At 74.2% G+C, this 56,164-nt stretch carries 53 protein-coding genes and 1 tRNA gene (1 of these 54 cut by a window edge); 13 read left to right on the top strand and 41 right to left on the bottom strand.

The window, feature by feature from the left end:
- From G6553_RS08040 to G6553_RS07990, 11 genes are all read right to left on the bottom strand, one after another.
- On the bottom strand, window positions 1-49 hold the beginning of the coding sequence (locus G6553_RS08040; RefSeq protein ID WP_166190845.1) for a (Fe-S)-binding protein. Its footprint begins 740 nt before the window's first position; the window shows 49 of its 789 coding nt (coding positions 1-49); the start codon lies at window positions 47-49; the stop codon falls past the left edge of the window.
- Window positions 50-80: 31 nt separating this feature from the next.
- On the bottom strand, window positions 81-3,071 hold the full coding sequence (locus tag G6553_RS08035) for a glycosyl hydrolase (protein ID WP_166190843.1): 2,991 nt from the start codon (window positions 3,069-3,071) through the stop codon (window positions 81-83).
- A 229-nt stretch (window positions 3,072-3,300) separates the two neighbouring features.
- Window positions 3,301-3,516 carry a helix-turn-helix domain-containing protein gene (locus G6553_RS08030; RefSeq protein WP_207619502.1) on the bottom strand — a complete coding sequence of 72 codons (216 nt, stop codon included), beginning with the start codon at window positions 3,514-3,516 and terminating at the stop codon, window positions 3,301-3,303.
- Window positions 3,517-3,531: 15 nt separating this feature from the next.
- The gene (locus G6553_RS08025) at window positions 3,532-5,025 is read right to left on the bottom strand and encodes a rhamnulokinase family protein (RefSeq protein ID WP_347565584.1); all 1,494 of its coding nucleotides are present in this window, start codon (window positions 5,023-5,025) and stop codon (window positions 3,532-3,534) included.
- Window positions 5,022-7,082, bottom strand: coding sequence for a bifunctional aldolase/short-chain dehydrogenase (locus G6553_RS08020; protein WP_166190841.1), 2,061 nt, complete (start codon window positions 7,080-7,082; stop codon window positions 5,022-5,024). Before G6553_RS08020 ends, G6553_RS08025 begins: the two co-directional genes overlap by 4 nt.
- A gap of 4 nt (window positions 7,083-7,086) precedes the next feature.
- On the bottom strand, window positions 7,087-8,265 hold the full coding sequence (rhaI, locus tag G6553_RS08015) for an L-rhamnose isomerase (protein ID WP_166190839.1): 1,179 nt from the start codon (window positions 8,263-8,265) through the stop codon (window positions 7,087-7,089).
- Window positions 8,266-8,372: 107 nt separating this feature from the next.
- Window positions 8,373-8,717 (bottom strand): L-rhamnose mutarotase, encoded by a 345-nt coding sequence (locus tag G6553_RS08010; RefSeq protein WP_166190837.1) that lies wholly within the window; start codon window positions 8,715-8,717, stop codon window positions 8,373-8,375.
- Between the two features lie 112 nt (window positions 8,718-8,829).
- Window positions 8,830-9,867: a rhamnose ABC transporter substrate-binding protein gene (rhaS, locus tag G6553_RS08005; RefSeq protein WP_166190835.1), complete on the bottom strand. Its 1,038-nt coding sequence runs from the start codon at window positions 9,865-9,867 to the stop codon at window positions 8,830-8,832.
- 42 nt (window positions 9,868-9,909) lie between these two features.
- Complete coding sequence (locus G6553_RS08000) at window positions 9,910-11,007, bottom strand: ABC transporter permease (protein WP_166190833.1); 1,098 nt, start codon at window positions 11,005-11,007, stop codon at window positions 9,910-9,912.
- Window positions 11,004-12,122 (bottom strand): ABC transporter permease, encoded by a 1,119-nt coding sequence (locus G6553_RS07995; RefSeq protein ID WP_166190831.1) that lies wholly within the window; start codon window positions 12,120-12,122, stop codon window positions 11,004-11,006. Before G6553_RS07995 ends, G6553_RS08000 begins: the two co-directional genes overlap by 4 nt.
- Window positions 12,119-13,645: a sugar ABC transporter ATP-binding protein gene (locus tag G6553_RS07990; protein ID WP_166190829.1), complete on the bottom strand. Its 1,527-nt coding sequence runs from the start codon at window positions 13,643-13,645 to the stop codon at window positions 12,119-12,121. The genes G6553_RS07995 and G6553_RS07990 overlap by 4 nt, the downstream gene beginning before the upstream one ends.
- A gap of 189 nt (window positions 13,646-13,834) precedes the next feature.
- Here G6553_RS07990 and G6553_RS07985 point away from each other — a divergent pair, with 189 nt between their 5' ends.
- Window positions 13,835-14,848: a LacI family DNA-binding transcriptional regulator gene (locus G6553_RS07985; protein WP_166190827.1), complete on the top strand. Its 1,014-nt coding sequence runs from the start codon at window positions 13,835-13,837 to the stop codon at window positions 14,846-14,848.
- Window positions 14,849-14,861: 13 nt separating this feature from the next.
- Here G6553_RS07985 and G6553_RS07980 read toward each other — a convergent pair whose 3' ends face one another.
- Window positions 14,862-15,149, bottom strand: a complete 288-nt coding sequence (locus G6553_RS07980) for a gamma-glutamyltransferase (protein WP_166190826.1) — start codon at window positions 15,147-15,149, stop codon at window positions 14,862-14,864.
- Between the two features lie 11 nt (window positions 15,150-15,160).
- Between G6553_RS07980 and G6553_RS07975 the strand changes: the two genes are divergently transcribed.
- The gene (locus G6553_RS07975; RefSeq protein WP_166190824.1) at window positions 15,161-15,700 is read left to right on the top strand and encodes a hypothetical protein; all 540 of its coding nucleotides are present in this window, start codon (window positions 15,161-15,163) and stop codon (window positions 15,698-15,700) included.
- Window positions 15,701-15,754: 54 nt separating this feature from the next.
- On the opposite strand, the gene glsA is transcribed toward G6553_RS07975, so the two are convergent.
- The 4 genes from glsA to G6553_RS07955 all read right to left on the bottom strand — a co-directional run bounded on the left by glsA (window position 15,755) and on the right by G6553_RS07955 (window position 19,558).
- The gene (gene glsA / locus G6553_RS07970) at window positions 15,755-16,684 is read right to left on the bottom strand and encodes a glutaminase A (protein WP_166190822.1); all 930 of its coding nucleotides are present in this window, start codon (window positions 16,682-16,684) and stop codon (window positions 15,755-15,757) included.
- Window positions 16,685-16,837: 153 nt separating this feature from the next.
- A complete protein-coding gene (locus tag G6553_RS07965) occupies window positions 16,838-17,389 on the bottom strand; it encodes a PepSY domain-containing protein (RefSeq protein ID WP_166190820.1) in 552 nt (183 codons plus the stop codon).
- 92 nt (window positions 17,390-17,481) lie between these two features.
- Window positions 17,482-18,888 (bottom strand): HAMP domain-containing sensor histidine kinase, encoded by a 1,407-nt coding sequence (locus G6553_RS07960; protein WP_207619501.1) that lies wholly within the window; start codon window positions 18,886-18,888, stop codon window positions 17,482-17,484.
- Window positions 18,881-19,558, bottom strand: a complete 678-nt coding sequence (locus G6553_RS07955) for a response regulator transcription factor (protein ID WP_166190818.1) — start codon at window positions 19,556-19,558, stop codon at window positions 18,881-18,883. The genes G6553_RS07960 and G6553_RS07955 overlap by 8 nt, the downstream gene beginning before the upstream one ends.
- A gap of 155 nt (window positions 19,559-19,713) precedes the next feature.
- Between G6553_RS07955 and G6553_RS07950 the strand changes: the two genes are divergently transcribed.
- Window positions 19,714-19,941 carry a hypothetical protein gene (locus G6553_RS07950; RefSeq protein ID WP_166190816.1) on the top strand — a complete coding sequence of 76 codons (228 nt, stop codon included), beginning with the start codon at window positions 19,714-19,716 and terminating at the stop codon, window positions 19,939-19,941.
- A 71-nt stretch (window positions 19,942-20,012) separates the two neighbouring features.
- Here the strand turns inward: G6553_RS07950 and G6553_RS07945 are convergent, their stop codons facing one another.
- The 7 genes from G6553_RS07945 to G6553_RS07915 form a co-directional block, all read right to left on the bottom strand.
- The gene (locus G6553_RS07945; protein WP_166190814.1) at window positions 20,013-21,947 is read right to left on the bottom strand and encodes a hypothetical protein; all 1,935 of its coding nucleotides are present in this window, start codon (window positions 21,945-21,947) and stop codon (window positions 20,013-20,015) included.
- Window positions 21,948-22,190: 243 nt separating this feature from the next.
- A tRNA-Met gene (locus tag G6553_RS07940) sits at window positions 22,191-22,264 on the bottom strand.
- 50 nt (window positions 22,265-22,314) lie between these two features.
- Window positions 22,315-25,362 carry a UPF0182 family protein gene (locus tag G6553_RS07935; RefSeq protein ID WP_166190812.1) on the bottom strand — a complete coding sequence of 1,016 codons (3,048 nt, stop codon included), beginning with the start codon at window positions 25,360-25,362 and terminating at the stop codon, window positions 22,315-22,317.
- Window positions 25,359-26,030: a PPA1309 family protein gene (locus G6553_RS07930; RefSeq protein WP_347565583.1), complete on the bottom strand. Its 672-nt coding sequence runs from the start codon at window positions 26,028-26,030 to the stop codon at window positions 25,359-25,361. The genes G6553_RS07935 and G6553_RS07930 overlap by 4 nt, the downstream gene beginning before the upstream one ends.
- 30 nt (window positions 26,031-26,060) lie before the next feature.
- Window positions 26,061-27,110 carry a PDZ domain-containing protein gene (locus tag G6553_RS07925; protein ID WP_166190810.1) on the bottom strand — a complete coding sequence of 350 codons (1,050 nt, stop codon included), beginning with the start codon at window positions 27,108-27,110 and terminating at the stop codon, window positions 26,061-26,063.
- Window positions 27,111-27,153: 43 nt separating this feature from the next.
- Entirely contained in the window at window positions 27,154-27,381 is a 228-nt protein-coding gene (locus G6553_RS07920) for a hypothetical protein (RefSeq protein WP_166190808.1), read from the bottom strand.
- Between the two features lie 191 nt (window positions 27,382-27,572).
- Complete coding sequence (locus G6553_RS07915) at window positions 27,573-28,001, bottom strand: molybdenum cofactor biosynthesis protein MoaE (protein WP_166190806.1); 429 nt, start codon at window positions 27,999-28,001, stop codon at window positions 27,573-27,575.
- Window positions 28,002-28,055: 54 nt separating this feature from the next.
- Here G6553_RS07915 and G6553_RS07910 point away from each other — a divergent pair, with 54 nt between their 5' ends.
- Window positions 28,056-29,444, top strand: a complete 1,389-nt coding sequence (locus G6553_RS07910; protein ID WP_166190804.1) for a zinc-dependent metalloprotease — start codon at window positions 28,056-28,058, stop codon at window positions 29,442-29,444.
- Window positions 29,441-30,070, top strand: a complete 630-nt coding sequence (locus tag G6553_RS07905; RefSeq protein WP_166190802.1) for an NUDIX hydrolase — start codon at window positions 29,441-29,443, stop codon at window positions 30,068-30,070. Before G6553_RS07910 ends, G6553_RS07905 begins: the two co-directional genes overlap by 4 nt.
- On the opposite strand, the gene G6553_RS07900 is transcribed toward G6553_RS07905, so the two are convergent.
- The 3 genes from G6553_RS07900 to G6553_RS07890 all read right to left on the bottom strand — a co-directional run bounded on the left by G6553_RS07900 (window position 30,001) and on the right by G6553_RS07890 (window position 32,743).
- Entirely contained in the window at window positions 30,001-30,537 is a 537-nt protein-coding gene (locus G6553_RS07900; protein ID WP_166190800.1) for a M48 family metallopeptidase, read from the bottom strand. The genes G6553_RS07905 and G6553_RS07900 overlap by 70 nt on opposite strands.
- Before the next feature lie 10 nt (window positions 30,538-30,547).
- Complete coding sequence (locus tag G6553_RS07895; protein ID WP_347565582.1) at window positions 30,548-31,609, bottom strand: PHP domain-containing protein; 1,062 nt, start codon at window positions 31,607-31,609, stop codon at window positions 30,548-30,550.
- 339 nt (window positions 31,610-31,948) lie between these two features.
- Entirely contained in the window at window positions 31,949-32,743 is a 795-nt protein-coding gene (locus G6553_RS07890; protein WP_166190798.1) for an enoyl-CoA hydratase/isomerase family protein, read from the bottom strand.
- Window positions 32,744-32,935: 192 nt separating this feature from the next.
- On the opposite strand from G6553_RS07890, the gene G6553_RS07885 reads away from it, so the two are divergent.
- Window positions 32,936-33,094 carry a DUF5679 domain-containing protein gene (locus G6553_RS07885; RefSeq protein WP_091115022.1) on the top strand — a complete coding sequence of 53 codons (159 nt, stop codon included), beginning with the start codon at window positions 32,936-32,938 and terminating at the stop codon, window positions 33,092-33,094.
- A gap of 110 nt (window positions 33,095-33,204) precedes the next feature.
- Here G6553_RS07885 and G6553_RS07880 read toward each other — a convergent pair whose 3' ends face one another.
- The 7 genes from G6553_RS07880 to G6553_RS07850 form a co-directional block, all read right to left on the bottom strand.
- Window positions 33,205-34,029 carry a TOMM precursor leader peptide-binding protein gene (locus tag G6553_RS07880; RefSeq protein ID WP_166190796.1) on the bottom strand — a complete coding sequence of 275 codons (825 nt, stop codon included), beginning with the start codon at window positions 34,027-34,029 and terminating at the stop codon, window positions 33,205-33,207.
- A 60-nt stretch (window positions 34,030-34,089) separates the two neighbouring features.
- A complete protein-coding gene (locus G6553_RS07875) occupies window positions 34,090-34,269 on the bottom strand; it encodes a hypothetical protein (RefSeq protein ID WP_166190794.1) in 180 nt (59 codons plus the stop codon).
- 108 nt (window positions 34,270-34,377) lie between these two features.
- Entirely contained in the window at window positions 34,378-34,572 is a 195-nt protein-coding gene (locus G6553_RS07870; RefSeq protein ID WP_166190792.1) for a hypothetical protein, read from the bottom strand.
- 32 nt (window positions 34,573-34,604) lie between these two features.
- Window positions 34,605-34,769 carry a hypothetical protein gene (locus G6553_RS07865; protein ID WP_166190790.1) on the bottom strand — a complete coding sequence of 55 codons (165 nt, stop codon included), beginning with the start codon at window positions 34,767-34,769 and terminating at the stop codon, window positions 34,605-34,607.
- A 69-nt stretch (window positions 34,770-34,838) separates the two neighbouring features.
- Window positions 34,839-35,156, bottom strand: coding sequence for a WhiB family transcriptional regulator (locus G6553_RS07860; protein ID WP_166190788.1), 318 nt, complete (start codon window positions 35,154-35,156; stop codon window positions 34,839-34,841).
- Between the two features lie 107 nt (window positions 35,157-35,263).
- Window positions 35,264-35,479: a hypothetical protein gene (locus tag G6553_RS07855; protein ID WP_166190786.1), complete on the bottom strand. Its 216-nt coding sequence runs from the start codon at window positions 35,477-35,479 to the stop codon at window positions 35,264-35,266.
- Between the two features lie 210 nt (window positions 35,480-35,689).
- Window positions 35,690-37,711 (bottom strand): ATP-dependent DNA helicase UvrD2, encoded by a 2,022-nt coding sequence (locus G6553_RS07850; RefSeq protein ID WP_166190784.1) that lies wholly within the window; start codon window positions 37,709-37,711, stop codon window positions 35,690-35,692.
- A gap of 74 nt (window positions 37,712-37,785) precedes the next feature.
- Between G6553_RS07850 and G6553_RS07845 the strand changes: the two genes are divergently transcribed.
- On the top strand, window positions 37,786-38,034 hold the full coding sequence (locus G6553_RS07845; RefSeq protein WP_166190782.1) for a mycoredoxin: 249 nt from the start codon (window positions 37,786-37,788) through the stop codon (window positions 38,032-38,034).
- A gap of 161 nt (window positions 38,035-38,195) precedes the next feature.
- Here the strand turns inward: G6553_RS07845 and nudC are convergent, their stop codons facing one another.
- A complete protein-coding gene (gene nudC, locus G6553_RS07840) occupies window positions 38,196-39,104 on the bottom strand; it encodes an NAD(+) diphosphatase (protein WP_166190780.1) in 909 nt (302 codons plus the stop codon).
- Window positions 39,105-39,192: 88 nt separating this feature from the next.
- Between nudC and aztD the strand changes: the two genes are divergently transcribed.
- Entirely contained in the window at window positions 39,193-40,443 is a 1,251-nt protein-coding gene (gene aztD / locus G6553_RS07835; RefSeq protein ID WP_166190778.1) for a zinc metallochaperone AztD, read from the top strand.
- A 45-nt stretch (window positions 40,444-40,488) separates the two neighbouring features.
- On the top strand, window positions 40,489-41,556 hold the full coding sequence (locus tag G6553_RS07830) for an FAD-dependent oxidoreductase (protein ID WP_166190776.1): 1,068 nt from the start codon (window positions 40,489-40,491) through the stop codon (window positions 41,554-41,556).
- Here G6553_RS07830 and G6553_RS07825 read toward each other — a convergent pair.
- Window positions 41,508-44,819: an ATP-dependent DNA helicase gene (locus G6553_RS07825; protein WP_347565581.1), complete on the bottom strand. Its 3,312-nt coding sequence runs from the start codon at window positions 44,817-44,819 to the stop codon at window positions 41,508-41,510. The two genes, G6553_RS07830 and G6553_RS07825, sit on opposite strands and share 49 nt — an antisense overlap.
- On the bottom strand, window positions 44,816-48,061 hold the full coding sequence (locus tag G6553_RS07820; RefSeq protein ID WP_166190774.1) for an ATP-dependent DNA helicase: 3,246 nt from the start codon (window positions 48,059-48,061) through the stop codon (window positions 44,816-44,818). Before G6553_RS07820 ends, G6553_RS07825 begins: the two co-directional genes overlap by 4 nt.
- Before the next feature lie 58 nt (window positions 48,062-48,119).
- Between G6553_RS07820 and G6553_RS07815 the strand changes: the two genes are divergently transcribed.
- Entirely contained in the window at window positions 48,120-48,707 is a 588-nt protein-coding gene (locus G6553_RS07815) for a DJ-1/PfpI family protein (RefSeq protein WP_347565580.1), read from the top strand.
- Here the strand turns inward: G6553_RS07815 and G6553_RS07810 are convergent.
- Complete coding sequence (locus tag G6553_RS07810; protein ID WP_347565579.1) at window positions 48,673-50,262, bottom strand: potassium/proton antiporter; 1,590 nt, start codon at window positions 50,260-50,262, stop codon at window positions 48,673-48,675. The genes G6553_RS07815 and G6553_RS07810 overlap by 35 nt on opposite strands.
- The gene (locus tag G6553_RS07805) at window positions 50,249-50,731 is read right to left on the bottom strand and encodes a hypothetical protein (RefSeq protein ID WP_166190771.1); all 483 of its coding nucleotides are present in this window, start codon (window positions 50,729-50,731) and stop codon (window positions 50,249-50,251) included. Before G6553_RS07805 ends, G6553_RS07810 begins: the two co-directional genes overlap by 14 nt.
- Before the next feature lie 69 nt (window positions 50,732-50,800).
- On the opposite strand from G6553_RS07805, the gene G6553_RS07800 reads away from it, so the two are divergent.
- Complete coding sequence (locus G6553_RS07800; protein ID WP_166190769.1) at window positions 50,801-51,757, top strand: sensor histidine kinase; 957 nt, start codon at window positions 50,801-50,803, stop codon at window positions 51,755-51,757.
- Window positions 51,754-52,416 (top strand): response regulator transcription factor, encoded by a 663-nt coding sequence (locus G6553_RS22095; RefSeq protein ID WP_166190767.1) that lies wholly within the window; start codon window positions 51,754-51,756, stop codon window positions 52,414-52,416. Before G6553_RS07800 ends, G6553_RS22095 begins: the two co-directional genes overlap by 4 nt.
- 12 nt (window positions 52,417-52,428) lie before the next feature.
- Here G6553_RS22095 and G6553_RS07790 read toward each other — a convergent pair whose 3' ends face one another.
- On the bottom strand, window positions 52,429-53,199 hold the full coding sequence (locus G6553_RS07790) for an SDR family oxidoreductase (RefSeq protein WP_347565578.1): 771 nt from the start codon (window positions 53,197-53,199) through the stop codon (window positions 52,429-52,431).
- A 66-nt stretch (window positions 53,200-53,265) separates the two neighbouring features.
- On the opposite strand from G6553_RS07790, the gene G6553_RS07785 reads away from it, so the two are divergent.
- The gene (locus G6553_RS07785; RefSeq protein WP_166190763.1) at window positions 53,266-53,559 is read left to right on the top strand and encodes a hypothetical protein; all 294 of its coding nucleotides are present in this window, start codon (window positions 53,266-53,268) and stop codon (window positions 53,557-53,559) included.
- Between the two features lie 18 nt (window positions 53,560-53,577).
- Here the strand turns inward: G6553_RS07785 and G6553_RS07780 are convergent, their stop codons facing one another.
- A complete protein-coding gene (locus G6553_RS07780) occupies window positions 53,578-55,131 on the bottom strand; it encodes a metallophosphoesterase (protein ID WP_166190761.1) in 1,554 nt (517 codons plus the stop codon).
- A 155-nt stretch (window positions 55,132-55,286) separates the two neighbouring features.
- The gene (locus tag G6553_RS07775; protein ID WP_166190759.1) at window positions 55,287-55,970 is read right to left on the bottom strand and encodes a lysophospholipid acyltransferase family protein; all 684 of its coding nucleotides are present in this window, start codon (window positions 55,968-55,970) and stop codon (window positions 55,287-55,289) included.
- Window positions 55,971-56,164 lie beyond the last annotated feature (194 nt).

The following is a 56,164-nucleotide window of genomic DNA, read 5'->3' as shown; positions in this document are numbered from 1 at the left end:
CGGGGAACATCGCGTCGTTGACGCAGGTGACCATCAACGCGACGCGCATGGCTCCACCCTCGCACTCCGGTGGGGATCCATCAGGTGGTCAGCTTCCTCTCGACGTAGGGGACGAGCCGGACCGGGCCGACGAGCCCGTAATCCTGCCGCGTGGCGACGCCGTAGACCTCGGGCGTCACGGTGCGCAGGCGGTTGATGAGCGTGCTGGTCACCTCCACCTCGATGACGTTGCGGCCGGCCCGCAGGGCGTGCCCGAGGTCGACGGTCGTGTCGAGCACGTCGCAGGCCGGGAGGGCGTGGCCGTTGACGGTCACCCGGAAGGTGTCGTTGACCTCGCCCAGCTCCAGCACGGCGCCGTCCTCGGACGTCCAGGACTCGTCGAGCTCGACGACGGTCCGGTAGCGGCCCACGCCCGAGACGTCCTCGAGCCCGGGGATCTTCGACCAGGGCGCCAGCGTGGAGAGGGTGACGCGCCGCAGCGGTCGCACCGTCTCGGTCGCGGACGCACCGGGCTGCCAGTCCTCGACCACCAGGTCCCACGACGCGGGCTCGACCGGGGCGTGCACCCGGCGGACCGTCGTGGCGACCTGCCGACCGCCGGTGAGGGTGGCGGTGTGCCGCCCCGGCGCGGTGGCCCGGAGCAGCAGCCCGCGGTCGTCGCGTCGCACGTCGCCGGTGGCGGCGACCACGGCCGGGGTCCGGTCGCCCGGGTGGGGCGCCCCCAGGGCGACGACGGTCGACTGTCCCGGGTGCAGGTCGACCTGGACCCGGACCTGGCGGCCCTGGCGCTCGTACGCCGCGATCGGCGTGATGGCGCCGGTCCAGGCGTCGAGGAGGTACGGCACGGCGTCGCCGCGGGTGGACGTCAGCCACACGTCCTGGGTCACCCGGCTCAACCGCCGGTTCTCGGCGTGCTTGGCGTTGGCCAGGTAGTACAGGTCGGTGTCGCCGACGACGCGCCGCACGTGCATGACCGTCGAGGTCGCGTGGCGGACGTCGGGGGTCACCCCGAGGTCGGCCAGGGCCGCGCCGATCTCCGTCTCGGCGGCCACGGTGCGGGTGGTGCGCAGCGCGGCGACCTGCGCCACGAGCCTCCGGACCTCGGCGACCGCCGCGTCGTCGGACAGGCCGACCGGACGGGCCTGGGTCCAGTCGCCCAGGAGCACCACGGGCAGTCCCGCGCGGCCGAGCTCGACCAGGCGGCGGGCGGCGGCCAGCTCGATGGTCAGCTCCTGGCTGCGCAGCTTGTCCGGCGCGACGACCATCGCCTTGTACGCCGGGCCGTCGGGCGCCAGGACGCCGTCGCGCACCGTGGCGAGCGGGAGGTCGAGCAGGGCCGCGGTGGCGAAGGAGTGCGACCAGCCGACCGGCGTCCCGTTGTTGGTGATCCAGTGCGGGCCGATGCCGGTGGAGGCCCAGCCCTTCTGCCGCAGGAACACGACGTCGTACTTCGGCACGCCGGTCTGCAGCACCAGCTGGGTCCGGGCGAGGTACGCCGCGACGTCAGGCATGTGCCGCCACTGGGGCGTGCGCGGGCCCCAGGCCTCGCCGTACCCGATCGCGCCGTTGTAGTAGGGCGAGAACGCGGCGAAGCCGGGCCAGGTGACGCCCGGCGCGTCGGCGTAGGCGAACCCGTGCAGTACCGCGGAGTTCACGCCGGCGGCGAAAATGCTGTTGAGCGTCTGCAGCGCCCGGTCCCAGGTCGTGTTGTAGGCGGCGCCGAAGTAGCAGGCGGCCTCGCACGACAGCACGGTGTTGCCGGCCAGGTCGCGGCCGCCGGCCATCACGCGGTAGTCGTCGAGGTTCTTGAACCCCAGCGACTCGGTCTCCGGGACGTCGAGCAGCGCGGAGTGCTCGACGGTGTCGGTCTCCAGGCCGTAGGGCTGCACGCGCAGGCCCATGCCGAGGCTGCGGGCGAAGCGCTGCAGCGGCAGCAGGTGGTGGTCGCGGTAGAGGTCGGAGAGGACCTGGTTGAAGTCGTCGCGCACCTGGTTGAGCCGCACGCCCTCGACCGCGAACTGGTACTTCTCGTGCACCTCGAGGACCACCGGGAGCCAGGGCCGCAGGTCGTAGCCGGCGCGCTCGCGGAACTCCTCCAGCATCCGAGGCGTCCAGATCGTCGCCTCGGTCTCGATCTCGAGGGAGTCCTCGAAGAGGTAGCCGCCGGCCTTGCCGAGCAGCCGGCGCATCTCCTTGTCGAGGACGCGGTCCTCCCAGAGGTCGACGACGGCCCGCGACCCCGCGGCGCTGAAGTGGTCGACGACCCAGGACCGCGGGTTGGTGTGCGGACCGGCCTCCGGCTCCTGCGCGGAGCCGCGGCGCCACATGGCGAGCAGGACCCAGGTGCCGCCCTCGGGCGCGGTCCAGGTGAGCCGGTCGTCGCGGACCCGGTCGGTGAGGTCCACCCACGAGTCAGCGTCGACGGTCGTGAGCGCGGCGGTCTGCGCCACGACGCGGTGCGCCTGGACGGCGACGAGGTGCCGCCGGGTCGCGGCCGGCTCCGGCGCCACGACGGGCTCGGGGAGGACGGCGTCGTACGTCGCCCCTCCGGCGACGTCGGCGCGGCCGTGGACCAGCTCGGTGCACGCGGCGTCGTCGTCGGGGGTGATCGTCGGCACGGCTGCCGGCCACGAGGGGCCGACCGTGATGTCGATGCGGACGTCGCGCTTCGCACCCCGCTCGAGCGCCGCCTTGACGCCCGCGATCCACGACGGGCTCCCCCAGCCGTGCCGCTCCAGGTCGATCTCGATGTTCCGGGCGCGCAGCGAGTGGGTGACGTCGGCGACCTCGAGGATGCCGAAACCGGCGTCGGCGACCTGGTCCACCTCGCGGGCCACCTCGACGGGGTCGACCGCGCCGTGCGGCCACCACCAGCGGAACCCGGCGGCGGTCTCCGTGCCCGGCGCCCCGAACGCCCTGACCAGGTCGCGAGGCAACGAGCCAGGGTGCGGCTTGCTCGGCGCGGCGGACGCGGCGGTGGTCCCGCCGACCACGGCGGCCACACCGGCGGCCGCGGCGGCGGCACCGAAGAGCGAACGACGGCGGACGGCGAGCGTGGGGGGCTGGCTCATGGGATCTCCCGGGAGATGAGTGGTGCGGCGGCAGGGGATGTGGCGCGCGGGGGTGCGCCGGTCCGGGGCCACGGCGCACACCGGCGGCCCGCGGGTGGGCTTGCGGTGGACGGTCGCGTCACGATCATATGAATCGTTTCAGGGGTCCCGGCGGCCCGACATTAGGTTCGTGACAGCCGTCACGTCAACGGCTCGAGGCGGTCGTGGCCGCATCCGGACAGCCGGCAGCTCAGATGTGCCCGTCGCGCACCGCTCGGACCACGACCTCGATCGTGGTGTCGACGCCGAGGCCGTCCGCGAGCGCGCGCAACCGCCGGCGCGCCGTGCGCGAGGAGATCCCGAGCTGTCGCGCCGCGGCGTCCACGGTCTGCCCGCGCGCGAGCAGACCCAGGAGGTCGCGCTCGTGCACCTCGGGGCGCCACCGCTCCTCGGGGGGACTGCTCACGACGCCGGCGGTCCCTCAGGTGCTCGCGACGCGCGCCTCGGCGGCGTCCCAGTCCAGGCCTGGGCGGGGCTCGAACCGGTGCAGCTCGTGGGTGCGCCGCACGAGGTCGCGCATCGCGGCCAGGTCCGGCAGGTCGGCGCCCAACGAGCGGGCCTGCACGAGCACGTTGCCGAGCGCGGCCGCCTCGGACGGGCCGGCGAGCACGGGCAGGCCGGTGGCGTCGGCGGTCAGCTGGCACAGCAGGTGGTTCTGCGACCCGCCACCGACGACGTGGACGACCGTCGGAGCCCGCCCGGCGAGCTCCGCGGCGACGCGCAGGTGCCGGCGGTAGGCCAGCGCCAAGCTGTCGAGGATGCAGCGGGCCAGGGCGACGGGCGTCCGCGGGACGGGCTCCCCGGCCTCCTCGGCGAGCCGGGCGATCCGTGCCGGCATGCTGGTCGCCGCCGAGGTGCCCGGCGGCAGCAGCCGCGGGTCGTTGATGTCGACGACCGTGCGCAGCGGCGCGGCGTCGGCGGCGCCGGCCAGCAGCGCAGGAAGGTCCGCGCCGACGATCCGCTCGTCGGCCCAGGCGCGGACCGACTCCGAGAGGACCCACAGGCCCATGACGTTCTTGAGGAACCGGACGGTGCCGTCGACGCCGCCCTCGTTGGTGAAGTCGGCCAGCCGCGCCGCCTCGGTCAGCACCGGGGCGTCCAGCTCCAGCCCGACCAGCGACCAGGTGCCCGAGGAGATGTAGGCAAAGTCGTCCTCGGTCGCCGGCACGCCCACGACGGCGGAGGCGGTGTCGTGCGAGCCGACCGCGACGACCGGCACGGTCGGGTCCACCCCGAGCTGGGCGGCCACCTCGGGCAGCACCGGGCCGACCAGCTCGCCGGGGTCGCGCAGCGGCGGCAGCACCGACCACGGGATGCCGACCCGCGCGGCGAGGTCGGTGGCCCACGACCGCGAGCGGACGTCGTACAGCCCGGTGGTCGAGGCGTTCGTGCGCTCCGCCCCGACGGCGCCGGTCAGCCAGTAGCCGAGCAGGTCCGGGAGCAGCAGCAGCGCCTCGGCCGCCTCGAGCGCAGCGGTGCCGCGCGCCGCGACGAGCTGGTAGATCGTGTTGAACGGCAGCTGCTGCAGGCCGGTCGTCGCGTACATCTCCGAGGCGTCCACCTGGCGCAGCACGCGGGCGGCGACGCCGTCGGTGCGGGCGTCGCGGTGGCTGTAGGGGTTGCCGAGCAGGTGGCCGTCCCGGTCGAGCAGGCCGTAGTCGACCGCCCAGGAGTCGATGCCGATGCCGTCCAACGGCCCGGTGCGGGCCACCTCGCGGACCCCGGCCAGCACCTCGCGGTGGATGCCGAGGACGTCCCAGAAGAGCGAGCCGTGCGCCCGCACCCCCCCGTTGGGGAAGCGGTGCACCTCCTCCAGGTGGAGCGAGCGCGGTCCGACCCGGCCGGCCATCACGCGGCCGCTGGTGGCCCCGAGGTCGACGGCCGCGACGCGTACCGGCCGGGTCGGAGCGGTCACCGCAGGAACGCCGCGGCGACGCCGGCGTCGACGGGCACGTGCAGGCCGGTGGTGTGGGACAGGTCGGAGCTGCAGAGCACGAAGACCGCGTTGGCGATGTTCTCCGGCAGCACCTCGCGCTTGAGGATGGTGCGCTGGGCGTAGAACTTGCCCAGATCCTTCTCCTCCACGCCGTAGACCGCGGCCCGGTTGGCCCCCCAGCCGCTGGCGAAGATGCCCGAGCCCTGGACGACGCCGTCGGGGTTGACGCCGTTGACCTTGATCCCGTGGGCGCCGAGCTCGGCGGCCAGCAGGCGCACCTGGTGGGCCTGGTCGGCCTTCGCGGCGGAGTAGGCGATGTTGTTGGGGCCGGCGAAGATCGAGTTCTTGCTGGAGATGTAGACGATGTCGCCGCTCATCTCCTGCTCGACCATCACCCTCGCGGTCGCCTGGGACACCAGGAACGAGCCCTTGGCCATCACGTCGTGCTGGAGGTCCCAGTCGGCCTCGGTGGTGTCGAGCAGCGCCTTGGACAGCGAGAGCCCGGCGTTGTTGACGACCAGGTCGAGGCCGCCGAAGGCGAGCACCGCCGCGTCGACCATCGCCCGGACGGCGTCGGCCTTGCTGACGTCCGCCGCGACGCCGACGGCCACGTCCGGGCCGCCGATCTCGGCGGCGGCGGCCTCGGCCTTCTCCAGCGACAGGTCGGCGACGACGACGCAGGCGCCCTCGGCGGCGAGCCGCTTGGCCGTCGCCTTGCCGATGCCGCCGGCGGCACCGGTGACCAGCGCGATCCGGGTGGCGAGCGGCTTGGGCTTCGGCATCCGCTGGAGCTTGGCCTCCTCGAGCGCCCAGTACTCGATGCGGAACTTCTCCGCCTCGTCGATGGGGGCGTACGTCGAGAGGCCCTCGGCCCCACGCATCACGTTGATGGCGTTGACGTAGAACTCGCCGGCGACGCGGGCGGTCTGCTTGTCCTTGCCGAAGGAGAACATGCCGACGCCCGGGACCAGCACGATGAGCGGGTCCTTGCCGCGGATCGCCGGGCTGTCCGACGTCGCGTGGCGGTCGTAGTAGGCCTGGTAGTCCTCGCGGTAGGACACCGCGAGCTCCTTGAGGCGAGCGATGCTGTCCTCGACCGAGGCGTCCGCGGGCAGGTCGAGCACGAGCGGCTTGACCTTGGTGCGCAGGAAGTGGTCGGGGCACGAGGTGCCCAGCGCCGCCAGGCGGGGGTGCTCGGCGTGCGCCAGGAAGTCCAGCACCACGTCGGCGTCGGTGAAGTGCCCGACCATCGGCCGGTCGGCCGACGCGATCCCGCGGATGGTCGGCGCGAGGGCGGCGGCCTTGGCGCGGCGCTCGGCGTCCGGCAGCGCGGCGTACCCCTCGAGGGCGGGGCCGAAGGGCTCGGCCTTCGAGTTCTCGGCGATGTAGTCGGCCGCGGTGTCGATGATCCACAGCGAGCGGGCCTCGGCCTCCTCGCTGGTCTCGCCCCAGGCGGTGATGCCGTGGCCGCCGAGGATGCAGCCGACCGCGCTCGGGTTCGCCGCCTTGATCGCCGCGATGTCGAGGCCGAGCTGGAAGCCCGGTCGGCGCCACGGGACCCAGACGACCTTCCCGCCGAAGATCTCCTTGGTCAGCGCCTCGCCGTCGGCGGCGGTCGCGATGGCGATCCCGGAGTCGGGGTGGAGGTGGTCGACGTGCGCGGCGTCGACCAGGCCGTGCATGGCGGTGTCGATGGACGGTGCGGCGCCGCCCTTGCCGTGCAGGCAGTAGTCGAACGCCGCGACCATCTCGTCCTCGCGCTCGACGCCCGGGTAGACGTCGACGAGCGCGCGCATCCGGTCCAGCCGCAGGACCGCGAGGCCGGACTCCTTCAGCGTGCCGAGGTCGCCGCCGGAGCCCTTGACCCACAGCAGCTCGACGGGCTCGCCGGTGACCGGGTCGGTCTCGGTGCCCTTGGCGGAGGTGTTGCCGCCGGCGTAGTTGGTGTTCTTCGGGTCGGCGCCGAGGCGGTTCGACCGCTCGATGAGGGCGGCGGCCGCCGGGTTCGTCTGGTTCGCGGTGCTGGACTCGGTCATGTCCTCAGTTCCATCCTGCCTGCGTGCCGCCGATGCGGTCCGCCTCGATCTGCTGCTGGTGGCCCGACTCGGCGTACGCGCGCATCGGGTTGGCGGGGAGGCCGCGCTCCTCTCGCCAGGCGGCGAGGTCGGCGCGGACGTCGGTGGAGAAGGCGTCCATGAAGACCTCGTGGGCGGCGAGCACGTCGCCGGCCTCCTGGGCGGCGGTCAGTGCGTCACGGTCGACGAGCAGGGCGCGCGCCGTCATCTCCTGGACGTTGAGCACCGACCGGATCTGGCCGGGGATCTTCGCCTCGATGTTGTGGCACTGGTCGAGCATGAACGCGACGTCGCTGTGCCCGTCGGGGTTCGCGGGACCGTAGCCGCCGCCCCGGATCACCTCGAAGAGGATCCGGAAGAGCTGGAACGGGTCGGCCGCGCCGACGATGAGGTCGTCGTCGGCGTAGAAGCGGCTGTTGAAGTCGAAGGAGCCGAGCTTCCCCAGTCGCAGCAGCTGCATGACGATGAACTCGATGTTGGTGCCCGGGGCGTGGTGGCCGGTGTCGAGGCACACGACGGCGCGATCGCCGAGGGCGGCCACCTGGACGTACGACGTGCCCCAGTCCGGGACGTCGGTGTGGTAGAAGGCCGGCTCGAAGAACTTGTACTCCAGCACCAGCCGCTGGTCCTCGCCGAGCCGGTCGTAGATCGCCGAGAGCGACTCGTGCAGCCGGTCCTGGCGGCCGCGCAGGTCGGCCTGGCCGGGGTAGTTGCTGCCCTCCGCGAGCCAGATCTTCAGGTCGCGCGAGCCGGTCGCACCCATCACGTCGATGCACTCGAAGTGGTGGTCGATCGCCTTCTGGCGGATCTTGGCGTCGGTGTGGGTGAGCGCGCCGAGCCGGTAGTCGTCGTCCTGGAAGGTGTTGGAGTTGATCGTGCCCAGGCGCACGCCCCGGTCCTCGGCGTAGCGGCGCAGCGCGGCGTAGTCGTCGACGAGGTCCCACGGGATGTGGAGGGCGACCGACGGGGCGAGGCCGGTGAAGCGGTGGACGGTCGCGGCGTCGGCGACCTTCTCCTCCACCGTGCGGGCCGTGCCGGGCGAGCCGAACACCTTGAACCGGGTGCCGGAGTTGCCGAACGCCCACGAGGGCAGCTCGATGGCCTGGCCCTCGAGCTGCGGGGCGATCGTGGCGAAGTCAGTCATCTCATCTCCGTTTGAAACGTTTCATACCGCACGGCGCGAGTGCCCGCGGTGGCGGGCGCGCGTCGTGGGTGCGGGGGCGGTGCTGCGGCGGGGTGCCGGGCCGGTCGTCAGGCGTCCAGCCGGGCGAGCTGGTCCTCGAGGTGGAAGACCTCCTCGAGGACCAGGAAGCCCTGGTCGGGCGGGACGCCGTCGAGCTCCTCGAAGAGCTCCCCCATCTCGGCCTGCCAGCGGGCGTTGACCGCGGTGGCGGCCATGCCTGCCTGTGCCTGCTCGAGCGACGGCGTCTCCACGTACCCGATCAGGAGTCCGTCGGGGCGCAGGAAGAGGGAGTAGTTGTGCCAGCCGGTCTCGTGCAGCGCCCGCACCATGTCGGGCCAGACCGCACGGTGGCGCTCCTTGTACTCCTCGATCCGGTCGGGCTTGACCTGGAGCTGGAAGCAGACGCGGGGCACGACGACTCCTCGTTCTCGGGGGGTGGGGCGGGCTCGGCTGCGGGTCCGGTCCGTCGGGGCGTGGGTCGCACGCCCCGACGGACTCAGCAGGTGGTGCCTTCGACGGTGCGGATCAGAAGTCGAAGTCGCCGATGTTCGACTTGTCGAACACGAACGGGTCGCCGAGCAGGACGACGTTGTCCTCGCCGACGGTGTAGTCGCCGAGACGGCCGGCCTCGAACGAGTCACCCTCGCCCTCGATGTCGCCGTCGGCGAGCGCCTTGGCGGTCCAGGCGGCGAGGTACCCGAGGTCGGCGGGGTTCCACAGCGCGAACGCGGTGACGGTGCCGTCCTCGACGTACTCACGCATCTGGTTGGGGGTGCCGAGCCCGGTCAGCGCGACCTTGCCCTTGGCGTCAGAGGTCGACAGGTAGCGCGCCGCGGCCGCGATGCCCACGGTGGTCGGCGAGACGATGCCCTTGAGGTCGGGGTGCTTCTGCAGCAGCGCCGCGGTCGCGTCGAACGACTTCTGGTCGTCGTCGTCGCCGTAGACGGTGTCGACCACCTCGATGTCGGGGTGGTTGGCCTCGATCTCCTCGTTCATGAGGTCGATCCACTCGTTCTGGTTGGTGGCGTTGGCGGCCGCCGAGAGGAACGCGATCTGGCCCTCGTCGCCGATCTGCTCCGCGATCAGGTCGACCTGCGCCTTGGCGATGCCGGCGGAGTCCGCCTGGTTCACGAAGATGTCGCGGCAGTCGGGGTTGGTGTCCGCGTCGTAGGTCACGACCTTGATGTCGGCGTCCATCGCCTCGCCGATCGCGTCGCACAGGGCGTCGGGGTCGTTGGCGGAGACGACCAGCGCGTTGCGCCCCTGCTGGGTCGCGGTGTTGATGTACTGCACCTGGCCGTCGGGCGAGCCCTCGGCCGGCCCGACCTCCTCGTAGGACCCGCCGAACTCGTCGACGGCCTCCTTGCCACCGGCGTTGCTGGTGTCGAAGTAGGGGTTGCCCAGGTTCTTCGGGATGAAGGTCACCGTGGTGCCGTCGCCACCCCCGCTGCCGCCGGCGTCCGACGAGCCGGACTCGTCGTCGCCACCGCAAGCGGTCAGGGCCAGGCTGGTGACCAGCGCCGCGGCCGCCAGGCTCGCGAGGCGTCGGTTCTGGAACTTCATGTACGTACCTTTCGGATCCATCCGGCGAGCGCCGGAATCAGCTCAGCGACCGCTTGCCGGCGCTGACGGGGGACGCCGCGAGTCGCGTGCCCCCCTGCCCGCGGCGACCGCACGGCGGCCGAGCGCGAGGAGACTGGTGGACATCACCGACAGCACGAGGAGCACGCCGATCGTGATGTTGATGATGTTGATCGTGAAGCTCTCCAGGAGCATCGCCCGCTGGATGACGCCGATGAGCAGGACGCCGGCGATGACCCCGTGCAGCGCACCCTTGCCGCCGAAGATCGAGACACCGCCGAGCAGGCAGGCCGCAATGACGGGCAGCTCCAGGCCGGTCGAGTTCTCCGCCCGGGCCACACCGGTCACCAGCGTCGTGTAGATCCCGACGAACCCCGCGACGGTCCCCGAGAGGACGAACAGCACCGCCTTGGTCCGGGCCACGTCGACGCCGGTGAAGTGGGCCGCCTCGTCGTTGAGCCCGATCTCGTAGATGCCGCGGCCGAAGGAGGAGAAGTGCAGCATCAGGGCGAACAGCACGGCCAGCACCGCGAACGGGATGAGGATCATCGGGTACGGCTGGCCCTCGACGATCCGCTCCTTCGCCAGGTCGGTCCAGGAGTCCGGGAAGTCGGTGCGGGACTCCGTGCCGAGCAGGCCGGCGCCGATCCCGCGGAACAGCGCCAGCGTGCCGATGGTCACCGCGATCGACGGCAGCCCGACGTACGCGACCAGGAAGCCGTTGAAGGCGCCGCACACCGCACCGATCGCCACGGCGAGCACGGCGGCGAGGGTGACCGACATCCCAGCGTCGACGTGCAGCATGCCGAACGCCACGCTGGTCAGGCCCACGATGCTCGCCACGGACAGGTCGATCTCGCCGGTGACGATGATCGCCGTCATGGGCAGGGCGAGGAGCAGGATCGAGGCCGTGTCGCGGAACAGGTAGTACAGCGTCTGCGGGCCGTCGAAGTAGTCCACCTGCGACTGCGAGTAGACGAACACCGCGACCAGCAGGGCGATCACCGCGAACTCGCGGCTCAGCACGACGCGCTGCCAGTAGGGGCGGGAGTACGACGCGTAGGTGCGGACCTCCGGCGCCGGCGTGCTCGCCGTGCCGGTCGGCTGGGTCAGGGTGCTCATCGGACGGCCTCCTGCGTGCCGCTGGTGGACGGGGAGGCGCCGGCGACGACGGGCGTCGCGGTCGGCGGGCCGGGGCTCGTCGACCCCGCCGGGGTGTCGCGGGCGGCGACGAGAGCCTTCTCCTGGCGCCGGACCAGGACGCGGTCCAGGATGATCGCGGCGACGATCAGGGCGCCGACGACGGCCTGCTGCCAGAAGTCGGAGATGCCGAGGACCGGCAGCGCCCGGTTGATGGTGACCAGCAGGAAGGCGCCCAGGGCGGCTCCCCACACGGTCCCGCTGCCGCCGAAGATGGCGACGCCGCCGATGACCGCGGCTCCGACCGCCTCGAACTCCACGCCCGTGCCGACGCTGGAGGAGACCGTGCCGAAGCGCGCCGCCGAGACGACCCCGGCCAGGCCGGCGAGGGCGCCGCTGAGCACGAAGGCGAAGAGGATCCGCCGGCGGACCTTGAGGCCGTAGAGCGCGGCCGCGTCGGGGTCCGAGCCGATGGCGTAGAGCTCGCGGCCTCCCCCGGCGGTGCGCAGGTAGTAGCCGACGACGGCGAGCACCACGACCGCGACGATCGTCAGCACCGGGATGCCGAGCACGGACTCGGTGCCCAGGTTCCGGAAGGTCGAGGGCATGTCGTCGGCGTTGATCCGGTCGCTCCCCGCCCAGGTGAGGAAGGCGCCGCGGTAGATGTACATGGTGCCGAGCGTGATGACGAGGGCCGGGACGCGGCCCCAGGCGACCAGGACGCCGTTGACCAGGCCCAGCACGGCGCCCATCAGGATCCCGGCGAGCACCACGACGACGATCGGCAGGTTCGTGTCGATGAACAGCCGACCGGTCAGGTAGGCCGTCAGCCCGAGCGTCGAGCCGACCGAGAGGTCGACGTTCCGGGTGATGAGGACGCAGGTCTGGCCCACGGCCAGCAGCACGAGCATCGACGGGGTGAGCAGCAGGTCGCGCCACCCGGTCGAGCCGAACAGGAACGAGCTGCTGTTCAGGGTGGTGACGGCGACCAGCAGGACGAGCACGACCGCGACCGCGAGCTCGCGGGAGCGCAGGAGGTCGTTGAGGACGCGGGACACGGGCGAGGCCGCGCTCGGACGGACTGCGGTGTCGCTCATGCCGGGACCTCCTCGGCCGTGTGGCTGGTCGCGTTGGTGGCGGCACGCATGACGTTCTCCGGGGTGGCGTCGGCACGGTCGATGTCGGCGGTGATCCGTCCCTCGCAGACGACCAGCACGCGGTCGGCCATCCCGAGCACCTCGGGGAGCTCGGAGGAGATCATCAGGATCGCCAGGCCCTCGCCGGCCAGCTCGGAGAGCAGCCGGTGGACCTCGGCCTTGGTGCCGACGTCGATGCCGCGCGTGGGCTCGTCGATGATCAGCAACGTGGGGTCGGTGGCCAGCCACTTCGCGATGACGACCTTCTGCTGGTTGCCGCCGCTCATCGTGGCCGCGTGCATGTCCAGCGCGCTGGTCTTCACCTCGAGCTTGGCCGCCCACGGCCCGGCGGCGCGATTCTCCGCCGCGGAGGTGAGCAGGCCGGCACGGGCGAGGCCGCCGCGGATGACACCGGCGACGTTGCGCGCGACCGAGCCGTCGGTGACCAGACCCTGCTTGCGGCGGTCCTCCGGCACGAACGCCATCCCGGACCGGATCGCCGCCCGCGGGTTGCGCGGCTTGACCGGTCGGCCGGCCAGGCGCACCGAGCCGGCGTCGTACCCGTCCACGCCGAAGACCGCGCGGGCGATCTCGCTGCGGCCGGCCCCGACGAGGCCCGCCAGGCCGACGATCTCGCCGGCGCGGACCGTGAAGCTGACGTCGTGGAAGACACCCGCCCGCTCCAGCCCCTCGACCTCGAGCACCGGCTCGCCGATCGTGGCCGGGGTCTTGGGGAAGAGGTCCGCGACCTCGCGCCCGACCATCCGGGAGACGATGTCGTCGACGGTGATCTCGGCGATCGGGTCGGTGGAGACGTAGGCGCCGTCGCGCATCACGGTGACCGTGTCGCAGAGCGCGAAGACCTCCTCGAACCGGTGCGAGATGAAGACCAGGGCGCGCCCCTCGTCCCGCAGGCTCCGCGCGACCGCGAACAGCCGCTCCACCTCGACGCCGCTGAGCGCCGCGGTCGGCTCGTCCATGATCAGCACGCTGGCGTCGAGCGAGATGGCCTTGGCGATCTCGATGATCTGCTGGTCGGCGATCGACAGGCCCAGCGCCGGCCTGCGGGGGTCGATCTCGACGCCGAGGCGCGCGAACAGCTCGAGCGCCTCGCGGTGCATCGCGCCCCGGTCGATCCGGCCGAACCGGCTGCGCGGCTGGCGCCCCATGAAGATGTTCTCGGTGACCGAGAGGTCCGGGAACAGCGTCGGCTCCTGGTAGATGACCGCGACACCGGAGCCCTTGGACTCCGCGGTCGAGGCGAAGTCGACGTCCTCGCCGTGCAGGCGGAAGGTGCCGGAGTCGCGGCGGTGCACGCCGGCGACGATCTTGACCAGCGTCGACTTGCCGGCGCCGTTCTCGCCGACGAGGGCGTGGATGGAGCCGCGCTCGACGACGAGGGTGCCGCTGCGCAGGGCCGCGACGGCGCCGAAGGACTTGGCCACGTCGCGCAGCTCGAGGGCCACGCGGGACTGCTCGACCACGGCGCCTCCTGTCAGTGAAAGGTTTCAAAAAGCGATGCGGGGACCGTACGTGGCTGTCGTCACAGGCGTCAAGGGTTTCCGCCAAGTTTCCAACGTGTGTCTGGTCCGGCGAGACAGCACGCCCGCCGAGGCGCCCGAGTGTGTACCGTTTCACTCCGCTTTACCTTTCGAGGCCCGAGGAGGAGTGCGATGTCCGTGCGCAGTGCGTCGGTGAAGGACGTCGCGGCCGCGGCCGGCGTCTCCCTCGGCACCGTCTCGAACGTGCTCAACCGGCCCTCCCGGGTCAGCCCCGCCACCCGCGAGCGGGTCGAGCGCGTGATGCTCGAGCTCGGGTTCGTGCGCAACGAGTCCGCCCGGCAGCTGCGCGCCGGCAAGAGCCGGACGCTCGCCTACGTGATGCTCGACGCGGGCAACCCCTTCTTCACCGACGTGGCCGCCGGCATCGACGACGCGGCCGACGACGCCGCCCTCTCGCTGTTCCTGTGCAACAGCGCGAACCGGGCCGACCGCGAGGCCGCACACCTCGCGCTCCTCGAGCAGCAGCGGGTGCAGGGCATCCTGATCACACCGGTGGACGCCGACGCCGTGGCCCTGGACCAGGTGGCCCGCCGAGGCACCCCGATCGTGGTGGTGGACCGCACGCGGCGCCTCGAGGACTTCTGCACCGTCGCCGTCGACGACGTCCTGGGCGGACGACTGGCGGTCGAGCACCTCGTCGACCGCGGGCACCGGCGGGTGGCCGTCGTCGGCGGTCCCACCACGATCGGCCAGGTCAGCGACCGGTACGCCGGGGCGCGGGCCGCCTGGGCGGACGCCGGACTCCCTGCGGAGGACCTCGTGGTGGTCGCGACCGACGCGATGACCGTGGCCGAGGGCCGCTCCGCGGGCGAGCGCCTGGCCGGGATGCCGTCGAGGCGGCGTCCCACCGCGGCGTTCTGCGTCAACGACCTGCTCGCGCTGGGCCTGCTCCAGCAGTCGATCGGCAGCGGGCGGTCCGTCCCCGGTGACCTGGCGATCGTGGGCTACGACGACATCGAGTTCGCCGCTGCTGCGGCGGTCCCGCTCACCTCGGTCCGCCAGCCCCGGCACCAGCTGGGTCGGACCGCGGCGGCGCTGGTCCTCGAGGAGTCGACCGACCCCGACCACGAGCACCAGCAGGTCACCTTCACCCCCGAGCTGGTGGCGCGCGCCTCGACCCTGTGACCGGCGCCGGGGCTCAGCGCACGAACGCCGTGGTGCTCTCGTGCGGGTCGGCGCCGGCCTGGACGCGCCCGCCCGGCTGCCGCCGGACGATGCCGGCGCCGCCGAGCACGTGGTCCCAGCGGTCGACCCGCTCGACCTCGTAGCCCCGGTCCTCGAGCGCCTCGTGCAGCGCGTCGTGGAGCGGCGCCTCGACCGCCTCCTGCAGGTCCATCCCCCACACCAGGATGTTGAGCAGCACCTGCACGTTGGTCTGCGCCTGCACGTCGCCGCCGGGCGTGGGAACCCGCCGACCGTCCCGCACGTCGGACCGGCATGCCGTCCGCGCGCCCCCTCGCCGCCCTCGCGCTCCTCGCCGCCACCCCGGTCGGCCTCGCCGCCGTGGCCATCCCGGCCGAGGCGTTGTCCTGCGTGGGCCGCGAACGGGTCGTGGCCGACGCGACGGTCCTCTTCACCGGCCGGGTGGTGGACACCGACGACGGCGCGCTCGAGGTCGAGGTGTCCGAGGTACGCCGCAGCGAGCCGCCCGTGGACCCCGACAGCGGGACCGTGCGCCTGGTCGTCGAGATCCCCGAGTACGGCGTGTGGCCGCGCGAGGACGACGGGCTCGCCGACGGCTACCGCTCCGACCGGACCTGGCTGTTCGCGCCCTACGAGCAGGACGGCGAGTGGCGGGTCAACCCGTGCAACGCGTGGGTCGTCTCCGGGCACGGGTCGGCCTGGGAGCGGTCCGGGACGGCCACCGGTGCGCCGTTCGACGCCCCGGCCGTGCTGGCCGGGTCGACCGCGGCGGTCGTCGCCGCCGGCGGCGCGGCGGTGTGGCTGGTGCGCCGGCGGCGTGCGCCGCGGGGCTGAGCGGCGGACGGGTGGTGACCTCGCCGCGGCCGGCCGGCCGCCCGGGCGGTCCGGCTACGAACCGTGCGGGGCGAACTGGTGCAGCCCGAGCTCCTCGGAGAGCCGCTCACCGGCGCGGAGGGCGCGGACGCTGTTGCCCTGCTCGTCGAGCCGCGGGCTCCAGCCCGCGAGACCGAGCACGCCAGGGGCGACGGCCATCAGCCCGCCGGAGACCCCGGACTTGGCCGGCATGCCGGCGCGGTGGATCCACCGGCCGCTGCCGTCGTACATCCCGCACGTCGCCATCACGCTCAGCACCTCGGTGACGACGGCTCCGGGCAGGACCCGCTCGTCGCTCCCGGGGCGGACCCCCCAGCCGGCGAACGTCGCCGCCATCGTCGCGAGGTCGGTGGCGGTGACCCGCATCGAGCAGACCCGCGCGAGCACCTCGACGGCCTCCTCGACCGGGCAGGGGAGCATGCCGCCGCCGCGCATCAGGTGCGCCAGCGCCCGGTTGCGGTCGGCGCCCTCCAGCTCGGCGGCGACGACGTCCTCGTCGACGTGCATCCGGCGGCCGGCGGCCCGCGAGCAGACGTCGACCACGCGCGCGACCCGGTCGTCGATCCCCGAGCCGGCGACCAGCGAGACCGCCATCAGCGCGCCGGCGTTGACCATCGGGTTCGGCGGCCGGCCCGTCTCGAGCTCGAGCTCCAGGGCGTCGAACGGCTCGCCGGTCGGCTCGACGCCGATCGCGTCGTGGACCGCGTCGCGCTGGTCGGCCAGCGCGACGGCGTACACCCACGGCTTGACCACGGACTGCACCGGGAAGGTCACGTCCGCGTCGTCGGTCCGGCACACCTCGCCGTCGACGGTGACGACGGCGAGCCCGAAGCGATCCTCCGAGCCCTCGACGGCCGGGTCGCCCACCTCGCCCCCGGACTCCGGCAGCAGCCGCTCGCGCACGGCGACGAGGGAGGCGGTCAGGTCGTCACGGTCGAGGGCCACGTCGTGGAGCGTACGGTCCGCGCCTTTGCCGGCCGGGTCTCGTCGACGACCCAGCACGACGCAAGGGGGTCGTGGACGCAAGGGGGTCGTGTGCCCCCGGACGCGCTCGCGTGCGTCCCCAGGCACACGACCCGCTGCTCGGGACCGCGCCGATCAGTGGTCCGCGCGCTTGTCGAGCACCTCGAGGTCGGCGTCGAGCTCGACGTCCCACTCGGTGCCGTCGGCGTCGCGGACCTCGACCTCGTACGCCTCACCCCGGTCGTCGCTCGCCTCGACGTCGACGACCGTGCCGCCGCCCACGGCCGCCAGCGCGGCCTCGCCCGCGGCGGTCCGCTCGTCAGCGCTGAGCGCGCGGTCGTCGGCGTCGTCGTCACGGTCGTCCGCGTCGTCGTCGGTGTCGTCGTCGCGGTCCTGGCTGACGACGGCCAGGTCCCCGTCGAGGGCGACGTCGACCTCGGCGCCGTCGGGCAGGCGGACCTCGACCTCGTACGCCTCCCCCGGGTCGTCGCTGGTCTCGACGTCGACGGCCTCGCCGCTGCCGACCGCCTCGACGGCCGCGGCGGCGACACGGTCCCGCTCGGTGCCGTCGACCGTGCCGTCGGCAGCGGCGGTGGTCGCCCAGACGGTGCCGCCGATGCCGAGGACGGCGACGGTGGCGATCGCGGGGACGATGACGCGCTTGGTGCGGAGCTTGCTGGTGTTCATGGTGGAACCTCTCTCGGAGTCGTCCTGCCTGGGGGTGGTCCCACCCTGCGCCGAGGTCGCTGAACCTCCCCTGAACGCTCCTGAAGGTCCGTTCAGGAACGCGGGTCCCGGTACGTCGTCGGCAGCCGCACCACGAACCGCGCACCGCCGAGCGGGGAGGCCGACACGGCCACCGTCCCGCCGTGCGCGGCGACGGTCTCGCGCACGATCGCCAGCCCGAGGCCGCTGCCACCGGCGTCGCGCGCACGGGCGTCGTCGAGCCGGACGAACCGCTCGAAGACCCGTTCGCGGTCCGCCTCGGGCACGCCGGTCCCGTCGTCCGCGACGGCCAGCTCGACCGCGTCGCCGTGGTCGGTGACGGCCACCGCGACGGCGGAGGTCGCGTGGCGGGCGGCGTTGTCGACGAGGTTCCGCACGACCTGCGCCAGCGCGAGCGGGTCGCCCTGCACCCGCCCCGGCGCCACCGCGGCCGTGTCCACGGCGAGGCCGGCACGGCGTACCCGCCTGGCCTCGGTCAGGGCCAGGTCGTCGAGGTCGACGTCGCGCTGGGCGCGGACCAGCGCGCCCTCGTCGGCGCGGGTGAGCAGGAGCAGCTGCTCGACGAGCCGCTGCATCCGCGCGGACTCCTCGAGCACCGCCTCGGCGAGCTCCCCCTCGGGCAGCGCGCCGGGATGCTCACGGGCGACCTCGGCGGTCTGCCGGATGCTCGCCAGCGGCGACCTCAGCTCGTGCGAGGCGTCCGCGACGAACTGCTGCTGCCGCTCGCTGGCGCTCTCCAGCCGCGCGAGCATGGCGTTCATCGTGACGGCGAGCCGCCGGACCTCGTCGCGCGCCGGCGGCTCGGGCACGCGGCGGTCGAGCCGGTCGCCGGTGATGCCCTCGACCTCGCGACGGATCCGTTCCACCGGCGCCAGCGCGCGGCCGGCCACGACCCAGGTCGTGCCGCCGACCAGCAGCAGCACCAGGGGCAGGCCGAGCGCCAGCGGCGCGACCAGCGCGTCGGTCGACTCCTCGACGTCCTCCAGCGACGCGGCGACCACGACGTCGTACGCCGCCGCGCCGCCGTCCTCGTCACCGTCGGCGTCCTCCGTCACGACGACGTACGGCTCGTCGGCCCCCGGCAGCCGCACCTCGTCCTCGTCGCGCGGCAGCGTGACGCGGAGCGGCTGCGACGCGGCGACCACCCGGCCGTCGCCGTCGAGGACCTGCCAGACCAGCTCCTCGGGCTCGCCGTCGTCCCCGTCGTCGTCCTGGTCCCGCTCCGCCGAGCCGGGCGGCCCGGTGGCCTCGACCTGGCCGGCCAGGTCGGCGGCGCGCTGCTCGGCGCCGGCCTCCACCCCCTCGCGCAGCGAGCCGCGGACCATCGCGACGAGCACGAGCGCGCCGAGCAGCAGGGCGACCGCCACGACGAGGACGGCCGCGGCGGTGGTGCGCAGGCGGACCGAGGCCCGGCCGGACCAGCGCCCGGCTCGGGCGGCCCCGGGGAACGCCTCAGCCACCGTTGCTCGCCAGCCGGTAGCCCGCCCCCCGCAGGGTCTGGATCGCCTCGCGGCCGAAGGGCCGGTCGATCTTGTTGCGCAGGTGCCGGACGTAGACCTCGACGATGTTCGGGTCGCCGTCGAAGTCGACGTCCCACACCGCCTCGAGGATCTGCCGCTTGGAGACCACGTCGCCCGCGTGCCGGGCGAGGAAGGCCAGCAGCGAGAACTCCCGCGCGGTCAGCTCGACCTCGGCCTCGCCGCGCCACACCCGCCGGGCGGCCGGGTCGACCCGCAGGTCCCCCACCACCAGCTCGGTCGGGCGCTCGCGGGCGCCCCGCCGGGCCACCGCCCGCAGCCGCGCGACGAGCACCGGGAACGAGAACGGCTTGGTCAGGTAGTCGTCGGCGCCCGTGTCGAGCCCCTCGACCTGGTCCCACTCGCCGTCCTTGGCGGTGAGCATGAGGATCGGCGTCCAGTCCTCCTCCGCGCGCAGCGTCTCGCAGACCCGGTAGCCGTTGATCCCCGGCAGCATCAGGTCGAGCACGATCGCGTCGTAGGTGTTCTCCCGCGCCAGCCACAACCCGTCCGTGCCGTCGTTCGCGACGTCGACCGCGAACCCCTCGGCCTCCAGGCCGATCCGCAGCGAACGGGCGAGCCGCACCTCGTCGTCGACGACGAGCACGCGCATGGGACACCTCCGGGTGGGCGGGCCGCCATCCTCCCCCACCGCCGCTGAACCCCCGCTGAAGAGGAACGACATCCGCTCACCGACGCCGGTGACCGCACAGCAGGCGTCGGCAAGCTCCCGACCGCCCCGCCGGCCCGGGCGTCGACCTGGGCGCGATGGGGAACCAGACCGGCATGCGCTCGCTCTTCACGACCGTCTTCTCCGTCATCGGGACCTGCGTCGCGATCGGCGTCGTCGGCGGGCTGATCGTCGGCGCGGCCTACGACCTCACGCTCGCCGAGGGCCTCTCCGACGGCCTGTTCCACGGCGCCGTCGCCGGCGCCGTCCTGGGCGGTCTCGCCGCTCTCCGTCACGAGTTCCGCGCCGCCCGCGATCCTGGCTGACGGTCCCCTCGACGGTCGAGGTCGGCTACGTGCGCGTCTGGAAGCGCGCGGAAGCAGCCGCTCGCGCCCGGTCAGCTCCCCGGCACGAACAACCCGCGGGCCCGCCAGGTCCCGTCGCCGTTGAGCCGGCGCGGCGCGCCCACCACGCGCCCACCGCGGAAAGCGACCGAGCGCAGCGCGCCGTCCCGGGAGCCGTAGAGGAGCCGGTCGCCGACCAGGGTCACGCCGGCGGCCCGCTCCAGACCCGTCCCGCGGCGGTCGGAGACCTGCTCGACCGCGCCGAGCACGTGGCTCTCCACGCTGAAGGCGCGGGAGTACACCCGGCGGTCGCCCGCGACCGTGTAGTGGAGCCGGTGGCTGACCGGGTCGTGGAAGAGCCCGGTCAGCCGCCTGCTCGGGAACGGCAGGCGACGCGTGCGCACCACGCGCCGCGGCCCGAGATCGCCGGTGGCCGGGTCGAACCTGCGGCGGAAGAGGCCGCCGTCGGCCCACCCGTAGTAGAGCTCGCCGGCGACGTACGTCGCCCCGCGGACCTTCGACCAGTCCAGGCCGGTCGGCACCCGCCTGGCCGGTCCGCTGGGCGTGCCGTCCCGGCGGAGCGGCCGCTGCCGCAGCTCGCCGCGCCGGGGCGCGACGAACAGCTCGCCGGGCAGGCGCACCCGCGCCGTCCGCGGGATCGGTCGCCCGCCGTCCCAGGGGAGCAGCGCGATCCGCCCCCGCCGCTGGTCGGCCAGCAGCGTCGTGTCGCTGCCGACCCACAGACCCTCCGCGGTCGCCAGGAACGCCTCGGCACCGACCCCGCGGGCGCGGCCCGGGTTCCAGGAGAGCGGCACACCGGTCACGGGGTCCAGCGCTGCGAGCCCCGGCCGCGGCACGGCGCCCGGCCCGGCCCGGTCCTTCGCGAACGGGTTGTTGAACCAGCGCATGTGGCCGCCGACGTACACCGCGCCCCGCGCGACCTCGACGCCGGTCGTGGTGTCGCCGCCGGTGTGGGCGACCCAGGCCGGGCGGCGTCCCTGGTGCACCGACCATCGCGACACCGTGTCGCAGAGCGTCCCGGAGCGCGCGCCCCCGCCGTACCCGCCGGTGGTCGCCACGACGAACCACGTGCCGCTCGGCGCGAGGTCGACGTCGCGGACGAAGCTGCCGAACCGCTGGCTGCAGCGGTTGCGGCGGGCGTCGAAGCGCTCGGCGCGCCACCCCGTCACGCGTGCCCGCCGGCCGCGCAGGTCGAGCACGGCGACCTGCGGGCGGGAGCGGCCGCCGACCTTCGTGAAGTTGCCGATGGCCACCAGCCGCGAGCCGTCGACGGAGACGTCGAGCCGCCGGACCTTGCTCCGCCCGAACCGCGTGGTGTGGACGCCCGTGAACGGCACGCGCACCGCGCCGAGCACCGCGCCGTCCCGGGTGGCGAGGGCGGCCAGCCCGCGGCGGGGGACGTCGCGGCCGCCGTGCCGGATGCTGTCGAACGCGCCGCCGACGTACACCCGGCCGCCCCGCACGACGAGCGTCTCGACCGCGGCGCGAGCGCTCGCCCGGAAGGCGCGCAAGACCGCGCCGGACGGAGTGAGCTTGACCAGCCGCGCGTGCCCGCCCCGTCCGTCGACCCGGGTGAAGTCGCCGCCCACGTAGACGTGGGTGCCGTCGGTGTCCACCGCCGTGGCCTCACCGCCGCTCAGCGACACCGCGAACGACCGGTCGATGGCGCCGGTCCGAGCGTCGAAGGCGAAGACGTGCCGGCGGGTCAGGTCGTCGCCCCGCCGGTGGTACGTCGCCGCCGGGCTCACCCGGGTGAAGGAGCCGACCACGACGATTCGGTCGCCGACCTGCGCGATCCCCCGGACGGCGCCGTCCATGACGTGCGGCGTGCCGATCCGCGGGAAGTCCGACGCCAACCGGTCCCCCGGCGGCAGCGTCGCGCGCGCGGTGCCGGGGAGTACCGGGTCGGCCGCGGCGGGGACGGACGGCAGCACCGTCGCCGCGAGCACGAGGCTCGCGGCGGCCACGAGGGCTCTCGGTCGACGCACCATCACGGTCTCCCTCGTCGCGACCCCATGGCGCCCGCTCGCACGGGCTCGTCGCGATTCCTCGACGATACCCGCGAAGCCGCGCGACCGCTGGTGCATCGGACCGATCGGTTGTGCCTGCGCCCGCTCACCTGAGCCCGTCGACCCAGGTGCGGCGGCGCAAAGCAGAACGGCGCAACGCAGAACGGCCCGGACACATCGTGTCCGGGCCGTTCATCTGTGTAGCGGGGGCAGGATTTGAACCTGCGACCTCTGGGTTATGAGCCCAGCGAGCTACCGAGCTGCTCCACCCCGCGTCGGTGAACCCAACGTTACGACACGGGGCGGAGAGCCACCAAATCGGGGTCTACCCGGCGGCCTCCTCGGAGGCGTCCGCGCTGGGCTCGGTCGACTCCTCGTCGGTGTCACCCGAGCCCTCCCCCGAGCCCTCACCCGAGCCGGCGGCCTGGCCGGAGAGCACCAGCGCGCGGGCGACGGCACGCTCGGCGGCCTCGACGCGCTCCTGGTACGTCGCCAGGTCGCCGTCGGCGAGGGCGGCCTGCGCGGCGGCGAAGGCGTCCTCCGCGTCCTCGAGCAGCTGCGCGATCTGCTCGCCACGGGTGCCGGTCAGCTCGCCCTCGGGCTCGTCCGGGCCGCCCGAGCCGTTGCCCGAGCCGGAGCCGGCCGAGCCCGCGGAGACCCCGAGCAGGTCGGCGAGCGCCCGGCGCAGCGTCGTGCCCACGCCGACCTCGTCGCCGTACCGCACCAGCACGTAGCGCAGGATCGGGAAGCCGGAGTCGGTGATCTCGCGGATCGAGTAGACCGGCTGGACGTAGAGCAGCGCGTCCGCGACCGGCAGCGTGAGCAGGTTGCCGTAGACCGGTCGCGCGCCGGAGCGGTTGAAGTCCGCGACCAGGTCCGCGATCTGCGGGTCGGTGGCGAAGGCGTTGGCCACCTGCCCCGGCCCGTCGGTCTGCTCGTTGGGCAGCTGCAGCACGCGCATCCGCCCGTAGTTCTCGCTCGACGCGTCGGCGTCGACGGAGACGAACGAGGCGAGGTTGTCCTTGTTGTAGGGGACGAAGACCGACGACAGCGCGAAGGTCTCCTCGGTGTCCCCGGGGTTGCGGACGAAGAGCCGGTACGGCGGCTGCAGCGTGCCCCGCGTGTACGGGTCCTCCGGGACCTCCCACCGGTTGTTGTCCTGGTACCAGTCACGCGGGTCGGTGACGTGGTAGCGGGCGAACTGGAAGCGCTGCACCTTGAACAGGTCCTCGGGGTAGCGCAGGTGCTGCATCAGCTCCTCGGAGATCTCCCCCTTCGGCGTGACCGTGCCGGGGAAGGCGTTGCTCCACGCCTCCAGGATCGGGTCCTCCTCGTCCCAGGCGTAGATCGTCACCTCGCCGGAGTACGCGTCGACGGTCGCCTTGACCGCGTTGCGCATGTAGTTGATCTCGTCGGTCGGGATCGTCCGCAGCGCGCCCGGGGTGTCGAGGGAGTCGTCGGTCATCTCGTCGAGCGACTCGCGCTGCGCCTGCGGGTAGCGGTCGGTCGTCGTGTAGCCGTCGACGATCCACAGGATCCGTCCGTCGACGACCGCCGGGTAGGCGTCCGCGTCCACGGTCAGCCACGGCGCGACCTTGCGGACGCGGTCGCGGGGCTCGCGGTTGTAGAGGATCTTGCTGTTCTCGTTCACGCGGCCCGAGAGCAGGAAGTTCGGCTCGCCGAACTTCACGGCGTACATCAGCTGGTTGAAGAAGCCGCCGATCGCGACGTCGCCGTCGCCCTCGTACGTCGTGACCGTGCCCTGGTCCTCGGCGCCCGGCGTCGGCAGGTTCAGCTCGACGTCGGGGCTGTCCTCGTCGGCCTTGCCGACGATGGAGTACTCCGGGCTCTGCTCGCCGTAGTAGACCCGCGTCTCGTAGCCGCCGGTGGCCTCGGTCAGGTCCGCCTGCCCCGGCCCGCTGCCCTCGGCCCACTGCACGTTGTCGGCCTCCGACACGCTGTCCGCCTCGTCGGCCTCCTCGCCGGCCTCGGCCTGCGCGGAGTTGTCCTCCGGGCGCTGGTTGGCGTACGCCGCGATGATGCCGTTGCCGTGGGTGTAGACGGTGCGCAGGTTCGACCAGTTGCGCGAGTCGTCGCCCAGGTTGTCCTGGTCGAGCTCGCGGACGCCGAGCACGAGCGCGCGGTCCTCGCCGTTGATCTCGTAGCGGTCCACGTCGAGCACCGGCGCGACGGAGTAGAACGCGCGGACCTGCTGGCGCTGCTCGAACGCCGCGCGCACCAGCTGCGGGTCGACCAGCGGGACCGACGCGGTGCCGCCGTCGAGCGTGCCGATGTTGACGTCGAGGTCCGGGTCGCTGGAGTACTCCTCGACCTCCACGTCGGCGACGCCGTACGCGGCGCGCGTCGCGTCGATGTTGGTCTGGATGTAGGGCTCCTCCTTGTCGGCCTGGGAGGGGTTGACCTGGAACTGCTGGACGATGCCCGGCCAGACCAGGCCCAGCAGCACCGCGGACAGCGCGAGGAGCGCCAGGCCCATCGACGGCAGGATCCAGGTGCGGCGCCAGACGTTGAGGAAGAACAGCACCGCGCAGACCAGCGCGATGCCCATGAGGATGTTCTTGGCCGGCAGCACCGCGTGGTCGTCGGTGTAGCTCATGCCGGTGAACAGCTCCCCGCCCTGGGTCACCAGGTCGAAGCGGTCGAGGTAGTAGTCGACACCCTTGGCGAGCACGAAGATCCCCAGCAGCACGGACAGCTGCACCTGCGCCGCGCCCGAGAGCCGGTCGGTCGAGACCTGGAGCCGGATGCCGCCGTACAGGTAGTGCACGACGGCCGCCGCGAGCAGCGCCACGACGACGACCGCCATGGTGAAGTCGACGAGGAAGTGCAGCCACGGCAGGTCGAAGACGTAGAAGCCGATGTCGCGCTCGAAGTAGGGATCGTCCGTGCCGAACGCGTTGCCGTTGCGCCACAGCAGGTAGTTGCGCCACTCCCCCGACCCCGAGGTGCCGGCGAAGACGCCCATGACCAGCGCGACCCCGACCAGGAGCCAGGTGCGGATCGGCGTGACCGCCTCGCGGTAGCGCTCCAGGCCGCTCTGGTCCGAGCCCGGGATGCGGAACGCCGGGCGGTAGCGGTAGGCCAGCCACATGTTGAGGCCGACGACGATCGCCATGAGCGCGCCGAAGACCAGGAACAGGCCGGTCCGCGTCCAGAACAACGTGGTGAAGACCGACCCGTAGTCGGCGCCGCGGAACCACAGCCGGTCGGTGTAGAACGACGCGAACGTCGTGAGGCCGAAGAACGCCAGCACCACCACGGCGGCGGTGATGACCAGCGCGCGCGACCGGCGCGGCACCTCCCGCTCCGGCGGCGGGGTGTCGCGGGGGTCGTCGGCGAAGAGCTCGCTCACGCGGACCCTCCCGGCTGGTCGGTGCGTCCGTCGGTCGGCGCGGTCGTGTGGTTCATTCCCTCGTCCTCCTCCAGCGTGGCCTGCAGCAGCGCGAGCAGGCCGGGCACCAGGTCGGCGCCCCCGACGACCGACTGGTCGTCGTCGTGCGCGCGCAACCGCAGCGCGCAGTACGTCGATCCGTCGCGGGTCGCCCCGGCGACGATGCGGACCTCCTGGCGGTCCGGGTGCTCCCGGGCGAACGCCTCGGCCTCCGCCGGGTCCTCCGGCACCTCGGTGTCCGCGCCGGGCGGCAGCACCAGCCGCTCCACGACCGCGGCGCAGCCGGTCACGCCGGCGGGCCACAGGATCGTCTCCAGCACCTGCTCCAGCGGGACGTCGGGTGCCAGCTGGTCCTGCTCGATCGCGGTCAGCGACCCCTGCTCCGACGACGCGTCGAGCCCCATCTGCGCAGCCAGCACGGGCTCCTGGCGCACCAGCGCCCCGGTCTCGACCAGCGCGTACAACCGGGCCGGCTGGTCCCAGCCGTCACCGGCCAGGTGCGACTCGATCTCCAGCACCGCCGACGCGAGCGCCGGGTCGGTGTCCAGGTCGTCGAGCAGGCCGTCCTTGTCGTCCCCGTGCTTGTCGTCGGCGTCCGCGGTCGGGTCGGGCAGCTGGTCCTCGGTCACGTCTGGTCCTCGGTCACGTCTCGTCTCTCGTCAGTTCTTCTCACAGCTGGGCAGGTCCTTGATCCCGGGGTCGGCCACCCACGCCTCGATGGCCTCGACCGCGTCGTGCATCGTCTCCGCGCGCACCAGCCGCATGTCGTCGGCGGGCGCCCCGAGCGCGTCCGCGCAGTTGTCGGGCGGCACCAGGAACAACGCAGCACCGGCGTCGCGTGCTCCCACGATCTTCTGCTGGATGCCGCCGATCGGCCCGACGTTGCCCTCCGGGTCGATCGTGCCGCTGCCGGCCACGATCGTCTCGCCGGTCAGCGAGCCCGGGGTGAGCGTGTCGTAGATGGCCAGGCTGAACATCAGCCCGGCGCTCGGGCCGCCGATCTGGGGGTCGACGTTGACCGAGACCTCGAACGGGAAGGTGAACCCGGTGCCGAGCCGGACGCCCACCTGCGGCCGGCCGTCGACCTCCTCGGGCACGACCTGCACGGTGCGCTCCTCGCCCTTGCGCAGCACGCGGAAGGTCACCGGCTCGCCGGGCTCGGCCGCCTTCACGACGTCGACGAGGTCCTGCGGCTCCTCGATCTCGACGCCGTCGGCCTCGAGGAACACGTCACGCACCCGCAGCCGTCCCTCGGCCGGGGTCCCCTCGGTCACGAGGAGCACCTCGACGGCCGGCTCCACGTCGTACCCCAGCTCGGTCAGCGCGACCGCGGTCGCGGCGTCCTGCGAGGTGACCATGTCGACCGCGCCCTCGGCCTCGTTCTCCTCGTCGGTCGTCCCCTCCTCGTAGACCGCCTCGTAGGGGTAGACCGCGTCCTCGTCGCTGAGCCAGCCCTTCATCACCTCGAACAGCGACACGTCGGCGTTCGGCCGGGAGACGAAGACGGTGGTCATCCGCAGCTCGCCGTCGTCGCGGTAGGTCTGCTCCCCGTCGACCTCGACGATCTCCTTGCCGCCGTCGGTCCCCAGGACGTCGACGGTCAGGCCGGGCTCGTAGGTGACGTACGGCAGCGGGTGGCGGGCCGCCGCCACGAGCAGCGCCACGACCAGCGGCACCGCCAGGAGGGCGGCGATCGTGCGCTGCGTCATGGCGCCACCTTCTCATCAGGCGGCAAGCCGGGCTCCGGCCGGTTCAGGAGGCGCGGCGGGAGGGGCGCACGGCGACGCCGGTGCTGCGGTCCTCGCGTCGCGCGGGTGCGGCGTACGTCGGCCGCCGGCCGCGCTCGATCGCCGCCCCCAGCCGCCGAACGGCCACCTCGCGGTCGACCTCCCCGCGACCCTCGCGCCCCAGCCACGACACCCACACCATCGCCACGACCGTCACCACGGCGGGCGGCACGAGCCACAGCAGGATCTCCACGCCTCGAAGGCTAGGCGGCGGGCCGCTCGTTCCGGCGGAGCCACGCCCGCTGCCGCCGGTCGCCCACAGCCGGGCGGGAGCTGGCGGGGTAGTCCGTGACGTTCCGCAGGTGTCGCGGCCGGATCTGCTTGCGGAACGTCACGGACTACGCCGACGACGGGCGACCAGCCCGACCACCTGTGGACGAACGGCTACGGGGAGCCGACCCACTCCTCGCTGCCGTCGCCGAAGCGCTGGTGCTTCCAGATCGGCACCTCGTCCTTCAGGGTGTCGATGAGGGCGCGGGAGGCCTCGAAGGCGGTGCCGCGGTGGGCGGAGGCGGTCGCGACGACGACGGCGGCGTCGCCGATGGCGAGGCTGCCGACGCGGTGGACGGCGGCGACGCCGTGCACGTCGTGCTCCTCGGCGACCCGGTCGCAGACCTCCGCCAGCTTCGCCAGTGCCGTCGGGTGGGCGGAGTAGTCGAGGCCGGTCACGCCCTTGCCGCCGTCGTGGTCGCGGACGCGGCCGACGAAGAGGACCAGCCCGCCGGAGGCGTCGTCGTCGAGCGAGCGGAGCACCTCGTCGACGTCGAGCGCGGTCTCGCGCAGGCCGACGAGGCGGACGGCCGGATGGGTCATGGGGCCGACCCTAGTCGCGCGCTCGCCGCTGGGCCCGCCGCGTACCGTGGGAGCATGACGAACAACCCGTCGGACGGTCCCGACGACGGCCAGGACCCGGGCCAGAACCCGTTCAAGGGCACGCCCTTCGAGGCCTTCTTCTCCGGTGGCGCCGGTGGCTTCCCGGGCGGTCTCCCCGGCGGCTTCCCGGGCGGCTTCCCGGGCGGCGCCGGTGGCGGCATGCCCGACCTCTCGCAGCTCTTCGGCCAGATCCAGGCGATGATGCAGCCCTACGACGGTCCGCTGAACTGGGACCTCGCACTCGACACCGCCCGCAAGGCCGTCCCCCAGCCCGACCCGACGCCGACCCAGCGGCAGAAGGACGCCGTCGCCGACGCGCTCCGCCTCGCCGACCACTGGCTCGACGACACCACGACCTTCCCCTCCGGCGTCACCTCGACGACGGCGTGGAGCCGCGCCGAGTGGGTCGTCGGCACCGCCGAGGTCTGGAAGGTGCTGGTCGCGCCCGTCGCCGAGCAGTCCACCTCGGGCATCGCCGACGCGCTGCCGCCGGAGGCCAAGGCCCAGGCCGGACCGATCCTCGGCATCCTCGGCAAGGCCATGGGCGCGATGCTCGCCAGCCAGGTCGGCTCCGCGCTCGGGGCGCTGGCCGGCGAGGTGCTGAGCGTCTCCGACGTCGGCGTGCCGCTGGCCCAGCCCGGCCGCGCCGCGCTGCTGCCGACCAACGTCGCGGCGTTCGCCGAGGGCCTCGACGTCACCGAGGACGACGTGCTGCTCTACCTCGCGCTGCGCGAGGCCGCCCACCAGCGGCTCTTCGCCCACGTCCCGTGGCTGCGCGAGCACGTCATCGCCGCGGTCACCGACTTCGCCAAGGGCGTGGAGATCAACGCCGAGGCGATCCAGTCCCGCATCGAGGAGCAGATGCGCGGCGTCGACCCGACCAACCCCGAGTCGATGCAGCAGCTGCTCGAGGGCGGCCTGTTCGAGATGCCGAAGTCCCCGCGCCAGGAGGCGGCGCTGCAGCGGCTCGAGACCGCGCTCGCGCTCGTCGAGGGCTGGGTCGACGAGGTCGTCGGCCAGGCCACCGCCGAGCGGATGCCGGCCGCGGCCAAGATGCAGGAGGCGGTACGCCGCCGGCGCGCCGCCGGCGGGCCGGCCGAACAGACCTTCGCCTCCCTCGTCGGGCTCGAGATGCGCCCCCGCCGGCTGCGCGACGCCTCCACCCTCTGGGGCTCGCTGCGCAGCCGCCAGGGCATCGAGGGCCGCGACGGCGTGTGGATGCACCCCGACCTGCTGCCGACCGCCGCCGACCTCGACGACCCGCTCGGCTTCCGCGAGGACGCCGGCGCCCCCGCGGAGCTGACCGACGAGGCCTTCGACGCCGAGCTGCGCAAGCTGCTCGAGCCCGGGTCCGACGGCTCCAGCGGCTCCGGCGAGGAGTGAGCCTCCACGCCGACGCCCTGGCGCTGCTGACCGGCTGGACGGCGCCCGGGCCTGCGCAGGAGGCGCTGCGCGAGCGGTACGTCGCCCACCTCCGGGCCCGTCCCGACGGGCTCGAGCGGTCCTGCCGACCCGACCACGTCACGGCCAGCACGCTGGTCGTCGACGCGGCCGGCGAGCGGGTGCTGCTCACGCTGCACGCCAAGGCGCGGGAGTGGTTCCAGCTCGGCGGGCACTGCGAGCCGGGCGACACCACACTGGCCGGCGCCGCGCTGCGCGAGGCGACCGAGGAGTCCGGGATCGCCGGCCTGCTGGTCGACCCGCAACCGGTGCACCTCTCCGAGCACGCCGTGCCGTTCTGCGGGGGGCCGCTGGCCGACGGACGGCCCGTGCACCACCTGGACGTCCGGTTCCTCGCGGTCGCGCCGGCGGAGGCGGCGTACGCCGTGAGCGAGGAGTCGGTCGACGTGCGGTGGTGGCCGGTCGACGACCTGCCGAACCCCGAGCTCGCCGAGCTGGTCGCGCTGGGCTTGGACCGATGGGCGCTGGACCGGCTGGGTCAGTCGACCTCGTCCTGCATCGACGCGGGCGGGTCGACCCGCGCGGCCGCGGACCAGCCGAGCAGGTAGCCCTTGGCCCGCTCGGTGTGCGGGTAGCGGTCCACCCACGCCCAGAACCGCGCGTCGTGGCCGGCCTCGATCAGGTGCGCGAGCTCGTGCACCATCACGTAGTCGACGACCCACGACGGCATCCCCTGGAGCCGCACCGACAGGCGGATCGAGCGGTCGCCGGGGGTGCACGAGCCCCAGCGCGCGTTCTGGTTGTCGACCCAGCGGACCGACTCGGGCACGGCGATGCCGCCGAGGTAGCGGTCGCTCAGCAGCCGCGCCCGGGCCAGCAGGTCGTCGTCCGAGGGGTTCCGGCGGCGCTCGGACCGCTCCAGCCGCGCGACCATCTTCTCCACCCAGTCCGCCTCCTCGGCGCGGGACAGGCTGGCCGGGACGAGGACGACGATCCGCTCGCCGTCGCGGTACGCCGAGACCGTGCGGCGCCGCCGCTTCGAGCGGCGCACCTCCACGTCCTGGCGCACTCCCATGTGCGGGAACCTACTTCGTCGCCCACGCCAGGAGGCGCTCCTTCGGCCACGTGTTGACGATGCGGTCGGGCTCGATGCCGGCCGCGGCGGCCCGCTCCGCGCCGTACCAGAGGAAGTCCAGCTGCCCCGGGGCGTGCGCGTCGCTGTCGATGGAGAAGACGCAGCCGATGTCGCGGGCCAGCTCGAGCAGCCCGGTGGGCGGGTCACGGCGTTCGGGACGGGAGTTGATCTCCACCGCGACGTCGTGCTCGGCGCAGGACTCGAAGACCGCACGCGCGTCGAACTCCGACGGCGGGCGGGTGCCGCGGCCGCCGGTCACCAGGCGGCCGGTGCAGTGGCCCAGGACGTTCATGTGCCGGTTCCGGGTCGCGGCGACCATCCGTCGGGTCATCGCGTCGCGGTCCATCCGCAGCTTGGAGTGGACGCTGGCGACCCGGATGTCGAGCCGGTCGAGCATCTCCTCGGTCTGGTCGAGCCCGCCGTCGTCGAGGATGTCGACCTCGATCCCCTTGAGCAGGGTGAACGAACCGCCCAGGTGCTCGTTGACCGCGTCGACCACGTCGAGCTGGCGGGCCAGCCGCTCCGCGCTGAGGCCGCGCGCCACCTTCAGCCGCGGCGAGTGGTCGGTGAGCACGAGGTACTCATGGCCCAGCTCCATCGCCGTGATCGCCATCTCCTCGATCGGCGAGCCGCCGTCGGACCAGTCGGAGTGGGAGTGGCAGTCGCCGCGCAGCGCCCCGTGCAGGTCATGGGCGCCGTGCTCGTCCTCTGTGAGCGGTCCGGCGTGCTCGGCCTCCAGCTCGGCGAGCCGCCGCGGCGTCTCCCCGCGCACCGCCTCGGCGATGACCCGCCCCGAGGACTTCCCCACCCCCGGCAGGTCGGTCAGCGTGCCCTCGTCGACCATCCGGGCGACCTCGTCGTCCGGCAGCGGCAGGATCGTCGCGGCCGCCCCGCGGTAGGCCTTGACCTTGTAGGTGTCCTCGCGCGCCCGCTCGAGCAGGAACGCGATCCGTCGCAGCGCTGCGACCGGCCCCGCGGTGTACGCCGCCGGCACCTCGGGCTGCTCGCCCACAGCCCACCTCCGTCCGTCTTTTCTCCTCCACAGCCCGTGGAGGACCGTCGTCCCAGGTCAGCCGCCGGGCGGCGCGCCGCTCGGGCGTGTCCTCCCCAGGCTCCTCCCGCGCTCCGCCGCGTGTCGTCCACGGGTCCGGCGCTCGGTCCACAGCCGTGTCCACAGGTTCGTCCACAGGCTGAGGATCACTGGCGTTGACCGCCGCCCCTGCCGAACCTAGCGTGAGGACCAGACGGGGCCCCCGGGTCCGGCGCACGACATCCGCAAGGGGAAGGCGGGTGTCACGCGGCGGCCGGGGGCCTCGCCACGCGCGGGTGGCGCACGGTCACTCGCCGGTGCTCATTCGCCGGTGAAGGCCGGGGGCCGCTTCTCGCGGCTGGCGCGGATGCCCTCCTGCAGGTCGGCGGTGGCGAGCGTGATCGGCTGGGCCATCGCCTCCCACTGGATGCACGCCTCGAAGTCGCGGTGGCCGCCGTCGAGCAGCGCCAGCTTCGTCAGCCTGCTCGCGATCGGCGCGGTCGCGGCGATGCCGTGGGCGGTCTCCATGACCTCGTCGAGGAAGCCCTCGGGCTCGATGACCCGCGACACCATGCCCAGGGTCAGCGCCTCGTCGGCCTGGACCACCCGACCGGTCAGCAGCAGGTCGCGCGCGTGCGCCTCGCCGACCACGTTGGGCAGCAGGTAGGTTCCGGCCATGCCCGCGTGCATGCCGAGCTTCACGAAGGGGGCCCCGAGCTTGGCGCCGCGGGCGGCGTACCGGATGTCGCAAGCCAGGGCCAGGCACAGCCCGGCACCGATGGCCGCGCCGTTGACGGCGGCGATCGTCGGCACCTCGAGCTTCCGGATCGAGAGCCAGGCGCGGTAGAACGCCATCATCCGGGTCCGCAGGTAGTCGACCGACGCGTCCGGCTCGCTCGCGATCCAGCCGGTGTTGCCGCCGGAGCAGAACGCCGACCCCTCGCCGGTCACGACCACGGCGCGCACCGACCTGTCGGCCGCGAGCTCGTCGATCGCCCGCACCCAGGAGGCGGTCATCTCGTCGGACATCGCGTTGCGCATGTCGGGGTTGTCCAGGGTCAGGACGGCCACGCCGTCGTCGGTCCGGTCCAGACGGAGGTGGGTGAGGTCAGCCATGGGCGGCAGGCTACCGACGGCGCCCGCTGGGCCGCGGAGCGCCTGCGGGCCCGGAACGGCGCGGTGTCGTATCGTCGAGAACGGTCCGGCGGCGTCTCGCCGTGGGACACCGGCGGGCATCCCCTGCGTCCCGTCGCGACCACCGAGTGAGACCCGAGGAAGACCCGAGTGGGTCTAGGCAAGGAGGCCGTCATGGCGGAGACCTGGAGCGGCGAGTTCTACTGCGTCAAGTGCAAGGAGAAGCGCGAGGCGGAGGGCGAGGTCAAGGTCAACGACAAGGGCACCCGCATGGCCAAGGCCGTGTGCCCCGTCTGCAGCACCAACCTCAACCGCATCCTTGGCAAGGCCTGAGGCACCGCGCCCCACGCACCGAGACGCTGTCCGGCGGCGCTCCCCTCCGCGGGAGCGCCGCCGTCGTCGTCTCCGCTGACGACGGGCGGTCGGCGACCGTCGGTCGGTGGTCACGCGGTGCGGGCGGCCCCGAGGTCGGCCCAGGCGCAGCCGCAGTGCGGGTGCGGGTCGACGGCGACCCGGTCGGGCACGACCCCGCCGAGCTCGTACGCCGCACCCCAGGTCGAGGGCCGGTCGCCCTCCGCCCAGGCGACCAGGTCACGGACCGCCCAGGCCAGCGCGAGCGCGACGACCACCGGGTCGCAGGCAGCCGCGGGGGCCCGGGCGAGCTGCTCGAGCACGACCGCCCGCCGTGGGTCGGCCTCCGCACGCCGCGCGTCCGCGCACCGCAGGCAGCCGGTCCGCCCGGGCACCACGAACGGGCCGACCGTGCACCCGCCCTCGTGACCGGCCACGGCCAGGTGCGGGACGCCCGCCCGCAGGCAGCCGTCGAGCCGGTCGCGAGCGACCACGCCGTGCGCCAGCACCAGGTGCACGCTCCCCGGACCCGGCTTGGTCGCCCGCAGGCCGGCGGCGACCAGCAGCGGGACGACCTGGTCGACCAGGGCCGGCGGCGCGTCGACCGAGACCGAGGTCGCCGCCCGTCGCGCTAGCCGACGGGCCGCGTCGTCGCCGTGCCGGGCGCGGGCGGCCTCGACCGACGCGCTCCCCCGCGGCCGGGCGTCGACGAGCAGGTCCGCCGCCCCGAGCGCGGCCAGCACGCGGTCGGCCACCGGGCCGCCCTCGGGCCGGGTCCCGCGGACGACCGCGTCGAGCACGCGGCGTACCTCCGGGGAGTCGGGCAGCACCACTCGCCGCGGCGGGTCGAGCCCGACCTGCAGGTGCCCGTCGTCGCGACGGGCGACGACCAGTCCGGGGCGCAGCGTGCGGCTCATGCCGGCAGCGTCACACGGCGTCGCGGGGCGCGCGAACGGTCCTCCACAGGCGGCGAGCCGCTACCAGTGCTCGCTGTCGAGCTTGCCCTCCATCGCGCGGAGGTGCTCCCGGGAGCAGGTGTCGCAGAAGGTGCGGGGTCGGCCGTTCTCGATCGCGGTCGTCCAGGCGAGGCTGCGGACCAGGTCGGTCTCCTGCCGGCCACACCAGGCGCACGTGCGCGGCAGCTCGGGGTCGTCCATCGTCCGAGGGTAACGAGACCGGCCGGGGACGCCGAGGAGCCCGGCACCACCTCGTGGTGCCGGGCTCCTCTCTTGCATCACCCGCGATCAGGGTGAGGTCGGTCCGCGTCAGAGGGCACGGGCCAGGGCGAGGCGCGCCTGCTGCGCGGCCCGCTCGGCCTTGCGGCTCAGGCGGAGGGCACGGGCCAGCTCGTGGCCGCGGCGGGACTGTTGCGCCTCTCCCAGGCGCGCGGCCTGTTGTGCGCGGGCCAGGTTCTCGTGGAGAAGATTCATGTCGGTGCTCCGGTTCGGGTCGGTGGTCATGGCGAGGTCGGTCCTTCGGGTGTCAAGCGCGCTCAGAGCGCTCGGGCGAGGGCGGTCCGGGCCTGCTGCACGGCCTGCTCGGCCTTGCGGTGGTTCCGGATCGAGCGGGCCAGCTGGGAGGACCTGCGGGCTCGCGTCGCCTCGCCCAGGCGCGCGTCCATGTGCGCGCGGGCGATCTCTACGGTCAGGTGGTTCATCGCGACGTCCTTGTCGTGAGTGAGGGATGTTGGTCGGGTGCTGCGGGTGCTGCGGGTGCCGGCCGCCGGTCAGGCGGCGTCGTTCTTGCGGGGACGGCCACGGGGCCGCTTGCGGGGGATCACCACTCCTTGGAGGAAGAGCTGTCCGCCCCAGACACCCCAGGGCTCGCGGCGGTCGAGGGCCCCGTCGAGGCACAGGGCCTGGACCGGGCACTCCTGGCAGAGGGCCTTGGCGTGCTCCACGTCGGACGGGGACTCGGCGAACCACAGCTCGGGGTTGTTCACCCGGCAGGGCAGCAGCTCGTCGTCCACCGAGGCCGCCTGGTCGTGCAGGAGGCCGAGGGTGGGCTCCGCTGCAGGGCTGCGGTCGAGAACGCTGATGGTCATGTTTCACCTCCTTGATTGCTCTGATCGCGGGTGTGCGGGAAATCAGAAAGGCCGCGGATCCCGGGTTTCGGGTTCCGCGGCCTGGAGGTCGCCGGTGCTGAGGAGTCTCAGCAGATCGGTGGTCTCCAGGCGGTGGTACCCGGGAAGTAGGCCTGCGTGCGGGCCGCGTCGCGCTTGCCGGCGATGGCCGCGGGAAGGACGGAGTCCTCCCGGCGATCGCGGACGATGACACCGGTGGCGCCGATCGAGGCGTGGCCGCACGTGGGCATGGCGAAGCGGGACGGGGTCTGAGCCGTCATCCACAGGTTCACGGTGCTGTTCATCGCGGGCCACCTCCTTCGGTGCTTCGGGCGCCGGTCTTGTCAGGACCGTCGTGCGCGTTGACTGGTGACGTGAAGTTAGCGCCCCTGCTCGGTAAGGGGCAAACCATTTATTGGGCATTTCGCCGATTTCTTCTTCAACCGTCTCCGGGGCAACCGTTACGGCTGCCCGGGCGTGCCCGGCCCCGTCTCGGCTGACCTGCGCAAACGCCCTCAGCCGACGAGGTCGAGCACGTCCTCGCCGTACTTCTCGACCTTCGAGCGGCCTATACCACTGATCCGCAGCATCGCCTCGGGCGTCTGCGGCTTGTGCTCGGCGATGAGCTGCAGGGTGGCGTCGGTGAAGACGACGAACGCCGGCACCGACTCGGAGTCGGCCCGCTCCTTGCGCCACGTGCGCAGCCGCTCGAAGAGCTCCTCGTCGTACGACGCCGGGCAGTCGTGGCAGCGGCCGCGCTTCTTCTCGATGGCGCTCGTCAGCGGCTTGCCGCACTCGCGGCAGCCGGCGACCTTGCGCCGCCGCGGCTGGTCCTGCGCGCGGGACTCCTCCGGCAGCAGCGGGTCGAGGAACCGCGAGGGCCGCCGCGACGCGCGGCCGCCCGGGTTGCGCGCAGCCGCCCACGACAGCGCGAGGTCGAGGCGGGCACGGGTCATGCCGACGTACAGGAGTCGCCGCTCCTCCTCGACCGCGAGCGGGGTGTCGGCGTAGGTGATCGGGAGCGTGCCGTCCTGGAGGCCGCAGAGGAAGACCGAGTCCCACTCCAGGCCCTTGGCGGCGTGGAAGGTCGCCAGCGTGACACCGTCGGCGACCGGCGCGTGCTGCTCGGCGGCCCGGCGGTCGAGGTCGGCCACGAACGCCTCGAGGTCTCCCCCGCCGGCCTCGAACTCGGACGCCTGGTCGACCAGCGCCTGCCAGGACTCCCAGCGGTCGCGGGTCTGGCCGCGGGCCGCCGGCGCCTCGGGCGTCCAGCCCATGCCGGCCAGCGTCGCGGTGACGGTGTCGACGACGCCGACGCCCTCCCCGGAGCGGGCGGCGCCGCGGATGCGCGTCACCGCCTCGCGCACCTCGGGACGGTCGAAGAAGCGGGCGGCGCCGCGGACGACGTACGGGATCCGGCGCGCCGCGAGCGCCTCCTCGAACGCCTCGGACTGGGCGTTGATGCGGAACAGGATCGCGACCTCGCCGAGCGGGCGGCCGGCGTCGCGGAGCTTGAGGATGCGCGCGGCGACGTCCTCGGCCTCCGCGACCTCGTCGGGCCGGGCGGAGTAGGTGACCGGCGGGCCGGACGGCCGCTGCGCGCGCAGGTCGACGCCCTGGCTCGGCGTCCCGGCGAGCAGCGTGTTGGCCGCGTCGACGACCTGGGGCGTGGAGCGGTAGTTGCGGACCAGCTCGACCGAGGTGGTGCCGGGATAGCGCCTCGGGAAGTCGCGCAGGTAGTCGGCGTTGGCCCCGGCGAAGGAGTAGATCGTCTGCGCCGGGTCGCCGACCACGCAGAGCTCGTCGCGGCCGCCGAGCCACAGGTCGAGCAGTGCGGACTGGAGCGGCGAGACGTCCTGGAACTCGTCGACGACGAAGAACTTGTACTGCCGGCGCACCTGCGCCGCCACCCGCTCGTCCTCGGCGAGCATGCCGGCGGTCAGCAGCAGGACGTCCTCCATGTCCATCCGCCCCGACTCGCGCTTGGCGTCCTCGTAGCTGCTGAACACCCGGCCGACGGCGTGGTGGTCGAGGTTGGTGACGCTGCGCCCGCGCGCCGCCGCCACCCGCGGGTAGTCGTCGGGCTGGACGTTGCTCACCTTCGCCCACTCGACCTCCGAGGCGAGGTCGCGCAGCAGCGCCTGGTCGGCGGAGATCCGCTGCCGGCGGGCGGCGGTCGCGAGCAGGCCGATCTTGGACTCGATGAGCTGGGGCAGCTCGGTGCCGTGCACGTGCGGCCAGAAGTACCGCAGCTGGCGCAGCGCCGCGGAGTGGAACGTGCGCGCCTGCACGCCCCCGGCCCCCAGCGTGCGCAACCGCCCGCGCATCTCGCCGGCCGCGCGGGTGGTGAACGTGACCGCCAGGACCTCGGTCGGGGCGTACACACCCGTCGCGACGCCGTACGCGATCCGGTGCGTGATCGCGCGGGTCTTGCCCGTGCCCGCACCGGCCAGCACCCGCACCGGGCCGCGCAGCGCCTCGGCGACCCGGCGCTGCTCCGGGTCGAGCGCGGCGAGCAGGTCGTCGGGGCCGGTCATGGAAGGGAACAACTCCTGGGGAACGGTGGTTTGATCGGTGTTCCAGACCCTAGACGCCGGAGGCGACAGTCCAGATGAGCGGCCAGTTCACGATGTACACGACCCCGTGGTGCGGCTACTGCCACCGGCTCAAGAGCCAGCTCGACCGCGAGGGCATCACCTACGACGTCGTCGACATCGAGCAGGCGCCCGACGCCGCGAAGATCGTCGAGTCGGCCAACAACGGCAACCAGACCGTCCCCACGCTCGTCTACGCCGACGGCACCGCCCAGACCAACCCCTCCCTCGCCCAGGTCAAGGAGAAGCTGGCCGCGCTGGCCTGATCCGCGGCGGCCCAGCCCGCCCGGGCTCGAGCTGCCCGCGTCCCCCGCCGGACTTGTAACGGACAGTTCGCTGCTCTGTAGGCACGTTGCAGCGTGCCTACACAGTGGCGAACTGTCCGTTACATGCTCCACGGCGGCCGGCGCGACCGGCGGCGGGGCGATCACCACTGGCCGGGCAGCGTCCCGCCGTACCAGTGCTCGATGAGCGAGCGGCTGATGGAGACCCCGCCGGGGAGCACCAGCTCGCCGGAGGTGGCCTGCTCGCGCATCTCGGCGCGGGTGAACCAGCGGGCGTCCTCGATCTCCACCTCGTCGACGGTGATCTCGGTGGAGGTCGCGCGGGCGACGAAGCCGACCATCAGGCTGGCGGGCAGCGGCCACGGCTGGCTGCTGAAGTACTCCACCTCGCCGACGACCACGCCGGTCTCCTCGGCCACCTCCCGGCGCACGGCGTCCTCCAGCGTCTCGCCCGGCTCGCAGAAGCCGGCCAGCGTGGAGTAGCGCCCCTCCGGCCACATCGCCTGGCGCCCCAGCAGGCACCGCTCGTCCTCGGCCCCCGGCTCGCCCGAGGTGACGACCATGATCACCGCCGGGTCACTGCGGGGGAACTGCGACTTCCCGCACTGCGTGCACACCAGCTCGTGACCCGCCGCGGTCGCCTCGAGGCGACCGCCGCAGCGCGGGCAGAAGCGCGTCGCGAAGTGCCACTCCGCCAGACCGAGCGCGTGGAGGACCAACGGCGCGACCGCGAGGTTGTCGTCCGAGAGCGACGGCAGCAGGCCGCGCAGCGGCAACCAGGACGCGTCCCCCTTCGCCTCCTCCGGGCCAGTGACGACGGCGAACCACGCCCGCCCCTCGCGCTCCCCCAGCAGGACCCGCAGCCCGTCGGGCGCCTGTGACGGCGGCACCCAGGCGACCCGCCCGTCCGCCGGTCGCACGCGGGTCCCGGACACCACCAGCACCCGGGTGTCCTCGTCGGCCCAGCGCTCGGCGAGCCAGGCGTCGTCCTTGCGGTGGACCGCCACACGGTCGTGCGGGTCCTGGGCCAGCCTGAGGTGGGGGGCGGTCACGTCCGGAGGCTAAACCGGCCGCCCTGACCGGCCGGCCGGTACGGGTCTCAGTTGACAATCATTCTCATTTGCTCTGAGAATCATTCTCATGAAGATGAATCGAGCGTTGCTCCTGCCACCCCTGCTGACCCTCGTGTCGGCCTCCCTCCTCGCCTGCGGCGAGGCCTCCGATCCCACGAGCGCACCGAGCCCGGCCGACCGCTCGCCGACGTCCGAGGCGGGGCCGACGGCGGTCGAGGAGGCCGGACCCCAGCCGCGCGTGGCGGTGTCGTACGACGGCGGCGTGCTCGTGCTCGACCCGGAGTCGGGCGAGGTGCTGCTCGACGAGCCGCTCGACGGCTACGTCCGGCTCAACCCGGCGGGCGACGACCGGCACGCGTTCGTCTCCGCCGCCGGTGCGTTCACCGCGCTCGACCTCGGCTCCTGGACCGAGGCGCACGGCGACCACGGCCACTCCTGGAGCACGGACCCGACCCTGACGTCCTTCTCCGTGCCGGCCGAGGAGCCCGGGCACGCGGTCGCCCACGACGGGCTCACCACCCTGTTCGACGACGGGACCGGCGACGTCACGGTGGTCGACCCGTTCCGCATCGCGGAGGGCGAGGACCCGGTCGTGGACACGACCACCCTCCCCGAGCCGCACCACGGCGTCGCGGTCCGCAGCGCCGTGGGCACCCTGCTGCACACCGTCGGCGACGCCGAGTCCCGCTCCGGCGTCCGGGTGGTCACCGCCTCCGGTGCGGAGCTGGCCGCGAGCGACGAGTGCCCGGGCGTGCACGGCGAGGCCTTCGCCGGCGACGTCGCGGTCGTCGGGTGCGAGGACGGCCTGCTCGTCGTCGACGGACGGACCATCACCAAGGTCGACAGCCCGGACGCGTACGGCCGGATCGGCAACCAGGCCGGCCACGAGACCTCGCCGTTCGTGCTCGGTGACTACAAGAGCGACCCGGACGCCGAGCTCGAGCGGCCCACAAAGGTCTCGGTCGTCGACACCCGCGACGCGGCCCTGCGACTGGTCGACCTGCCGGCCAGCTACTCCTTCCGGTCCCTGGCCCGGACCCCGGACGGCGACGGCCTGGTCCTCGGCACCGACGGCGCCCTGCACGTGGTCGACGTCCGGCGCGCCGAGGTCAGCCGCTCGTTCCCCGTGGTCGAGCCCTGGCGCGAGCCGATGGACTGGCAGCAGCCGCGGCCGACCGTGCAGGTCGTCGGGGACACGGCGTACGTCACCGAGCCCGCCCGCGACCGGCTGCACGTCGTCGACCTCGCCTCCGGGGAGGTCGTGGACACCCACCGGCTGCCGCACACCCCGGACGAGGTCGTCGCGACGGCGGGGTGAGTGGTCCGACGGACTAACCCCCGTCGCCCCGGCGTTGAGGACGGCATGAGGACGTACGACGCGGTGGTGGTCGGCGCCGGCCAGGCCGGCCTCTCCGCGTCGTACCACCTGCGCCGCCTCGGTCTCGACCACGTCGTCCTCGACGCCGAGCCCGCGCCCGGCGGGGCCTGGCAGCACCGTTGGGACTCGCTGACCATGCACGACGTCCACGGCGTCGCTGCGCTCCCCGATGCCGACCCGCCGGCCGGTGACGCGGGCCGCGCGAACGTCGTCGTGCCGGCGTACTTCGCCGACTACGAGCGGATCCACGACCTCCCCGTCGTGCGCCCGGTCGAGGTCGACCGCGTCGAGGACGGGCCGGACGACCTGCTCCTCGTGCGCGCCGGCGACCGCAGCTGGACCACCCGCACGCTGGTCAACGCGACCGGCACGTGGCGACGACCGTTCGTGCCGCACTACCCCGGCGTCCAGATGTTCCTGGGCGAGCAGTGGCACACCGTGGCGTTCCCGGGCGCGGAGCACTTCCGGGGCGAGCGCGTCGTCGTCGTGGGCGGCGGCGCGTCGGCCGTCCAGCACCTCGGCGAGCTGGCGCTCGTCGCCGACACGCTGTGGGTCACCCGTCGCCCGCCGGTGTGGCGCACCGACGACTTCACCCCCGACCGGGGGCGGGAGGCGGTCGCGATGGTCGAGGAGCGGGTACGCCGCGGGCTGCCGCCCACCAGCGTCGTCGGCGTGACCGGGCTGTCGCTGCGGCCGCAGGAGCAGGAGGCGGCCCGGCTCGGCGCCTACGCCCGGCACCCCATGTTCACCGCGGTCGAGCCCGATGGCGTGCGGATGCCCGACGGCTCGCTCGAGCGGGCCGACGCGATCCTCTGGGCGACCGGGTTCCGCCCCGCCGTCGCCCACCTGGCGCCGCTGCGGCTGCGCTCGGAGCTGGGCGGGATCCAGCTCGACGGCACGACCGCCGTCGCCGACCCGCGGGTGCAGCTGGTCGGCTACGGCCCCTCGGCCAGCACGATCGGCGCCAACCGGGCCGGGCGGACGGCGGCGACGGCCGTGCGGCGCTACCTCTCCGGTGCGTCCGCCACCCGCAGCAGGGCCGCCAGCTCCTGACGCCCCGGCAGGTCGGTCGGCTCGACGACCCGCCCGCTGCGCACGAAGTAGAACGCCGCCCGCACCCGCTCGACCGGCAGGTCGTGCAGCTCGGCCCACGCCTGGCGGTAGATCGCCAGCTGGAGCGGGTCCGCCTCCCCCGAGCGACCGGTCTTCCAGTCGACGACGAGGTAGCCCTCCCCGTCCTCGGTGTCCTCGCGGTAGACCGCGTCGACGCGGCCACGGACCACCTGGCCGTCGACCACCAGCGCGAACGACGGCTCGACCGCGTGCGGGACGCGCTCGGCGAACGGACCCCCCTCGAAGCGCGCGATCAGCTCCTGGAGGTCGGCGTCGTCGTCGATGTCGACGTCCGCGCGGCCCGGCAGCTCGTCGGGGTCCAGCAGCAGCTGCTGGCCGAACCGCGCCTCGACCCAGGCGTGGAACCGGGTGCCGAAGCGTGCCGCCGACGACGGCTTCCGCGGCATCGGCCGGGCCAGGTCGCGAGCCAGCTCGTCGGGATCGTCGCGCAGCCGGGCCAGCGAGGTCGCCGACAGGCTGCTCGGCAGCTCCACCTCGACGTGCGACGAGCGGTCGCGCCGGGCCTCGTCGAGCAGCCGGGCGATCTCCTCGTCCCACTGCTGGACCCGTTCCAGCTCGAGGACGTCCTCGATCCCGTCCTCGATGCCGCCGGCCAGCTCGGCGTCGGTGACCGGGTCGGCCTCGCGCACCCGCCGGGCGGCCGCGATGCGCCGCTCGACCTCGGCGGTGCGGTGCGAGATCGGCCAGGGCAGGTCGGGCGAGCGGTCGGCGTACGGGCTCTCCTCGCCCTTGACCGCGCAGTCGGCCCAGCGGTCCGGCTCCGCGCCCCAGGCCGCCATCGCGTCCCGCGTCGCGCAGAGGTACGCCGAGGGGCCGAGGCCGCTCTTCAGGTGCGGCGCGAAGCGCCAGGCCGAGACCCACAGGGAGTGCCGCGCCCGGGTCCACGCGACGTACCCCAGCCGCAGCTCCTCGAGCGCCTCGTGCTCCTTGACCGCCCCGGCCAGGGCCTTGATGTCCTCGGGCGTGTGGCCGGCCAGCTGGGGCAGGTCCCGGGCGTCGCCGCGCAGCGCGGTCGGCATGACGAACGGGACGGTCAGCCAGCTCGACCGGGTGCGGTTGGTCGGGAACTTCCGCTCGGTCACGCCGACGAGGAAGACCGCGTCCCACTCCAGGCCCTTGGCCCGGTGGACGGTCAGCAGCTTGACCGAGTCGGCCTCCGACGGGGTCGCGACGTCGAGCCCCTGGCCGAACTCGTCCTCGGCCTCGAGCCACGCCAGCAGCGCCGGCAGCGTCACCTGGCCGTCGACGGCCTGGAACTCCGCGACCGCCTGGACGAACAGGTCGAGGTTGTCGCGCCGCGCGGCGGCCGCGGGGCTGACCGAGGAGGCCAGCTCCACGTCGATGCCAGTCGTGTCGACGATGCGCCGGACCAGGTCGAGGATCGGCTCGCCGACCGCCTGGCGCAGTCGTCGCAGCTCGGCGGCCAGCAGAGCGAACCGCTCGCGTGCCTCGGGCGAGTACGCCAGGTCGCCCGGGTCCTCCAGCGCGTCGCACAGGGAGGCGATCTCCGTCGGGTCGGCCCCCTCGACGGCGGCAGCCAGCTGGGCACGCACGTCGGCGAAGGCCGTCGCCCCCGAGGTGTCGCCGGCCAGCTCCCGCGCCCGCCGGCCGAGCAGGGCGAGGTCGCGCGGGCCGATCGCCCAGCGCGGGCCGGCGAGCAGCGTGAGGAGGGCGGCGTTGGCGGTGACGTCCTGGACCAACGTCAGCGTCGCGACGACCTCGGAGACCTCCGGCAGTCGCAGCAGGCCCTTGAGGCCGACGATCTCGACCGGGACCTCCCGCTCGCTCAACGCGTCGAAGACGGCCGCGGCGTGCGCGTTGTCGCGGGTGAGCACGCCGATCTCGCGCCAGCACGGGCCGTCCTTGGTCGCCGAGAGCGCCGCGTGGGTCTCCAGCACCCGGTCGCCGAGCCAGGCCAGCTCGTCGTCCCAGGTCTCGTGCACGACCGCGCGCACCTCGCCCGGCGAGGCGTCCGGTGCCGCCTCGAGGGGCCGCAGGTCCGGGCGGCCGGCGTACAGCTCGGCGGCCAGGTGGTTGGCCGTGGCCAGGATCCGCTCGTCCGAGCGGCGGTTGACCGTGAGCGGGTACGTCGTGCCGGGCGCGCCGTCGGCGGCCGGGAACTCGCGGGTGAACTCGAGGATGTTCGACACCGACGCCCCGCGCCAGCCGTAGATCGCCTGGTTGGGGTCACCGACGGCCATCACCGGGTGGCCCAGGCCGGTGTCCGGGTCGGGACCGGAGAAGAGCCGGCGCAGCATGAGCGCCTGGGCCACGGAGGTGTCCTGGTACTCGTCGAGCAGCACGACCTTGAACTTCGAGCGCTCGGCCTCGCCGACCTCGGGGCACTGCTCGGCCAGTCGGGCGGCGAGCGCGATCTGGTCGGAGAAGTCCATCAGCCCGTGGTGCCGCTTGAGCGCGCGGTAGGCCTCGACCAGCCCGAGCAGCTCGGCCCGCTTGTCGATCGCCGCGACCGCCTTCTCGTTGAGTGCGCGGTAGGTCTTGCGGTGCTCGGTGGCCATGCCCTCGAGCAGCAGCGGGCGCAGCCGCTCGTCGTGGGCGCGGACCTCGGCGGGGCCGACGAGGTGCTCGCTCATCTCGCCGTCGAGGGCGAGGAGGTACTGCACGACGTGGCGCGGGGAGTCGGTCAGCTGGTCCACGGGCGCGGCGTACCGCTGCACCGCACGCGCGGCGAGCTGGTAGCGGCTGGCGTCCGCGACCAGCCGGGTGTCGGGCTCGTGGCCGATGCGCAGGCCGTGCTCGGAGAGCAGCGCCGAGGCGTAGGAGTGGTAGGTCGCGACCGTCGGCTCCTCGACCTCCTGCTCCTCGCCGTCCGGGCCGGGCGCGCGGGTGCCGCGCTCGGGCAGGAGCCCGGCCTGGCGCAGGCTGTCGCGGATCCGGGTTTGGAGCTCCGCGGTCGCCTTGGTGGTGAAGGTGAGGCCGAGGATCTCGCCGGGGGCGACCCGGCCGGTCGCGACCAACCAGACCACGCGGGCGGCCATCACGGTCGTCTTGCCCGAGCCGGCTCCCGCGATGACGACGGCCGGCTCCAGGGGCGCGGTGACCGCGGCGAACTGCTGCTCGCTGAACGTCCACCGCACGCCCATGAGGTCGCGCAGCTGCTCGGGCGTGGTGATGTCCGGCGCGCCGGTGGCCGGGGTCCGGTCGGGCATGGTCGAGGTCACGAGAGCACCGTCCCTGAGGCCTTGGTGGGGCAGATCGCGGTGAAGGCGCAGCGGTCGCAGTGGCCGCCGGGGCGGGCGACGAACTCCTCGGCGCGGAGCGCGGCCGCCGCGGCGGCCAGCTGCTCCTCGACGAGGCGCGGCGCGTCGCCGTCGGCCGGCGGCTGGTGCTGCACCCTGGGCAGCTCCTCCCCCAGCCGCAGCTGGACGAGCTCGGCTCCGCCGGAGCTTCCGGGGCCCTCCACGCCGGCTGCGCGGAGGTGCTCGTCGGCGGCGCCGGCGTCGACGGCGAGCTGGTAGAGCCCGAGCTGGGAGTGCCGCTGCACCTCGGGCCCGGTCGGGGCGTACTTGCCGGTCTTGAGGTCGACGACGACGACACGGCCGTCCTCGTCGAGCTCGAGCCGGTCGGCGTACCCGTGCAGCCGGACGACCTGGCCGTCCGGCAGGGTCACCTCGGCCCGGATCTTCGGCTCGACGGCCAGCACCGTGCGGGCTCCAGGCCGCCGGTGCCAAGTGAGGAAGCGTTCGAGCGCGGCGGCGACCGCCTCGCGCTCGCGGGCGCGGGACCAGGGGGTGCGGAACTCCATCCGTCCCCAGACCTCGTCGACCAGCGGCATCAGGTCGCGCTCGACGTCGACGTCCTCGGCCGCGACCCCGAGGGAGCCGTTGGCGAGCCGCTCCGCGACCGCGTGGACGACCTTGCCGAAGCCCTGCCCGCTGGAGCTGACGACCTCGCCGCCGGCCTCGCGCTGGAGGAACCACTGCGCGGGGCAGGTCAGCAGGCCGTCGAGCGCGCTCGCCGAGAGCGTGAGCGGCTCCTCGGCCGGGCGCACCGGGCGCTCGGACCGGCTCGGGGCGCGCAGCCCCCACCAGGTCGCGGGCTCCGCCTGCGGAGCCACGGGGCGACCGTGGACGTCGAGCTCGGAGAGCAGCCGCAACCGTCGAGCGGCGGCCCGGCGGAGGGCCTCGGGCTCGCCGGGGTCGGCGACGGTGCGGCGCAGCTCGGAGACCAGCCCCGCCATCGACAGCGGGCGGCGCGGGCGGCCGACCCGGTGGACCGGCTCACGGCCGAGCTCGGCGAGGAACCGGGAGGGCTGCTCGCCCTCGTCGTCGGGCGACTTGACCGCGGTGACGACCAGGCGCTGCTTGGCGCGGGTGGCCCCGACGTAGAAGAGCCGGCGCTCCTCGGCGAGCATCGCGCCCCGGGTCAGCGGCGGCAGCAGGCCGTCGCTGCCGATCCGGTCGGCCTGGAGCAACGAGTCGCGGCGGCGGAGGTCGGGCCAGGCGCCCTCCTGCACGTGGGCGACGACGACCAGCCGCCACTCCAGGCCCTTGGAGCGGTGCGCCGTGAGCAGCCGGACCGCCTCCCCGCGCACGCCGCGGTCGGCGAGGGTGTCGGCCGGGATCTCCTGGGCGCGCAGCGTCTCGAGGAAGCTGCGGACGCTGCGGTGCCCCTGCTGCTCCTCGGTGCGCGCGGCCACCTCGAAGAGCGCGCACAGCGCGTCGAGGTCGCGGTGGGCCAGGCGCGCGGCCTGGCCGCCGGCGGTCGTCGCGTGCCGCAGGCGGCGGCCCCAGTCGGTGCCGTCCCACAGCAGCCAGAGCACCTCCTCGGCGGTGGCGCCGTCGGCCAGCGCCTGCCGGGCCCGGGCGAGCAGGTCGGCCAGGCGCAGGGCCCGGCGGGCCGGCTCGCCGTCGAGCCCGGCGAGCGCGGCCGGGTCGAGCACCGCGCGCCGGACCAGCTCGCGCGCCGGCGTGCCCGGCGAGGCGGCACGCAGCGCGCGGGTCAGCGCGCGCACGTCGGTCGCGTCCAGGCCGCCCAGCGGCGAGGTCAGCAGCGCCTCGGCCCGGTCCGCGCCGACGAAGTCCCCGTCGGCCGGGTCCTCGACCTCCGCATCGACGACCACGCCGAGGGCGCCGAGCAGCGGCAGCACCGCGGGCTCGCGCACCAGCGGCGTCTCGTCGGCGGCGACCTCGACGGGCACGCCGGCCGCCGCGAGCGAGCGCCGCAGACCCGGGATCGAGGCCCGGCCGGAACGCACCAGCACCGCCATCTCCGACCACGGGACGCCGTCCTCGAGGTGGGCGCGGCGCAGCAGGTCGGCGGTGTGCTCGGTCTCCGCCCGGTGGGTGTCGAAGGTGAGCACCTCGACGCTGCCCGGGCCGTGGGCGTTGTCGGCCGGGACCGGGTTGCGGAACGCGGTGTACTGCTCGAGCGGGATGGAGCCGGTGACGCCGATCGAGGCGGCGATCGTGCGCGAGGCGCGCAGCAGCCGCGACCCGAACCGTCGGGTCGTGCCGAGCGCGACCACCGGCGCCGGCTCGCCCTCCCGGGTCGGGAACTCGCGGGGGAAGTCGAGGATCCCGCGCACGTCGGCGCCGCGGAAGCCGTAGATCGACTGGTCCGGGTCACCCACGACGGTCAGGTCCCGCCCGTCGCCGGCGATGGCCCGCAGCAGCGCCACCTGGCTGGGGTCGGTGTCCTGGTACTCGTCGACGAAGACGTGCCGCAGCTGCGACCGCAGCTCCTCGCGGTGCACCTGCGCCTCGATGACGGCCCGCGCGACCAGGTCGGGGTAGTCGATCGCGGACTGGTCGCCCAGGACGTCGAGGTACTGCTCCAGGAACAGCCCGGCCGCCTCCAGCTCGGGCACGCCCTCGGCCCGCCCCAGCGCGGCCAGGTCGGCCGGGTCCAGGCCGCGCTCGCGGGCCCGGGCCAGCACCGCGTGCACCTCGCGCGCGAAGCCGCGCGTGCCGACGGCCGCGCGCAGGTGGTCGGGCCAGCGCACGGACTCGGGCGCGTCGGTGAGCAGCTCCTGCAGCACCACGTCCTGCTCGGGGGCCGACAGCAGGCGCAGGGGCGCGGCGTACAGCTCCGCCGGCGCGTAGCGCCGCACCAGCGCGTAGGCGAAGGAGTGGAACGTCGAGGACAGCCCGGTCGCCATCGTGCGGCCCAGCCGCGCGGTCACCCGGTCGCGCAGCTGCTCGGCGGCCTTGCGGGAGAAGGTCAGCGCCAGCACCTGGTCGGGCCGCGCGCCCTCCTCGATCCGGCGCACGATCGCCTCGACCAGTGTCGTCGTCTTGCCCGTGCCCGGCCCCGCGAGCACGAGCAGCGGCCCGCCGGCGTGGTCGACGACGCGCTGCTGGTGCTCGTCGAGGGTGGGGACGGCACCAGCCACCGGACGGCGCGCGAGGCGGTACGTCGTACCCGGGATCCTCACGGCTGGTGCGGCGGCGGTGGCGGTCATGGACCCATCACAACATCGAGCGCCGACAGTGCGTGGCAGACCTGCCAGGATGGCGGCCGTGAGCACGCGCACCGTCGCCATCCTGGCCTTCGACGACATGGAGGTCCTCGACTTCGCGGGCCCCTACGAGGTCTTCAACGTCGCCGGCGAGCTCGGCGAGGGCCGGCCGTTCGAGGTGGTGACCGTCGGCCTGACCGGCGAGCCCGCGGTCGGCCGCGGCGGCTTCACCGTCCTGCCCGACCACCGGCTCGCCGACTGCCCGCCGGTCGACGTGCTCGTGGTCCCCGGCGGCGCCGGCACCCGGGCGCTGGTGGACCACGAGGAGCTGGCCACCTTCCTGCGCGAGCGGTACGACGCCGTCGAGCTGCTCATGTCGGTGTGCACCGGTTCGATGCTGCTCGCGCGAGCCGGTCTGCTCGCAGGGCTGCCGGCGACCACCCACCACACGGCGTACGACGAGCTGGCCGCCCTCGACCCGAGCGTGGTCGTCGAGCGCGGCCCGCGGTTCGTCCACAGCGCGGAGCGGCTGTGGACGTCGGCCGGCGTCTCGGCCGGCGTCGACCTCGCGCTGGAGGTCGTCGAGCGGCTGGCCGGCCCGGCCGCCCGCGAGGTCACCGTGGCCGAGATGGAGTGGCTCTGGCCGTAGCCGCCTCGGCGGCGGCCGGGCCGCGCCGCCCGGGCAACCCGGCGTACCACCCGGCGAGCCGGCCCTCCTGGCTCACCTGCCGCAGCCGCTCCTCGATGTCGGCGACGTGGGTCCGGTCGGTGGCGACCAGGGCGTGGTCGCCCACGCGCAGCGCGGTCGCGGGCGTGGGCACGAAGAGCTGGTCGTCGCGCAGCAGCAGGGTGACGACGGCGCCCGGCGGAAGCCGCAGCTCGGCCACCTCGACGCCGGCGAGCCGGGACTCGGGCGCGACGGTGAACTGCAGCAGCGTCGCGTCGATGTCCTCCAGCGGCGCGGACTCGATGGCGACCGCCCGGGGGTTCTCCGCCGCGGCCGCGCCCGTGCGCCGCGCGACCCACGGCAGCGTCGGCCCCTGGACCAGCGTGAAGACGACGACGAGCAGGAAGACGACGTCGAAGACCCGCTCGGCGCCGGGCAGCCCGACGCTCATCGGGATGGTGGCGAGCACGATCGGCACGGCGCCGCGCAGGCCGGCCCAGCTGATGAAGACCTGGTCGCGCCAGGGCACCCGGAACGGCAGCAGGCAGGTCAGGACCGAGACCGGACGCGCGACCAGCGTCAGCGACGCCCCCACGACGAGGGCCCACGGGAGCGCCTCGAGCAGGCGGCCCGGGCTCGCGAGGAGGCCGAGCAGGACGAAGAGGCCGATCTGCGCGAGCCAAGCCATGCCCTCGACGAAGCCCTCGGTGGTGCTGCGGTGCGGCAGGTCGGCGTTGCCCAGCACCAGCCCGGCGACGTAGATCGCCATGATCGGGCTCGCGCCGACCAGGCCGGAGACGGCGAAGGCGACGAAGGCGATCGCGAGCGTCGCGAGCGGGTAGAGGCCGCTGGCCGGCAGCGCGCTGCGGCGCAGCAGCCACACCCCGGCCAGCGCGACCGCGACGCCGACGACGAGACCGACGACGAGCTGGTAGCCGATCTGCCCCGCGATGCTCAGCGCCCCCGAGTCCTCCCAGGCGTCGCTGGTGACCACCGTGACCAGCACGATCACCGGCGGGTCGTTGAACCCCGACTCCGCCTCGACGAGCGACCGCAGCCGCCCGCGCACCGGCATCGCGCGCAGCACCGAGAAGACCGCGGCCGCGTCGGTCGAGGACGCGACGGCGCCCAGCACGATCGCGGTGCGCAGGTCGACGTCGAGCACGAGCAGCACGAGCCCGGTCGTCACGGCCACGCTCACGAAGACGCCCGCCGTCGCGAGCACCGCCGCCATCGGCGCCACGGGCCGCACCGCCGCCCAGCGGGTCGTGAACCCGCCGTCGGCCAGGATCACCGCGAGCGCGAGGTTGCCGAGCACCTGGGTCAGCTCGGCGTCCTCGAACCGCAGCCCGAGCCCCGACTCCCCCAGCGCCAGGCCGATGCCGAGGTAGAGCAGCAGGCTGGGCAGCCCGGCCCGGGAGGCGAGACGCACCGCCGCGGCGGCGGCGAGGACCACGAGCGCGGCGACGAGCACGACGGTGTCCAGGTCGGCCGCCTCGAAGCGGCCGTCGAACCCCCCGAGGTCAGCCAGCCCCACGCGCGTGCCCCCGCCCCAGCACGGCGTCCACCTCCACCAGCTCGAGCTCCGCCGGCAGCGCGGAGGACAGGCCGTCGACGTCGTCGAACAGCAGGTCCGCGTCGCGCTCGGCGACCGCGGCGACCACGAGCCGCTCCGCGCGCTCCTCCGCGACGGCGACCGGGTCGTCGTACGCCGTCCCCGGCGCGGGCGCGGCCAGCTCGGTGCGCAGCTCGGCGAGGACCCGCACGTCGGCGCCGTCGCGCGTCGTCGCCCGGGTCAGCAGCGGCAGCACGACCTCGCCGGTCGGCCACTCGCGCACCTCCTCCAGGCCGGGCACGTGCGGCACGGGGCCGCAGTCGCCGACGCGCACGACGCGTCCCCGACGCAGCACGGCGACGCCGCGGCCCGCGCCGGCCCACGCGACGGACGTCCACGCCAGCAGGCCCACCACGGCCAGGGCGAGGACGAGGCCGACGGGAGTGGTCACGCTGCCAGCGTGACCGGTCCCGGGCGCGGAGCCCATGGGTGCTGCCACCCATTCTGGGAGGCTGGACCCGTGCGCCGCCTCTCGCTCTACTCGAAGGTCGTGCTGACCAACGGCGCGGTGTTCCTCGCCGGGACGGTGGCGCTCGCCCTCACGCCCGCCCGCGTGTCCGAGGACGTGCTGCCCTCCGAGGCGGTCGTGCTCGCCGTCGGGCTCACCGTGATGCTGGTCCTCAACGCCTTCCTCCTGCGCTCGACGCTGCGCCCGATCGACCGGGTGATCCGCGAGATGCGCACGATCGACCTGGTGCGCCCCGAGCGCCGGCTCGAGCAGCCGCCCGCCGGCCCCGGCGCCTCGCTGGTCACCGGCTGGAACGCGCTGCTCGACCGGCTCGAGGCCGAGCGCGCCGCCGGCGCCGCGAAGGCCCTGGCCGCCCAGGAGGCCGAGCGGCACCGGATCGCCCAGGACCTCCACGACGAGGTCGGGCAGAGCCTCACCGTCGTGCTGCTCGGGCTGAAGCGGGCCGAGGACCGGGTGCCCCCCGAGCTGGCCGACGTCGCCGAGGACCTCGCTCTCGTGCGCGAGAGCGCCCGCGCCGGCCTCGACGACGTACGCCGCGTGGCGCGCCGGCTGCGGCCCGGCGTCCTGGAGGACCTCGGCCTGCTGAGCGCGCTCGCCGCGCTGGCCAACGACTTCGCCGCGCTCGGCCGCGGGCACCTGACGCGCACCACCAGCCCCGGCCTGCCGCCGCTGTCGGCAGAGGCCGAGCTGGTGGTCTACCGCGTCGCGCAGGAGGCGCTGACCAACGTGGCCCGGCACGCCGGGGCGACCGAGGTCGGGCTGTCCCTGACCCGCGTCGGCGACTCCGTGGTGCTCGAGGTCCGCGACGACGGCCACGGGCGACCGTTCCCGACGGCCGGGTCCGGGGTGCTCGGCATGCGCGAGCGGGCCGTCCTCGTCGGCGGGACGCTCACCATCGACAGCGCGCCCGGCCAGGGCACGACCGTCCGGTTGGCGGTGCCGGTGTGAGCGGCACGCCCGGGACCACCCGGATCCTCCTCGCCGACGACCACACGCTGGTGCGCCGCGGCGTACGCCTCATCCTCGACGCCGAGCCCGACCTCGAGGTCGTCGCCGAGGCCGGCGACGGGGCCGAGGCCGTCGCAGCGCTGCGGGAGATAGACGTCGACCTCGTGGTGCTCGACATCGCGATGCCGCGGATGACCGGTCTGCAGGCGGCGCGCGAGATCAGCCGTCGCCCGCACCCGCCCAGGATGCTGATGCTGTCGATGCACGACAACGAGCAGTACTTCTTCGAGGCGCTCAAGGCCGGCGCCAGCGGCTACGTGCTGAAGTCGGTCGCCGACGAGGACCTCGTCGGCGCCTGCCGGGCCGCGGTGCGCGGCGAGGCGTTCGTCTACCCCGGCGCGATGGGCACGCTCGTGCGCGACTACCTCGAGCGGCTGCGCCGCGGCGAGCGCGTGCCCGAGACCGTGCTCACCGCCCGCGAGGACCAGGTGCTCAAGCTGGTCGCCGAGGGCGCCTCCACCCGCGAGATCGCGCGCCTGCTGACGATCAGCCCCAAGACGGTCGAGCGGCACCGCGCGAACATCCTCGCCAAGCTCGGCATGAACGACCGCACCCAGCTCACCCGCTACGCCATCCGCGCCGGACTCGTCGAGCCCTGACGAGCGCTGCGGTCAGCGGCCGCCACCCACCCGCAGCGTCGTGCCGGTGACGTACGACGCCTCGTCGGACATCAGCCAGCCGACCGCGTCCGCGACCTCCCGCGGGTCCCCGGCCCGGCCGAGCGGCACGGTCGGCCCGACCCGGGCCAGCCGTCCGGGCTCACCGGCGTCGGCGTGGATCGTGGTGTCGACGATCCCGGGCGCCACGGCGACGACCCGCACCCCGTCACGGGCCACCTCCTGCGCCAGCCCGAGGGTCATCGCGTCGACGCCGGCCTTCGCCGCGGCGTACTGCACGTACTCCCCCGGCGACCCGGTCGTCGCCGCCACCGACGAGATCGTCACGAGCACCCCGCCGGAGCCGCCCCGGCTGGTCGCCATCGCGCGGACGGCCGCGCGGGCGACGTACAGCGCGGAGGTGAGGTTGAGCTCGACGGTCCGCGCGACCACCTCGACCGGGGCGTCGGCCAGCGGGCCGACGTGCAGGGTGGCGCCGGCGTTCGACACCACACCGGTGAGCGGGCCGGCCGCGGCGAACAGCCGCTCCACCTCGCCCGGGTCGACCACGTCGACGCGCACCACGTCGCACGAGGCGCCGAGCCCCTCGACCTCGGCGCGGGTGCGGGCCGCGGCCTCCTCGTCGGCCCGGAAGGCCAGCACCAGGTCGTGCCCGTCGCGCGCCAGCCGCCGCGCGACCGCCGCCCCGATGCCGCGCGTGCCGCCCGTGACCAGGGTGCGGGGCCGGCCGGCCCGGGTGTCGTCCACGTCGTCCACGTCGTCCACGCGCAGCATCCTCGCGCGCCGGACGCCGCTGCGGAACTCCCGCGCCCCGCCCGTCGTTGACCGGTCATGACCACCGCGGGCGAGGTGTACGTCGTGGCGCTCGAGGCCCACGAGCGGCGTCGGTGGCGTCGTGCCGTGGTGTCGGCCTGGGCGCTGGCGAGCGCCGCGACGCTCGGCCACCTCGACGGCCCGTCGGTGGGCCAGTACGTCGTGCGGCGCCGCTCGGACGGCACCGAGGCGTTCCGGGTCGAGGCCGGCGCCGACGAGGAGGCCGCGCTCACCCTGCAGGCGCTCGAGGAGCAGCTGGCCGGGTGCCCGGTCGCGGAGTTCGAGGAGCGCTGGGGCATCGCCGGGGCGTGAGGCCCGCCGGAGCGCCCGTCAGCCGATCGGCCGCAGCACCCCGCTGGACTCGCGCAGGCCGTCGGCGTCGAGGGTCATCGTGCCGATGGTGAACGGCTCGGGGCGCACGCGCACCACCTTCGGGATCCCGCTCGGCCGCGTCTGCCACAGGCGCGACCCGTCGGGGGCGTCGGCCCAGGTGACGTCGAAGTCGCGCAGCTGCAGCTCGAGCCGGTCGGCGTGGACGTCGGCGCGGAGGTAGTTGGTCAGGCCGTACTGGAACATCCCGCCGTGCGTCACCTGCACCACCCCGTCGCGGGTGGCGGCGGAGACGTCGTGGACCTCGCCGGCGAGGTAGAGGTCGACGCCGTACTCGCGGAACGTCCGCCACAGCGCCGACCGGTGTCCGCCCTCCACCGTCAGGCCGCTCGAGCCGCGGGACCGCGGCACCGCGAGGACGGGCGCGTGGCCCTGCACGACGACCCAGGGGACGCCGTCGCGCCGAGCTCGCTCGAGGACGCCGCGCAGCCAGGCCAGCTGGGCCCGGTCGACCTGGACCCGCGCGCGGTGGGCGGTGATGTCGAGGACGTCGAGCGTGACCAGCTGGAGCTCGGGCACCGGCCGGACGGCGTACGCGAGCATCTCGTGCCGCGAGCCGCGCGGGCGGTCCTTCCACCGCGGCGAGCCGTCGGCACGCCGGGCGAACCACCGCGCCCACGCCTGCTCGAACGCCGGCACCAGCGCGCGGTCGCGCTTGCGCCAGGGGTTGTCCCCGAGCTCGTGGTCGCCGATGGCGGGCAGGACGGACAGCCCGCGGGAGCGGAACCGCTCCAGCCACTGCGGGTAGTACGTCGCCGCCGCCCGGCGGATCGCCTGCTTGCGCTCGCGGTGCGTCGCCACCGGGCCGAAGACCCGCGCGCCGGTCTTGTCGGTCTGCCAGTGACCCTCGACCAGGTCGCCGGCGACCAGCACGGACCCCGCGCGCTCGGCCACGAACGCGTCGAGGACGCGGTCCAGCGCCGTGCGGTAGGCCGCGTTGGTGGAGTTCTCCGACCGGCTCGGGCTCCACGAGGTGGGCCCGCGGCGCAGGTCGCCGACGTCGGCGTTGAGGAAGTCCGGGCTGGAGAGGAAGCGGTACGCCGCCCGCTCGGCGCGGCCGCCGAGCGAGAGCAGCCCCGTGGTCGCGGCACCGGACCGCCCCGTCGACGCCTCGACCGCGACCTGCTCGCCGTAGGCGGCCGTCACGACCAGCGGGACGCTCAGCCGGAGGTCGCGCGGCTGCACCAGGCAGCGCATCGTGTCGCCGTCGGCGCTGATGCTCGAGCGCTCGTGGATGACCGAGCTGGGCGTGCAGCCCGCCGGCAGCGCCGTGAACCGGGCCCCCGTCGCGCTCAGCTCCACGACCGCGACCTCGGACCCGCCGTCGACCTCCAGCACGGCGGCCACGGGGTCGCCGACCCGGACCGACGGGCCGACCTCCGACCAGTGGATGCCGACCGAGGCCGGCTCGGCGTGGCTCGGCCCGCCGACCGCGAGGGTCGACGAGGCGACCAGGGCGAGGGCGGCAGCGAGCAGGCGGCGGCGGCGACGCACAGGACCTCCAGGGAGCACGGACGGGGGGCTCCCGGCGGGTCCCGCACCGGGGCCCGTCGCCGCTGAGCGCCACCATCTTGACCCAGGGAACGCCTTCCCCGGGGCCGAACCGGTCGACGTGACCGATCGCACCCACCGCTCCCGCCCGGCGCCGCTCAGGCGTCGGCGGGACGCTCGTTGTAACCGTCCGCGACCTCCTGGCCGCTCAGCCGCTGGACGGCCGCCATGACCTCGTCGGTGAGCAGCCGCCGCGCACGACCGAGGGGTAGGCCGTCGTAACGCCCGCGCGGGTCGATCGGCTCGCCGAACGCCACGTCCACGTGGGCCAGCCGGGGCAGGCGGGCGCCGACGGGCTGCAGGCGCTCGGTGCCACGCAGTCCCACCGGCACGATCGGCGCGCCGGCGGTCAGCGCGAGGTGCGCGACGCCGGTGCGGCCCCGGTGGAGCCGGCCGTCGCGGGAGCGCGTGCCCTCGGGGTAGATGCCGAACGCCTCGCCCCGGGCCAGGACGTCCAGCGCGGTGTCGAGGCTGGCCATCGCGGCCCGGGTGTCGTCGCGGTCGACCGGGAGCATCCCGAGTCCCTCGAACCACGCGCGCTGCAGCCGTCCGCGGACGCCCGTCCCGGTGAAGTAGTCGGACTTCGCGAGGAAGACCACCTTCCGCGGCACGACGACCGGGATCACGACCGAGTCGGCGAAGCTGAGGTGGTTGCTGGCGAGGATCACCGGCCCGGTCGGCGGCACGTGGTGCAGCCCCGTGACGGTCGGTCGCCACACGGCGCGCGCCAGGGGCGGCACGACCGAGGCGAGGACGCCGTACACCGACGGTGCGCTGGGCATGTCCGCCAGCATGCTGGTTACCCACGGGTCCGCCGCATCGGCGCCGGACGGCTGAGCACGGGTACTCAGCCGGGTTGAGCCGTCGCCCCGATCCGCTGTCACCACCCGTCGCGGTGCGATGGTCGGCATGAGCCCGACCGCCCTCGCCACCTGCCCGACCTGCGGGTCGCACGTGCCCGCCGCGCGCCTCCCGC

The sequence above is a fragment of the Nocardioides sp. IC4_145 genome (genome assembly GCF_011250565.1).
GTDB lineage: Bacteria > Actinomycetota > Actinomycetes > Propionibacteriales > Nocardioidaceae > Nocardioides.
This window is presented reverse-complemented; position numbering and strand designations above follow the sequence as displayed.

Bases quoted from the DNA above. Each gene is read 5' to 3' on its own strand.
- G6553_RS07955 (WP_166190818.1), bottom strand. From the start codon at position 19,558: ATGCGCGTGCTCGTCGTCGACGACGAGGTGCGGCTCGCCCGTTCGCTG.
- G6553_RS07950 (WP_166190816.1), top strand. From the start codon at position 19,714: ATGGGGAACCAGACCGGCATGCGCTCGCTCTTCACGACCGTCTTCTCC.
- G6553_RS07995 (WP_166190831.1), bottom strand. From the start codon at position 12,122: ATGAGCGACACCGCAGTCCGTCCGAGCGCGGCCTCGCCCGTGTCCCGC.
- G6553_RS08000 (WP_166190833.1), bottom strand. From the start codon at position 11,007: ATGAGCACCCTGACCCAGCCGACCGGCACGGCGAGCACGCCGGCGCCG.
- G6553_RS07915 (WP_166190806.1), bottom strand. From the start codon at position 28,001: ATGACCCATCCGGCCGTCCGCCTCGTCGGCCTGCGCGAGACCGCGCTC.
- G6553_RS07785 (WP_166190763.1), top strand. From the start codon at position 53,266: ATGACCACCGCGGGCGAGGTGTACGTCGTGGCGCTCGAGGCCCACGAG.
- G6553_RS07875 (WP_166190794.1), bottom strand. From the start codon at position 34,269: ATGGACGACCCCGAGCTGCCGCGCACGTGCGCCTGGTGTGGCCGGCAG.
- G6553_RS07965 (WP_166190820.1), bottom strand. From the start codon at position 17,389: ATGAACACCAGCAAGCTCCGCACCAAGCGCGTCATCGTCCCCGCGATC.
- G6553_RS07860 (WP_166190788.1), bottom strand. From the start codon at position 35,156: ATGACCATCAGCGTTCTCGACCGCAGCCCTGCAGCGGAGCCCACCCTC.
- G6553_RS07845 (WP_166190782.1), top strand. From the start codon at position 37,786: ATGAGCGGCCAGTTCACGATGTACACGACCCCGTGGTGCGGCTACTGC.
- G6553_RS07975 (WP_166190824.1), top strand. From the start codon at position 15,161: ATGCCGTCCGCGCGCCCCCTCGCCGCCCTCGCGCTCCTCGCCGCCACC.
- G6553_RS07890 (WP_166190798.1), bottom strand. From the start codon at position 32,743: ATGGCTGACCTCACCCACCTCCGTCTGGACCGGACCGACGACGGCGTG.
- G6553_RS07775 (WP_166190759.1), bottom strand. From the start codon at position 55,970: ATGCCCAGCGCACCGTCGGTGTACGGCGTCCTCGCCTCGGTCGTGCCG.
- rhaI (WP_166190839.1), bottom strand. From the start codon at position 8,265: ATGACTGACTTCGCCACGATCGCCCCGCAGCTCGAGGGCCAGGCCATC.
- G6553_RS07870 (WP_166190792.1), bottom strand. From the start codon at position 34,572: ATGACCACCGACCCGAACCGGAGCACCGACATGAATCTTCTCCACGAG.
- G6553_RS07855 (WP_166190786.1), bottom strand. From the start codon at position 35,479: ATGAACAGCACCGTGAACCTGTGGATGACGGCTCAGACCCCGTCCCGC.
- G6553_RS07900 (WP_166190800.1), bottom strand. From the start codon at position 30,537: ATGGGAGTGCGCCAGGACGTGGAGGTGCGCCGCTCGAAGCGGCGGCGC.
- G6553_RS07985 (WP_166190827.1), top strand. From the start codon at position 13,835: ATGTCCGTGCGCAGTGCGTCGGTGAAGGACGTCGCGGCCGCGGCCGGC.
- G6553_RS07830 (WP_166190776.1), top strand. From the start codon at position 40,489: ATGAGGACGTACGACGCGGTGGTGGTCGGCGCCGGCCAGGCCGGCCTC.
- G6553_RS07850 (WP_166190784.1), bottom strand. From the start codon at position 37,711: ATGACCGGCCCCGACGACCTGCTCGCCGCGCTCGACCCGGAGCAGCGC.
- G6553_RS07885 (WP_091115022.1), top strand. From the start codon at position 32,936: ATGGCGGAGACCTGGAGCGGCGAGTTCTACTGCGTCAAGTGCAAGGAG.
- G6553_RS08020 (WP_166190841.1), bottom strand. From the start codon at position 7,082: ATGACCGAGTCCAGCACCGCGAACCAGACGAACCCGGCGGCCGCCGCC.
- G6553_RS07925 (WP_166190810.1), bottom strand. From the start codon at position 27,110: ATGACGCAGCGCACGATCGCCGCCCTCCTGGCGGTGCCGCTGGTCGTG.
- G6553_RS07820 (WP_166190774.1), bottom strand. From the start codon at position 48,061: ATGACCGCCACCGCCGCCGCACCAGCCGTGAGGATCCCGGGTACGACG.
- G6553_RS07910 (WP_166190804.1), top strand. From the start codon at position 28,056: ATGACGAACAACCCGTCGGACGGTCCCGACGACGGCCAGGACCCGGGC.
- G6553_RS07865 (WP_166190790.1), bottom strand. From the start codon at position 34,769: ATGAACCACCTGACCGTAGAGATCGCCCGCGCGCACATGGACGCGCGC.
- G6553_RS08035 (WP_166190843.1), bottom strand. From the start codon at position 3,071: ATGAGCCAGCCCCCCACGCTCGCCGTCCGCCGTCGTTCGCTCTTCGGT.
- aztD (WP_166190778.1), top strand. From the start codon at position 39,193: ATGAAGATGAATCGAGCGTTGCTCCTGCCACCCCTGCTGACCCTCGTG.
- rhaS (WP_166190835.1), bottom strand. From the start codon at position 9,867: ATGAAGTTCCAGAACCGACGCCTCGCGAGCCTGGCGGCCGCGGCGCTG.
- G6553_RS07880 (WP_166190796.1), bottom strand. From the start codon at position 34,029: ATGAGCCGCACGCTGCGCCCCGGACTGGTCGTCGCCCGTCGCGACGAC.